Raw genomic sequence first — 45,516 nt, 5'->3', positions numbered from 1 at the left:
ACCCGCCTCTTTGCGTTTGGGCTTCGACCTCACGCCCCGACCATACCTCGCGCGCCAACCCCATGGCGCCGAAACGAAAAACGCCCTTGCCGGGGGAGGACCGGCAAGGGCGTCAGGGGTAAGCCGAAAGGTGGGAGGAACCGTTCGGCTTGAACGCCGGGGCCGGGGGAGGACCGGCCAGGGCGAAACTGAAAGTCTTAGCGGGCCGTCCGGCGCTTGCTCGACGGAAGGTCGGAGCGCGAAAGGCCGATCTCCGACAACTCGCGAGCGATGAAGCCGTTCCGTTCGCGAGCCGTAAGGCGGAACTGGGGGCGATCTTCGAAGAGGCGAGCGAGTGTCACGGTCTGGTCCTTGTCTGCCCGGCCTCGTCTGGTTGGCGGCCGGCTCGACGTTGTTGTCTGTTGATCCCTATGTAATCCAGCGAAGCGATGACGAGGAGCGCAAAGCTGGAAAAGGAGGGATGCGTTGGCGCGATAGCGAAGGCTCGCAGATCAGCCATGCCGGCAGCGCATGGCGGGAGGACGAAGCTCCTTATGTGAGCCAGGGCGGACCGAAGCCCGCCCCGACTGTCTCAGGCATAATATCCGAGCACGGATTTCGTCTCGAGATATTCTTCCATGCCCTCGCGCCCATACTCGCGGCCATTACCGGAGCGCTTATAGCCGCCGAAGGGCGCGTTCGGGTCCCAGGCCGGCGCGTTCAGATGCACCTGACCGGCGCGGATCTGCCCCGCCACATCGCGAACCTGATCCATATCGGCGCCATGCACATGCGCGCCGAGCCCGTAGATCGTGTCGTTGGCGATCTCGATCGCCTCCTCCACGCTGTCATAGGGCAGGATGGCGAGAACCGGCCCGAAGATTTCCTCGCGCGCGATGGCCATGTCGCTGCGAACCTCGGAGAAGATCGTCGGGCGCGCGAACAAGCCGGCATCGATCCCGTCGGGCCGTCCCGCCCCGCCCGTGACGAGCTTGGCGCCCTCCGCGACGCCGGTCTCGATCATGGTCTGGATGCGCTCGTACTGCGCGCGGTTGGCGATCGGACCATGGGTCGTCGCCTCGCCCAGGGGATCGCCCACCACAAATTCCGCCGCCGTCCTGGCCGCCAGCGCTTCCACCTCGGCCAACCGCGCGCGTGGCACGATCATGCGCGTCGGCGCGCTGCAGGATTGCCCGAGATTGCGCATGGCGGAGGCGACGCCCAGCGGAACGCAACGCTCCAGATCGGCGTCGGGCAGCACGATATTGGGCGACTTGCCGCCGAGTTCCTGCGCCACGCGCTTGACGGTGGGCGCGGCGGCCTGCGCCACCAGAACGCCGGCACGGGTCGAGCCGGTGATCGACACCATGTCGACCTCCGGGTGCGAGGCCATGGCTTCGCCCACGACAGGCCCGCTGCCGTTGACGAGGTTGAACACGCCCGCCGGGCAGCCGGCGTCGTGCATGATCTCGGCAAACAGAAGCGCGCTCAAGGGCGACAGCTCGCTCGGCTTCAACACGACCGTGCAGCCGGCGGCGAGCGCCGGACCGACCTTGGCCGTGATCTGGTAGAGCGGCCAGTTCCAGGGCGTGATCAGCGCGCAGACGCCGATCGCCTCCTTCAGGATCGCGGTCGTGCCGCGCGGCGCGACGAAGGGAAAAGTCGCCAGATTGTCCCTGGCCACCCGGAGATGCTCTGCGGCGAGCGGCACCTGCGCCGCGCGGGCATAGTTGATCGCCGCGCCCATTTCGGTGCGAAGCGCCTGCGCGATCAGTTCGGCCCGTTCCAGAACGAGCGCATGAACGCGCGAGAGAAGCGCGGCGCGCTCGGCCGGACCCGTGCGGGACCACGGGCGAAAGGCGCGGCGCGCGGCGAGGGTCGCGCGCTCGACATCCGCCTCGTTGCCCATCGCGATCTCGGCCACCACCGCTTCGCTCGCCGGGTTCACGACGGCGAAGCGCTCGCGCCCCTCCGGCTCGCGCCACGCGCCGTCGACATAGAAGCGAAGGAGATGACCGGCCTCGCTGAGATGGCGAACGGGGTCGATCATTGGAAGCGGTCCTTCATGCGATAATAAGCGCCGACGATCGGCAGGAACCAGGGCTTGCCGAAATGACCGGGAATGGCCGGCCAGTCGAAGTCCTTCCAGGGATTCAGATGAGCCTGCCCGTCCATGACATCGGCCATGATCGTGCCCATCAGCGTCGACATCTGCGTGCCGTGGCCGCTATAGCCCATGGAATAATAGATGCCGTCGCGCTCGCCCGCGCGGGGCAGCCGGTCGCGCGTCATGTCCACCATGCCGCCCCAGCAATAGTCGATGCGCGTGTTGCTGAGTTCGGGGAAGACGTCGTTCAGCGCCGCGCGCAGGATCGCGCCGCTCTTCTCGTCCGAGGCCGGATTCGACACGGCAAAGCGCGCGCGCCCGCCGAAGAGCAGCCGGTTGTCGGGGGTCGGGCGGAAATAGTTGACGAGGTTCTTGGTATCGACAGCATTGCGCCGACGCGGCGTCAGCTTGTGCAGGAGGTCCTGCGGCAGCGGCTCGGTCGCGATCAGGAACGCGCCCACCGGCACCACGCGCCGGCGCACCCAGCCGATGGGGCCAACCTGCGAGATGCCGCTGGCGAGGAGCACCTGTTTGGCCGTGAACTTTCCCTTGGGCGTTTCAACAGCGTGGCCGCCGCTCACGCGCTTCAGACCCATCATCGGCGTGCGCTCATAGATGGCGACGCCGCGCCGCGCGGCGGCTTCCGCCAGGCCCCTGATATAGCGGCCCATATGCATGGCCGCGCTCTTGCTGTAGACGAGGCCGCCGTAATAGCGCTCGGTTCCGACCTCGGAGGCGAGGTCGGCGGGGCTCACCATGTGGGTTTCGGGATCGACATGGGCGGCCAGCAGGGCCTGCGCGCGGGCCAGCTTGTCGTAATGCTCGGGCTTGGCGGCGAGCTTCAGCTTGCCGACGCGAGCGAACTGGCAGTCGATGCCCTCTTCGCTCACGAGGCGCTCGACCGTATCGACGCCCGCGTCGAAGGCCTTGTAGAGTTGATCGGCCTTTTCACGGCCGAGCTTCTCCGACATGGTGGCGTAGTCCTGCGCAAAGCCGTTGTTGCACATGCCGCCATTGCGACCCGACGCGCCATGGCCGATCGTCTCGGCTTCGAGCAGGATGACCCGCGCGCCCTTCTTGGCGAGCGTCAGCGCCGCCGTCAGGCCGGTGAAGCCGCCGCCGATCACGGCGACATCGTAGCTGCCCTCGATCGGACCCTGGGCGCCGCCGGTGAAGGGCGGGGCCGTGTCCAGCCAATAGGATGTGAGCTTCATCTCGGCTCCGTGTTCTCGCAAAAGCGCGGGGTTCGCGCAAAAAGGCAGGCGGCGAAGGCGCTCCGGCTCTCAGTTGATGGATTGGTTGGACAGGGCGAAAAGCCGCGCCGGACCGCTGGGCGAAAGCTCGCCGCGCACCATGACGAGCGCGTCGCTCACCTGCGGCAGGCCGATCTCGGCCAGCCACGGGGCCAAACCCGATTTCACCGACGTGTCCATGCGCACGAAGGCCCCTTCGAGGCGCGACAGGGCCGCCGTGGTCAGGAGGCGCGCGTCATCCACATCGGCGGCAATCACCGGGCCGATCACATGGCCGCGCCCGAACAGGCGCGAGACCGCGTATCCGGCGGGCTCTCCGCCGCGCAAGAGCACGAACACCTCGCCGACTTCGGCCAGCCGGCGCAGCAGCGGCCCGCGCTGGAAGCCTGTGGCCTCCTCGTCGAGCCGCACCAGCGCGTCCATATCCTCGGCCCGCATGGGCCGCACGAGGTCTTCGGACGGGGCGTCGTGGCGGCCGGGAAGCCGACCCTGATGCTGGCGGATCTCGTCCACCGGCACGAAGCCGCGGCGCTCGTAGAGCGCGCGCCCTTCGGGCGTGGCGTTGAGAAGAATGGTGCGCGAGCCCGCCGCTTCGAGAAGCGTGTTCATCAGGCGCGAACCGTAGCCCCGGCCCTGCGCGGCGTTGGAGACGATGATCATCCCGGCCGTCGCTCCGGTCTCGCCGAACGGAAACAGGATGGCGGTGCCGACGACCTCATCGCCCCGTTCCAGAACGAAGCCCTGGCCGACCGTCAGCGCAAAGGCCCAGTCCTCGTAGCGAAAGGGCCAGACCAGATCCTGCGACAGTTTCAGCGCGCCGGGCAGATGCGCTTCGGTGAACGGCACGAGCGCGACATCGTCCGGCTTGTCGCTGGCGGTCTGGTGAAGGGCATGGCTCATGATGGGATGGCTTCTCGATCGAAGGAAATCTTGGGGGCGCGGGCGTTGGGCAAGCCGCGCTCAGCTCAAGGCGTGGCCGGCGAGCCCGTAGGTGCCGGGCGAGCCTGATGTGACGGGCGGCAGCGCGCCGCCATGCGTCAGGGTTCGCACCGTATCGAACTGGACCAGGCCCGCCTTTGAGAGAAACTCCCGCAGCGGACCGGCTGGCTGGCGTGTGTCGAGCCGCACGAAGGCGCCGCCCATCCCTTTCAGGAGTTCGGCGACGAGGGCGCGCGCGTCTTCATCGCTCGTTGCCACCAGCGGGCCGATGACATGCCCGCGCCCGAAGGGTCGGCGCATGGCAAAGCCGACAAGTTGCCCGTCGCGGCGAATGCCGCAGGCCTCGGCGGTTTGCGCGAAGAGGGTCAGAAGCTCGGGGCGCGGCGCGCCAAAGGCGGCGGCGTCCAGCGCCGCGATCTCGTAGATGTCGCCGAGCGGCAGCGGCTCGACACCGCGCGTCAGAGACGGATCGACCTCGAAGCCCTCGGGTACGAAGCCCTGGCACTGGTAGACGGTGCCCTGCGGCTCGAAGCCGAGCGAAACATAAAGCGGATAGGCGGCGCGGGTGGAGTTGAGCAAGAGCCGGCGCGTGCCGCATTCGGCCAGAATGCGCTCCATGATCCAGCGCCCACCGCCATGCGTCTGAAGGCGCGGCGAGGTGATCACCATGCCGATGGTCGCGCAGCTTTCGCCATGGGGGAACCACATGGCCGAGCTGAACACGCGGCCGATCTCGTCCAGCGCCACGATGCCATGACCGAGCGCGCGCAGGACATCCCAGTCGGCCGGACGGTGCGGCCATCGCACGCCCACCGACAGCTCGTGCAGGCGCCCGACATCGACCGTGGCAATGTCCTGACCGGCCAGTTCGTAGGCGTCGAGCCGGATGGTCCGGGGCGTCGTCTGGGGCATCGTCACAGCTCTCGATCCTCCGATCGGACTTCGCTGGCGAAGACGGCAGCGCGCAGCGCCACGAGCGGGACGGCGGTCCCGTCCCTATAAGTCCAGCGTTCGATCCAAAGTGCTCCCGCCGGGACCGAAGTTTGCACTGCATCCCCGCGCCTTTTCAGAACTTTCGGCTGAACCTTCCCGATTTACGGCAGGAACGCCGGGTCGGTTTCTTTACCTTGAGCTGACATCCAGCGGAGACAGATCATGGTCGAGGACATTCTGGCGAAACTCGTCGCCTTCCCTTCCGTGGTCGGCACGCCCAACGCCCCGATCGTCGGCTGGATCGCCGATTATTGCCGCTCGCACGGGGCGCGGGTCGAGATCCTGCCCGGTCCCGAGGGCGACCGCGCCAATCTCTTCGCCACGATCGGCCCAAGCGATACCAGGGGCTACGTGCTTTCCGGTCACACGGACGTGGTGCCGGCGAGCGAAGCGGGCTGGAGCGCCGATCCGTTTACGTTGCGGCCCGAGGGCGAGCGTCTCTACGGGCGTGGCACGACGGATATGAAGGGCTATCTTGCCTGCGCCCTCGCCGCCCTCCCGGGCCTCGCCCGGCGCGATCTCAAGCATCCCGTGCATCTCGCCTTTTCCTATGACGAGGAAGCGGGTTGCCGCGGCGTGCCGCACATGATCGCGGAACTGCCCAAGCTCTGCGCGACGCCGCTCGGCGTGCTTGTGGGCGAGCCGAGCGGCCTTCAAGCGGTTCTGGCGCACAAGGGCAAGGCGGCGGCGCGCATGGATGTCTTCGGGCGCTCGGGCCATTCCTCCCGCCCCGATCAGGGCCGCAACGCCATCCACGCCATGGCGGAGGTTCTGTCCAGCGCCATCGCCCATGCGCGTGCTCTGGAAGCCGGCCCCTTTGACACGCGCTTCGAGCCCGCCTATTCCTCGCTGCAGATCGGCACGATCTCCGGCGGGCGCGCGCTCAACGTCATTCCCGATCATTGCGTGGCCGAAATCGAGCTGCGCGCCATCGCCGGCCAATCGCCTCGCGCGCTGCTGGAGCCGGTGCGCGCGGCGCTGGAGGCGCTAAAGACGCAAGGCTTCGAAACGCGCTGGGACGAGCTCTCGGCCTATCCCGCGCTGGCGCTTGAGCCCGAAAGCGACCTCGCCGCTCTGATGACGGAAATCACCAAGCTGACGCCGCAGCCCGCCGTCAGCTATGGCACGGAAGCCGGCCTGTTTCAGGATGCGGGGATGGACGCCATTATCTGCGGCCCCGGCGACATCGCCCGCGCCCATCGCCCGGACGAGTTCATCACACGCGGCGAATTAGCGGCCTGCCTGGCCATGATCGACGCGCTGGGCGACAGGCTGGCGGCATGAGCGCGCCCCCCGTGTTTCTGTGCAATTCCACGGCCGAGCGCGCCACGGTCTTTCGCGAGGCCTTCGCGCAGGCGCTGCCCGAGATCGGCTTCGAGCAGGACGCGGCCGCCGCCAGCGCCGACGACGTGCGCTATCTCCTGACCTGGACCATCCCGCAAGGGTTGGAGCGCTTTCACAACCTCGAAATCGTCTTCTCGGTCGGCGCGGGCGTGGACCAGTTCGATACGAGCCGACTGCCGGATCATGTGCAGGTCGTGCGCATGGTCGAGGACGGCATCATCCGCATGATGCAGGAATATGTGACGCTGGCCGTCCTGACCCTGCACCGCGACTGGCCGAGCTATCGCGCCCAGCAGGCGCGCTCGCTCTGGCGCGCCCTGCCGACCCGGCGGGCGGGCGAGCGGCGCATCGGCTTTCTCGGCCTTGGAATGCTCGCGCAGGCGGCGATGGAGCGCCTCCAGCCCTTCGGCTTTCGCCTCGCCGGCTGGAGCCGGTCGCCGCGCGCGATCGAGGGCGTGGAATGCTTCCATGGCGCGGATCAGTTGCCGGAGTTTCTGGCGCGCACGGACATTCTCGTCTGCCTTCTGCCGCTGACGGACGAGACGCGCGGCATCCTCGATGCCGCGCTGTTCGCGCAGCTTCCCGAAGGCGCGGCGCTGATCCATGTCGGGCGCGGGCCGCAGCTCGATGCCGACGCGCTTCTGGAGGCGCTCGACAGCGAGCATCTCTCGGCCGCCATTCTGGACGTGACAGAGCCCGAGCCGCTGCCGCCCAGCCATCCGCTCTGGCGCCATCCCAAAGTGATCCTCACGCCCCATGTCGCCAGCGTGACGCAGGCCGAAACGGCGGCAGAAGCCGTGATCGCCAATATTCGCCGCCACCGTGCGGGCGAGCCGATGGTCGGCCTCGTCGACCGCGCGCGCGGCTACTGAGCCCACCCTTTCCCATTTCGCACCTCAGGAGACCACCATGTCGCTTCTCGTCACGATCGATCCCAACCCGACCTTCACGCCCAAGCCCGCGCTGCCGCTACCCGAGCGCCTGATCTCCGGCGCGCCCGAGTTCAAGACCTGGGCGCAGGACGATTCCAACGGCGAGAAGGTGAAGACCGGCGTCTGGGAAGCCACCCCGGGCGAGACCCATTCGATCAAGGGCACGACCTTCGAGTTCTGCCACATCCTGTCCGGCCATGTGGAGATCGAGGAGACGGGCGGCGAGACCAAGACCTACAAGGCGGGCGACAGCTTCGTCATGAAGCCCGGCTTCGTCGGCGTCTGGCGCACGATCGAGACCGTGCGCAAGATCTACGTCTGCGTTTACGAGTAATTCGACCAGGGGCGAGGCTTCGACCCTCGCCCCGTCTCCCCTGCCGATCGCACTCCCCAGGACCCTCGCCATGAAGACTCATTCTATCGCGCTCGTTCCGGGCGACGGCATCGGCCCCGCCGTGATCGACGCGGCCTGGGCGGTGCTCGAACGCGCCGCTTCGAAGCATGGCTTCGCGCTGACCTCGACCCGTTTTCCCTGGTCCTGCGCCTTTTATCGCGAGACCGGCGCGATGATGCCCACTGATGGCATCGAGACGCTGCGCGGCTTCGACGCGGTGTTTCTGGGCGCGGTCGGCTGGCCGGCGGAGGTTCCCGATTCCGTGTCGTTGCACGGGCTGCTTCTGCCGATCCGCAAGGCCTTCACGCAATACGCCAATATCCGCCCGCATCGCCTTCTGCCGGGCGTCGAAGGCCCGCTGCGCGCGGAAGGCTTCGACATTCTCTGCATTCGCGAGAACACCGAAGGCGAATATTCGGGCGCGGGCGGGCGCGTCCATGTCGGCACGCCCGACGAGGTGGCGGTGGAGACGGCGGTCTTCACTCGGCGCGGCGTCGAGCGCATCCTGCGCTTCGGCTTCGAACAGGCGCGCCAACGTCGCGGCAAGCTCGCCTCCGTCACCAAGAGCAACGCTCAGAAGCACACGATGGTCTTCTGGGACGAGATGACCCAACTCATCGCGGCCGACTATCCCGATGTCGAGGTGACGCCCTATCATATCGACGCCATGGCGGCGCGCATGGTCATGGCCCCCGAAACGCTCGACGTTATCGTCGCCTCCAACCTCTTCGGCGACATCCTCACCGATCTGGGTGCGGCCATCCAGGGCGGCCTCGGATTCGCGGCCTCCGCCAATATCAACCCGGACCGCACCGCGCCCTCCATGTTCGAGCCCGTGCATGGCTCCGCGCCCGACATCGCCCACTTGAGTATTGCCAATCCGATCGCCACGATCTGGTCGGGGGCGATGATGCTGGAGCATCTGGGCGAGCAGGCCGCCGCCGCAGACGTGATGCGCGCCGTGGAAGCGGCCACCGCGCAAGGCGTCGGCACCCGCCCCGGCCGCGACCGGACGGAGACGATCACGCAGGCCGTTCTGGCGGCTCTCGCCGCGTAAGGAGACATGGACATGGCATTGAACGACACCACACTCTTGCGCTTCCAGGGCCTCATCGATGGGGCTTGGCAGGATGCGAGAAGCGGCGCGACGGTGGAGGTCATGGACCCCGCCAAGAACGAGGCCATCGGCACCGTGCCCGACATGGGCGAGGCCGAGACGCGCGCCGCCATCGAAGCCGCCGAGCGCGCCTTCGGCCCGTGGAAGCGCAAGCCCCATGCCGAGCGCGCCGCGCTTCTGGAAAAGTGGTTCGCGCTCATGGTCGAGCACGAAGAGGATCTGGCGCAGATCCTCACCATGGAGCAGGGCAAGCCGCTCGGCGAGGCGCGCGGCGAAATCCGCTATGGCGCGAGCTTCGTCAAATGGTTCGCCGAGGAAGCGCGCCGCATCGGCGGCGCGACGATCCCCTCGCCGACGCCCGATCGACGCATCCTCGTTCTCAAGGAAGCGGTCGGCGTCTGCGGCATCATCACGCCCTGGAACTTCCCGAACGCGATGATTACGCGCAAGGTCGCGCCCGCGCTCGCCGCCGGCTGCACCGTCGTGATCAAGCCCTCCGAGTTCACGCCCTATTCGGCGCTGGCGCTCGGCGTTCTGGCTGAGCGGGCCGGCATTCCGGCCGGCGTCGTCAATATCGTGACCGGAATGCCGACCGGCATCGGCGGCGAGCTTCTGGCCAACGAGACCGTGCGCAAGATTTCCTTCACGGGCTCGACCCGCGTCGGCGCGCACCTGATGCGCGGCGCGGCGGACTCGATCAAGCGCCTCAGCCTGGAGCTGGGCGGCAACGCGCCTTTCATCGTCTTCGACGACGCGGATCTGGATCTCGCCATCGAGGGCGTCCTGATCTCGAAATTCCGCAATGGCGGCCAGACCTGCGTCTGCGCCAACCGCATCCTCGTCCAATCCGGCGTCTACGACGCCTTTGCCGAAAAGCTCAGCGAACGTGTGCGCGCCATGAAGGTCGGGCCGGGCACCGAGGACGGCGTGACCATCGGCCCGATGATCAACGCGGCGGCCATCGAGAAGATCGAACGCCACGTGGCCGACGCCAAGGCCAAGGGCGGCAAGATCCTGGCCGAAAGCACCGACATCGCCGACGGCGCGCAATATGCTCGCCCCGTCCTGATCGGCGAGGCCAATACCGACATGCTGCTGGCGTCGGAAGAAACCTTCGGCCCGGTCGCCCCGCTCTTCCGCTTCGAGCGCGAGGAGGACGCCATCGCCATTGCCAACGGCACGCCCTTCGGCTTGGCGGCCTATTTCTACACCGAGAGCCTGTCGCGCGCATGGCGCGTCGGCGAGGCGCTGGAGTTCGGCATGGTCGGCCTCAACACCGGCCTGATCTCCACGGAAGTCGCTCCCTTCGGCGGCGTCAAGCAGTCTGGTCTCGGCCGCGAGGGCTCGCATCTCGGCATCGAGGAATATCTGGAGGTAAAGACCTTCCACATGGGCGGTCTCCGGTAGGCCTACCCGCGCAAGCATTGTCCGAACAACGGCCGCCCCGCAACAGCAGCGGGGCGGCCGTTTGCGTTTCAGGCGCCCGCAACCCTCAACGAAAAAAGGCGGCCCGAGAGCCGCCTGTCCTTGACCATTCCAAAGTTTGGCCGGAAGCGCCCGAAGGCGCCCCGATCAACCGTCGACCTTAAAGACCGACCACGCCCGCAAGGCCGGAAATGTCCTTGATCTCGGTATAACCATAATAGGGGTTCGCTGGCTCGTGGCCGCGATTGACCCAGACCTTGTTCTTGATGCCAAGATCGTGCGCGGTCATCAGGTCGTAGCGGAACGAGGACGAGACATGGAGAATGTCGTCCGGCGTCGCGTTCAGCTGGTCGAGCATGTATTCGAAGCCTTTCATGCGGGGCTTGTAGGACTGGGCCTGCTCCGCCGTGAAGACGGCGTGGAAGGGCGCGCCGAGCTTCTCGACATTGGACGGGATCTGCGCGTCCATGGCGTTCGACAGGATGACGAGCGGGATTTCCTTGGCGACCTTGGCGAGGCCCTCGGGCACGTCGGCATGGGGACCCCAGGTCGGCACGCGCTCGTAGATGTCGCGCGCGACCGCCGGGTCGAAGGCGATGCCGTTGCGCTTGCAGGTCCGCTCCACGGCGTTGTGCACCACTTCGGCATACGGCTTCCAGTCGCCCAGAACTTCGTCGAGGCGATAGGCCGAGAAGTTCGAGACGAACTGCGCCATCTGCGCTTCGCTGAGCTGCGCGCTGTAATGATCGCGCGCGGCATCGGCCATCTGGAAGTTGATGAGAGTGCCGTAGCAATCGAAGGTGATGAATTTCGGCCGGAACTGGCTCATGAGGGGCGATCCTTCTCAACCCGTGTCGACACGGCGTGCCGATCGAGCCCCATCATAGAAAGGCCGAATCCCGCTGACGGACCGCAATGGCCCCGGCGATAGCAGATTGTTGTGAAATGCAAGGCGCGCACGGCACGACTTGCTCGGCTCCCGCCCGCCTGGCTCGCGCCGGGGAGCATAAGATGCGGAACTCGGCCCATCAAAAGCGCAAATGATCGGTCAGGATAGCTGGACGATACGCCTTGCCGGTCGGCGGGCGCTATGCTGGCCTCCAGAGAGTGAGAGCGCGCCCCGTCCGGGATCGCCCCTTCGCCTTCGCATCCGCGCGCTTGGGTTTCGACCGGCGCGCCCTGTTGGAACTGGAGACCCCATGCTGAGCAATTCGCTGGTCGAACTGGACCGCGCCCATCTGGTGCACCCCGTCGCCTCCTATCGCGGCCATGAGAAGGCGGGCGTGCGCGTCCTGCGCTCGGGCCAGGGCGCGCGCGTTACCGACGCGAGCGGCCACGAGATGGTGGACGGCTTCGCCGGTCTCTGGTGCGTGAACGCAGGCTACGGGCAGAACAGCATCGTGGAGGCGGCCACGCGCCAGATGCAGGAACTGCCCTATGCCACCGGCTATTTCAGCCTGGGCTCCGAGCCCGCGATCCGGCTGGCGGCGGAACTGGCCGAGCGCGCGCCGGGCGATCTTAACCACGTCTATTTCACGCTGGGCGGCTCGGACGCGGTGGACAGCACGATCCGCTTCATCCGCTATTACTACCATTGCCTGGGCAAGCCGGAGAAGGACCAGTTCATCTCGGTCGCCAACGGCTATCACGGCTCCTCGACGGTCGGCGCGGGCCTGACCGCGCTGCCGCTCTTCCATGCCGGCTTCGGCCTGCCCTTCGACTGGCAGCACAAGATTCCCTCGCACTACAGCTACCGCAACCCGGTCGGCACCGATCCTCAGGCGATCATCGACGCCTCGGTCGGCGCGCTGCGCGCCAAGGTGGCGGAACTCGGCGCCGAGCGTGTCGCGGCCTTCTATGTCGAGCCGATCCAGGGCTCGGGCGGCGTGCTGGTTCCGCCCGACGGCTGGGTCAAGGCGATGCGCGAGACCTGCCGCGAACTCGACATTCTCTTCATCGCCGACGAGGTCATCACCGGCTTCGGGCGCACCGGGCCGCTCTTTGCCTGCACCACCGAGGACGTGGTGCCCGATCTCATGACCACGGCCAAGGGCCTGACCTCGGGCTATGTGCCGATGGGCGCGGTGTTCCTGTCGGACAAGGTCTACAACACGATTGCCGATGGCGCGGGCGCGGCGGCGATCGGCCATGGCTATACCTATTCGGCCCATCCCGTCAGCGCGGCGGTCGGCCTCGAATGCCTCCGCCTCTATGAGAACGGCCTTCTCGACAACGGCGCGCGCGCCGGCCAGCGCCTGATGGCGGGGCTCCATGCCCTGGCCGACCATCCGCTGGTGGGCGAGGTGCGCGGGCGCGGCATGTTGGCCGCGATCGAACTCGTCACCGACAAAGCGAACAAGACGCCGCTTCCCGCCAGCGCCGAGCCGGCACGCCGCATCTTCGACCGCGCCTGGGACAATGGCCTCGTGATCCGCGCCTTCGCCAACGGGATTCTCGGCTACGCCCCGCCGCTCTGCTGCACGGACGACGACATCGACCGCATCGTGGACTGCACCCGCACGACACTGGACCAGACGCTCGAAGACCCGGATGTGCGCGCGGCGATGAAGGGCTGATCAAGTCTTCGGCACGATGCGGCGCTGCACAAATTTTGTCAGAGCCGGCAATTCGCAATATTGTGCCGTCCGCTTCGCTGGATTCAGCGCAATCCACGATGCGGGCGGGGCAGACTGAAGGCAGAGGGAAACCTTAACCAGCGCCGCCCCTCGCGGGACACGGCGCTTCCGATCTCAAGCGGTCCGGTCGGACCACTCGCGATCGGATCTGGCGGAAGGGGCCAAACAGCTGCCGAAGCACGTCCCACCGGACGTCTCGGCACGAGGGCACCCGGCACCGCCGGTTTCGAACCCGAAGGATCAGGGCGAGTGGCCCGGTCCTTCGAACCCACCCGCCGACAGGGCGTCGTCAATTAAGGGGAATTGCAATGCGCGATAAGATGGCCAACTGGACGTCTCGTGACGACGCCATGGTGGAGGACGCCATTCGGCGGGGCGCCAATCGGCGCGAACTCCTCAAGATGATGCTGATGGGCGGCGTGGCGCTCACCGCCGGCACCGCGATCCTCGGCCGGGCCGGCGCGGCCTTCGCCGCGACACCCGTCAAGGGCGGCCATCTCAAGGTCGCCGGGTTCTCGGCCTCCACGGCCGATACGCTGGACCCCGCCAAGGCCTCCAACGCGACCGACTATTCGCGGATCTGCGCTCTCTACAATCGCCTGACCTTCATCGACGGCTCCGGCCAGACGGTGATGGAACTCGCCGACAGCATCGAAAGCACGGACGCCAAGGTCTGGACCGTCAAGCTGCGCAAGGGCGTGACCTTCCACGAAGGTCAGAGCCTGACCGCCAAGGACGTCGCCTACTCGCTGATGCGCCATCTCGACCCGGCGGTGGGCTCCAAGGTCAACGCCCTCGCCAAGCAGTTCGAAGGCGTCAAGGCGGTGGACGATCTGACCGCCGAGATCACGCTGGTGGCTCCCAACGCCGACCTGCCGACCATCCTGGCGCTGCATCACTTCATGATCGTGGCCGACGGCACGAGCGACTTCTCGAAGGGCAACGGCACCGGCCCGTTCCTTCTCAAGGAGTTCCAGCCGGGCGTGCGCTCCATCATGACGCGCAACGACAATTACTGGAAGGGCACCGGACCTTACGTCGATACGTTCGAGTTCTTCGCGATCTCGGACGAGTCGGCCCGTCTCAACGCGGTTCTGTCGGGCGACATCCATGTCGGCGCCAACCTGAACCCGCGCTCGATGCGCATCATCGAGGGCAATTCGGCGGTCGCCCCGTTCGTCAGCAAGCTCGGCACCTATACGAACCTGAACATCCGCCTCGACATGGCACCCGGCGACAAGGCGGGCGTGGTCGAAGGCTTCAAATATCTCGTCAACCGCGAGACCATCCAGAAGTCGGTCCTGCGCGGCCTCGCCGAGATCGCCAATGACCAGCCGGTCCCGTCGTGGAACCCCTATTTCAACGCCGAGCTGAAGCAGCGCGAGTTCGATCCCGAGCGCGCCAAGTCGCTCTTCCAGAAGGCCGGCGTTCTGGGTCAGGACATTCACATGGTGGCCTCGGAAGCGGCCAGCAGCTCGCTCGACTACGCAGCCGTCATCCAGCAGGCGGCCGGGAAGATCGGTCTCAACATCGTCATCGACCGCGTTCCCTCGGATGGTTTCTGGTCGAACAACTGGCTGAAGGATGCCGTCGGCTTCGGCAATATCAACGCCCGTCCGACGCCCGACATCATGTTCTCGCTCCTGTACCAGTCGGACGCCGCCTGGAACGAAAGCCGCTTCAAATCGCCCAAGTTCGACGCGATGCTGCTGGAAGCGCGCGGCATGCTGGACCAGGCCAAGCGCAAGGAAATCTACGGCCAGATGCAGGCCATGGTCTCCAACGAGGCCGGTACGGTGATCCCGGCCTTCCAGTCCAATCTCGACGGCGTTTCGCCCAAGCTGAAGGGCCTCGTGGCGAACCCGCTCGGCGGCATGATGGGCTACACCCTGGCCGAACACGTCTGGATCGAAGCCTGAGACTGATCTCTGCCCTCGGGAGCGGCGACGCTCCCGAGGGCCTTCCGTCGTTTCCGCCTCCGCGCATGGGCCGCTCATGAATTCTCTCATCCTCCGTATGATCGCGGGACGCGTGGTGGTCGCCCTGGTGACGCTGCTGATCGTCGCCGTCGTCATCTTCTTCGCGACCGCTCTTCTGCCGGGGGATGTGGCCCAGATTCTCTTGGGACAGGCGGCAACGCCCGAGGCCGTCGCGGGCCTGCGCACCGCCATGCATCTCGACCAGCCCGCCGCCGTGCGCTTTCTTCTATGGCTGCGCAATCTCGCGACCGGCGATCTCGGCACCTCCTATGTGAACAATCTGCCGGTATCGCAGCTGATCGGCGGACGTCTCGTCAATTCGCTGAAGCTCGCCGGCATCACGGCCGCCGTCTCGGTTCCGTTCGCTCTGATGATCGGGATCACGGCGGCGATCCTGCGCGGCACGATCGTCGACCGCATCATCTCCTTCTTCACCATCGCGGTGATCTCGGTGCCCGAATTCATGGTTGCGACGCTCGCGGTCATCATCTTCGCGGTCTATCTCGGCTGGCTGCCGGCGCTCTCCATGACCGGCGACATCACCACGATCTCAGGTCTTCTGAAGGCCTTCGCCATGCCCGTGATCACGCTGAGCTTCGTCATCTCGGCGCAAATGATCCGCATGACGCGCGCCGCCGTGATCGAGACCCTCAGCGCGCCCTATGTCGAGATGGCGCTCCTGAAGGGCGCATCGCCCAGCCGCATCGTCCTGCGCCACGCCCTGCCCAACGCGCTGGGCCCGATCGTCAATGCCGTCGCCCTGTCGCTGTCCTATCTGCTCGGCGGCGTCATCATCGTCGAGACGATCTTCAACTATCCCGGCATCGCCAAGCTGATGCTGGACGCCGTTTCGACACGCGACCTGCCGCTGATCCAGAGCTGTGCGATGATCTTCTGTCTCGCCTATCTGCTTCTGATCACCATCGCGGACCTCGTCGCCATCATCTCCAACCCGAGGCTGCGCAAAGCATGACGGCTCCCCTCTCCAGCCCGCAGACGGTGCGGCGCTCGCGCCTCGGCTACCGGATGAACCTCGTCGGCGTGATCTCCTTTCTGGTGATCCTCGCCTGGGCGCTGGTCGCGATCTTCGCGCCCCTTCTCGCGCCCCATCCCGTGGGCGAGATCGTGGATTTCGACTATTTCGGTCCGGTCTCCTCGCAATTCCCGCTCGGCACCGACTATCTCGGCCGCGACGTTCTTTCGCGCATCATCTTCGGCGCGCGCTATACGGTCGGCATTTCGCTGGCGGCCGTCTTCATCGCCTGCTTCTGCGGCATCACGCTCGGCATGACGGCGGCGGTGATCGGCGGGTTCTTCGACAGCGCGCTCAGCCGCCTTCTGGATGCGCTGACCTCGATCCCCAGCAAGATCCTGGCGCTGGTTCTGGTGGCCGCCGTCGGCTCCTCCATCCCGATCCTGATCCTGACGCTCGCCTTCATCTACATTCCCGGCTGCTATCGCTTCGCACGCGCGCTCGCCGTCAATGTCAACGCGATGGACTATGTGGTCGTGGCGCGGGCGCGCGGCGAGCGGCTCGGCTATCTCATCCGCGCCGAGATCCTGCCGGGCATCATCGGGCCGGTGCTCGCCGATTTCGGCCTGCGCTTCGTCTTCATCGTGCTGCTTCTCTCCAGCCTGTCCTTTCTCGGGCTCGGCGTGCAGCCGCCGGACGCCGACTGGGGCGCGCTGGTGAAGGAAAATATCGGTGGCCTGTCCTTCGCCGCGCCTGCCGTGCTCTTTCCTTCCATCGCGATCGCCAGCCTCACGATCAGCGTGAACCTCCTGATCGACAACCTGCCCCAGAAAATCCGCGACCGGAGCGAACAGGCATGAGCCGTCTTGTCGAAGTCCGCGACCTGAAGATCGAGGCACGCACCGATTCCGGGCGCCGGGTGGAGATCATCCGGGGTGTTTCCTTCGACATCGACGAGGGCGAGATCGTCGCGCTGATCGGCGAAAGCGGCTCGGGCAAGACAACGATCGCGCTCGACCTCATGGGCCATACCCGTCCCGGCTGCCGCGTCACCTCGGGAACGGTTCATCTGGACGGCGTGGAGATGGGCGCGCTCTCCGAGCGCCGGCGCGCCGAGATGCGCGGCTCGCTCGTCTCCTACGTGCCGCAGAGCGCGGCGGCCGCCTTCAACCCCTCGCACAAGATCATGGATCAGGTGGTCGAGGTCACGCGCATCCACGGCTCGATGCCCGAGGCCGAGGCGCGTCGCAAAGCGATCGATCTCTTCCGCGCGCTGGCCCTGCCAAACCCCGAGACGATCGGCGAGCGCTATCCGCATCAGGTCTCGGGCGGCCAGTTGCAGCGCCTCTCGGCGGCCATGGCCCTGATCGGCGACCCCAAGCTCGTGATCTTCGACGAGCCGACCACCGCGCTCGACGTGACGACGCAGGTCGAGGTTCTCCGAGCCTTCAAGTCGGTCATGCGCAAGGGCCGCATCGCGGGCGTCTATGTTTCGCATGATCTCGCCGTCGTCGCGCAGATCGCGGACCGCATCGTCGTGCTGCGCCATGGCGAGATTCAGGAGCAGGGCGAGACCTCGGATATTCTGGAGCGCCCGCAGCATCCCTACACGCAAGAACTTCTGGCGGCTTTCCGGCCGAGCGCCGCGCCGCGCCCGCCGGCCCCCGCAGAGACCGGCGACGCGCCGCTTCTGGTGGCCCGCAACATCACCGCCGGCTATGGCAAGCTCGACGCAAACGGCATTCCGTCCTTGCGGGTCTTGAGCGATGTCAGCATCGAGCTGAAGCGCGGGCGCAATCTCGGCATCGTCGGCGAATCCGGCTGCGGAAAATCGACGCTGGCTCGCGTCATCTCGGGCATTCTGCCGGCCGCCAAGGGCGAGGTGCTCTTCGAGGGCCGCCGTCTCGCGCCCGATCTGCGCCAGCGCACGCGCGAGGAGCTGCGCCAGCTCCAGATCGTGTTCCAGTTCGCCGACACCTCGCTCAACCCCGCCAAATCCATCGGCGAAATCCTGGCCCGTCCCCTGATCTTCTATCATGGGATGAACGGGCGGGCGCGCGAGGCGCGGATCGACCAGTTGCTGGATATGGTGCATCTGCCGCGCGCCCTGCGCCATCGCCGACCCGGCGAATTGTCGGGCGGCCAGAAGCAGCGCATCAATCTGGCCCGCGCGCTGGCGGCCGATGCCAAGGTCATCCTGTGCGACGAGATCACGTCGGCTCTCGACACGGTGGTCGCGGCCGCGATCATCGACCTTCTGAAGGAACTCCAGCGCGAGCTGTCGCTGTCCTATCTCTTCATCAGCCACGATCTGGAAACCGTTCGCGCGATCTGCGACGAGGTGGTGGTGATGTACAAGGGCGAGAATATCGAGCAGCTTCGCCCCGAGATCGACGGCGGCCACCCGACCCATCCCTACACCAAGCTCCTCTTCTCCTCCGTCCCGCAGTTGCGCACCGGCTGGCTGGACGGGCTGGCGCAGGACCCCGAGCTTCTGAAGAGCTTCGCGCAGAGATAAGGAGGATGGGGCGCGCCGCGCCCCGTCACACGCGGAACATCGAATCCAGCGGCAGGTAGGTGCGCACGATCGGCGACTTCAGCACCACGAAGCTGAAATATTTCTCGATGCCGATATCGAGGTCGAGCAGGCGCTCCATCGTGCTTTGATATTCGCCGATATCGGGCGTCACGAACTTGATCAGATAGTCGTAGCCGCCTGAAATCAGATGACATTCCATCACCGCCTCGACCTTCTCGATGGCGGCGAGGAAGCGGGCGAAGTCGATCTGCCGGTGGTTCTTGAGCGTGATCTCGGTGAAGACGGTCAGCGTCTGGCCCAGCTTCGACACGTCGATCTGCGCGGAATAATTGGTGATATAGCCTTCGCTCTGGAGCTTCTTGACCCGCATCAGGCAGGGGCTCGGCGAAAGATTCACGAGTTCGGCCAGTTCGACATTCGTGATGCGTCCGTTTTTCTGGAGCTCCGAAAGGATCTTCAGGTCGATACGGTCGAGCTTCATGGCGGCCTTGTCTGGTCTTTCGGTCTGGCGCGGACTATCGCCGCTTTCGCCCCCGCTCGCAATCGAATGCGCGCTCGGCCCCTCGGCACAATCGCCTCCCCCGCGCTCACCCAACGGCAGGAACTGCCGCAGGACCGGCGCCAAGCAGCGCCGCGGTCGACCCGGCCTTGGTTATGCTGCGGCGCGCGCCAAGGAGAAACCATGTCCCAACCCCTGTTGCGAATCGAGAGCAGTCCCGATCTTCCCGCCGAGGCCGATGTCGTGGTGATCGGCGGCGGCGTCGCCGGCGTGTTCTCGGCCTATTACCTCTCGCGGCGCGGCCTGAAGGTCGCGCTGGTCGAGAAGGGTCTGGTCGGCGCGGAACAGTCCAGCCGGAATTGGGGCTGGTGCCGCCAGCAAAACCGCGACGCGCGCGAGCTTCCGATCTCCACCAGGAGCCTCGACCTTTGGGACAAGCTGGCCGAGGAAACCGGCGAGGAAACCGGCTTTCGCCGCTGCGGCCTCTTCTATCTCTCGCAGAACGAGGCGGAACTGGCCGGCTGGGCCAAGTGGGGCGAGTTCGCCCGCACGGTCGGCGTCACCACCTATATGCTGAATGCCGCTCAGGCCGCCGAGCGCGGTCAGGCCACTGGGCGCGGCTGGAAAGGCGGCGTCTTCTCCCCCAGCGACGGCACGGCCGACCCCTCGTGCGCCGTGCCGGTGATCGCGCGCGCGATCATGCGAAACGGTGGCACGGTCCATCAGAATTGCGCGGCGCGTGGGCTGGAACTCTCGGGCGGGCGCGTCAGCGCGGTCGTCACGGAAAAAGGCACGATCCGCACCAAGGTCGCGGTGATGGCGGGCGGAGCCTGGGCTTCGTCCTTCTGCCGCCAGCTCGGCCTGCGCTTTCCGCAAGCGGCGGTGCGCTCGTCCATTCTGGCGGTGTCGCCCGGCGCCAACGACCTGCCCGACACGCTGCACACGGCGGGCGTTTCCGTCACCCGGCGCGGCAATGGCGGCTATACGCTGGCGATCAGCGGCCGCGCCCGCGTCGATCCGACGCCCCAGCAGTTCCGCTTCGCGCGCGAGTTCGTGCCCATGTTCGCGCGGCGCTGGCGCAGCCTCGCGCCCGGCGGGATGGAAGGCTGGCGCAGCGGCCACGAGACGCTGGCCCGCTGGAAGCTGGACGAGGTGACGCCGATGGAGCGCGTGCGCATTCTCGATCCCAAGCCGGATCGGGGCCAGATCAACGAGACCCACAAGCGCGCGCTGGAGCTTCTGCCGGGGCTGCGGCAGACGACGATCACCCATAGCTGGGCCGGCTATATCGATTCCACGCCGGACGGCGTGCCGGCGATCGGCGAGATCGAAGCCGTTCCGGGCTTCATCCTGGCGGCCGGTTTCAGCGGCCATGGCTTCGGCATCGGTCCCGGCGCGGGCCATCTCGTCGCCGATCTCATCACCGGGCAGACGCCCATCGTCGATCCGCGCCCTTACAACCCGAAGCGCCTCAACGACGCGGCCTGGGGCAAGGTCGCCGAGTTCTGACGGGACCTCGCGCCAGAGCTTTTAGCGCGGCCCCGGCTCTTGGCCTGCCGGGGCGATCCGTGGGAAGATCGGGGTTGAAACGAGCGCACCGCTTGAGGAAGCGCGCCGCTTGGGGAGACGCCTATGAACATCACGCGCAATGGTTCGACACCTTCGGGTCGCGGGCCGTCGGACTGGTTCACCGGGTCGGTGCGCGTCGATCCGCTCTTCTCGCCCAATGAGGCGAGGCGTGCCGCAGCGGCCAGCGTGACCTTCGAGCCCGGCGCGCGCACGGCCTGGCACACCCACCCGCTCGGCCAGACGCTGATCGTCACCGCCGGGCTCGGCCTTGCGCAGCGCGAGGGCGGCCCGGTGGAAGAAATCCGGCCGGGCGACGTGGTCTGGTTCGAGCCAGGCGAAAAGCACTGGCACGGCGCATCGCCCACCACGGGCATGACCCATATCGCCATTCAGGAGCAGAAGGACGGCAAGGTCGTGGACTGGCTGGAGCCGGTGTCCGACGCGGATTATGGAGGTTCGACGGCGGGCTGAGACAGCCGCCGGCTTCCTCGCTCGGAGCACAGTCGGTGAGTACGGGGCGGGCGACAGTCAGTCGCCCTCGACGCGGAAAATTCTTGCCCGCTCCAGAAGCAGCCGTCGCTTCGCCGCCCATGCGAAACCGACCGATAGCCTTGCTGCCGATACCGTCCGCTCGGCGTTCGCATGAGACCGGCGTGCCGGCCCTTCAACCCGGCTGGTGCTGGAGAATGTTCACCAAACGCGCGAAGGGGTCGCGTACGAAGAAGCGCCGGACGCCCCAGGGCTCCGTCGCGGGGCCGTATTCGATGGCGCTGCCCGCGTGCAGTAGTCGTTCGTAGACGGCATCGAGATCGTCCACCTCGATCGAGAGATCGGGGACTGGCGTGCCGGACCCGCCCTCGTGCGCGAAGCTGATCTGCGGCGCGGCGGCTCCCGCCCCGACGAAGGTCACGATCCAGCCGTGATCCATGCCGACCTCCAGCCCCAGAAGCTCGCCGTAGAAGCGTCGGGCCTCACCCAAGCGATCGGTCGCGATATTGGGGACGATGCGGAGCACAGCCATGGCTTCTTCCTCGATTATCCCCGCCCGATCAGACCAGCCCTTGTTTGCGGTAGCGGTGGATCGTGCTGCGGTGAAGGCCGAGCTGGCGGGCGGCCTTGCTGACATTGCCGCCATGGGCGGAGAGCGCTGCACGGATCGCCGCCACCTCGCGCTCCTCGCGCGTCATGGCCGGGCGCGGCTCCACCGGGCGCGCCACGAGGTCGAGATCGCTCCCACGCGCAGCGGCATGATCCGTATCCCACTGGCCGGCCGCATAGGCCCCGGAGGACAGGCGCAGGAGAAGTCCGTCTCGGCTGGGCTCCTCGACCGAGAGGATCGTCTCGAACGAGGCGTCGTCCAGCGCGTCCCACGAGAGGCCGGCGAGCGACAGGCCGCGCCGGTTGCCGGCCACGAGGCCTTCTTCGCGAAACACCAGGATGCCCTCCCGGCTGGTTCCGAGCATGGCCGGGTCGCTGTGGAAGCGTAAGAGTCGGCAGTCCTGAAAATGCCGGCGGAACAGGCGATGCTCGATCTGATCCACCGCCAACCGGATCAGGCCGAGCGCGTGGCCATGGCCGTGGGTGGAGGGGCCGGTGAGGTCGAGCGCGCCGATCAGCGCGCCACGCGGATCGATGATGGGTGTCGCCGCGCAGCTGAGAACGCGGTGATCGGGAAAGAAATGCTCCGAGCCGTTGACCGCGATGGCGCGTCGCTCGGCCAGCGCCGTGCCGATCGCGTTGGTGCCCGTGCTCGCTTCCTTCCAGGAGACGCCGGGGCGCAGCGCCACCTCGGCCGCGCGCGAGGCAAAACCCGCATCGCCGATCGCATCGAGGATCATGCCGTCGCCATCGGCCAGAACCACGACGCTCATCGTGTCGCGCGCCTCGCCCGCCAGCATTTCCAGCTCCGGGCGACACAAGCGGCGCAGCGCGTCGTGCCGCTGGTGCAGGAGGCGTAGCTCGCCGTCCGTCAGCGGCTGAAGCGCGGGCGGGCGCTGTTCGGCCAGCCCTAGGTCGCTGCATCGCAACCAAGATCGCAAGACGGGCTGTCGCACCGCAGCACTCGGCAACTGTCCTTCATGGAAGAACGCCTGTCGCGCCGAGATCATGTCATTGGTTTCCATGACGGTTCGACCTCCCCCAACTGTCGCAATCTGCGACACCGGCTTGTTCTACTGTCGCGCGCCGCATCGAATGCTACACGGACACATCAGAAAGTTCATCACATCCCGGCGCCCCGGTCCATCCACTACTTGCGACTCCCCGATGCGAGGAGGAACCTCGCCTGGCTCATCGCGAGGAATGAGGAGGTTCCATGACGATCCAGCTACCCATCACCACCCGCTCGGCTCCGTTCAAGAGCCGCTACGGCAACTTCATCGGCGGCCGTTTCGTGGACGCCGCCGATGGGCGCACCTTCGAGAACCGCTCGCCCGTCGACGGGCGTTTGCTCTGCGAAGTCGCGCGCAGCGGAGCGGAAGACATCGAGCGCGCGCTCGATGCCGCCCATGCCGCCGCGGACGCCTGGGGCCGCACCAGCCCGGCCGACCGCTCGCTGCTGCTTCTGCGGATCGCCGACCGGATGGAGGAGAATCTCGAGCTTCTGGCGACCGTCGAGACCTGGGACAATGGCAAGCCGATCCGCGAAACGCGCGCCGCCGACGTGCCGCTCGCGATCGACCATTTCCGCTATTTCGCCGGCTGCCTACGCTCGCAGGAAGGCGCGCTGTCGGAGATCGACAACGACACGGTCGCCTATCACTATCACGAGCCGCTCGGCGTCGTCGGCCAGATCATTCCGTGGAACTTCCCGCTCCTGATGGCCGTGTGGAAGCTCGCGCCCGCGCTTGCCGCCGGCAATTGCGTGGTGCTGAAACCCGCCGAGCAGACGCCGGCCTCGATCCTGGTGCTGATGGAGCTGATCGCCGATCTCCTGCCGGCGGGCGTCGTCAATGTGGTGAACGGCTATGGCCTGGAAGCAGGCAAGCCGCTGGCGCAGTCCAAGCGTATCGCCAAGATCGCCTTCACCGGCGAGACGTCCACCGGCCGTCTCATCATGCAATATGCCTCCGAGAACCTGATCCCGGTGACGCTGGAGCTGGGCGGCAAGAGCCCCAACATCTTCTTCGGGGATGTCGCGGCCGAGGATGACGACTATTTCGACAAGGCGCTGGAAGGCTTCGCCATGTTCGCGCTGAACCAAGGCGAGGTCTGCACCTGTCCGAGCCGCGCGCTGGTGCATGAATCCATCTACGATCGCTTCATGGAGCGCGCGGTGAAGCGCGTGGAATCCATGATCCAGGGCGATCCGCTGGACGGCGCGACGATGGTGGGCGCGCAGGCCTCCCAAGAGCAGATGGAGAAGATCCTCTCCTATTTCGACATCGGCCGCGAGGAAGGCGCCAAGGTGCTGACCGGCGGCGAGCGCGCCCGCCCGGATGGGCTCGACGGCTATTACGTGAAGCCGACTGTGCTTCAGGGCAACAACCGGATGCGCATCTTCCAGGAGGAAATCTTCGGGCCGGTGGTCTCCGTCACGACGTTCAAGGACGATGCCGAAGCGCTCGCCATCGCCAATGACACGCTCTATGGCCTGGGTGCCGGCGTCTGGACGCGGGACGGCACGCGGGCCTACCGCATGGGCCGCGCCATCAAGGCGGGCCGCGTCTGGACCAATTGCTACCACGCCTATCCCGCCCACGCGGCCTTCGGCGGCTACAAGCAATCCGGCATCGGGCGCGAGACCCACAAGATGATGCTCGACCACTATCAGCAGACCAAGAACATGCTGGTCAGCTATTCCCCCAAGAAGCTCGGCTTCTTCTGAATCCAGGCTCGAGCCGTCCGGGCCTACGCCCGGACGGCTCCGCCGGACCCGTCGTCGATTTTCCAAAAGACCACCATCGGGAGGACCTCACATGGCCAAGACCATGCGTGCGGCTGTTGTGCGCGAATTCGGCAAACCGCTTTCCATCGAGGAGGCCGCGATCCCGGAGCCCGGCCCAGGCTTCATCCAGGTCGCGATCCAGGCTTCGGGCGTATGCCACACCGACCTGCACGCCGCCGAGGGCGACTGGCCGGTCAAGCCCAACCCTCCCTTCGTGCCCGGCCACGAGGGCGTCGGCTATGTTTCGGCGGTGGGCGCGGGCGTGCGCAACGTCAAGGAAGGGGACCGGGTGGGCGTACCCTGGCTCTACTCGGCCTGCGGCTGTTGCCGGCACTGTCTGGGCGGCTGGGAAACCCTGTGCGAAAGCCAGCAGAACACCGGCTATTCCGTCAATGGCGGGTTTGCCGATTATGTGATCGCCAACCCGAACTATGTCGGCCATCTGCCCAAGGGCATCTCCTTCGTGGACATCGCGCCGGTGCTCTGCGCGGGCGTCACGGTCTATAAGGGCCTCAAGATGACCGACACCAAGCCGGGGGACTGGGTGGCGATCTCAGGCATTGGCGGCCTCGGCCACATGGCCGTGCAATATGCCAAGGCCATGGGCCTCAACGTGGCGGCGGTGGACGTGGACGACGCCAAGCTCGACCTTGCCCGCCGGCTCGGCGCGACGCTGACGGTGAATGCGCGCAACGAGGACCCCGCCACGGTCATCAAGCGGGAGACGGGCGGCGGCGTTCAGGGCGCGCTGGTGACGGCGGTCAGCGAGAAGGCGTTCGAGCAGGCGGTCGGCCTCATGGCGCGGGGCGGCACGCTGGCGCTGAACGGCCTGCCGCCGGGCGACTTCCCGCTCAATATTTTCGGTCTCGTCCTCAACGGCATCACCGTGCGCGGCTCGATCGTCGGCACGCGGCTCGACCTTCAGGAGTCGCTGGATTTCGCGGCCGAAGGCAAGGTCAAGGCGACCGTTTCCACCGCCGGCCTCGAACAGGTCAATGACGTGTTCGACCGGATGAAGAAGGGGCAGATCGAGGGCCGCATCGTCCTCGATCTCGCCGCCTGACATCGGGCGAGCCGGCCCGGCTTCAAGCCGGGATCAGGACACGTCCACCGGCTTCGAGCGCAGCCGGTTCGCCGTGGCAGGGTCGGCGCGCCGGCAGAGCTGCGGCGGCAGGCCGCGCATGATGAGTTCGGCGTCGGCCACGGCCATGGCGCCGATCTCGTAGAAGGCGTCCCGCGTGCCACCCGTGCGGTGAGCCGACAGGATGAGGCCGGGCAGTTGGCGCACCGGATCGTCCGCCGGCACGGGCTCCACCGGGAAGACATCGGTCGCGGCGCGAATATGCCCGGAGCGCACGGCGTCCAGCATGGCCGGAAAATCCACCACGGCGGCGCGGCTCATCAGAAGAAAGGCCGCGCCCTTCGGCATCCGCGCAAACTCGCGCGCGCCGATGAAGCCTTCGTTCTCTGCCGTCACGCTGGCGAAGACGAACACGACTTGCGAGGTTTCCAGCAATTCGTCCAGCCCGGCGGGGCGGCAGTCCAGCCGCTCGATCGCGGCCGATGGCAGCCAGGGGTCGAAGACGCGCACTTCGTTTTTGAAAGGGCGGATCAGCTCACGCAGCGAGCGGCCGAGATCGCCCAAGCCGATAATGCCGACCGGCGCGCCGGCGAAACGGAACGTCTCCTCGTTGCCGGCCAGCCCATAGGCTTCCTCGCCGGCGCGAAAGGCGCGGTCGGCCGCCGTGATGCCGCGCGCCAGATCCAGCGCCAGCCCGAGCGCGGCTTCCGCCACCGGCGCGGCGAAGGCGGAGGCCGGCGTCAGCACGGGAATGCCGCGCTCGTTGCAGGCCTGATAATCGATATTGGGCAGGAAGTTCGTCTCGACATTGACGATGGCGCGAAGGCGCGGCGCGCGGTCCAGCCGCTCGCGCGGCATGGCCGTCTGGCCGAAGATCAGAACCGTGTCGGGCAGAAGCGCATCGACCTCGGCGTCGGGCATCGGCCTGTCCTCCGACAGGACGACCTCGCCCAAAGCCTCCAGGCGGGCGCGCACGTCCGGCGTCATGATGAGGTCCAGCGTGCGCGGCAGCGGATCGACGAGAATGATGTTGCGGCTCAAAACGGCGGTCTCCCTGAGTGGCGCGCATCTTCGCCGCTTCGCTGCGCGATCTCTACGCTATGTCCGGCGTGATGCAGGCGAGGCGGAGCCTTGCACACAGGTTTCTGCGCGCCCGCCCGCCCCTACGCTATCCGCTGCACGAAATGCCCCGGCGCGACTTCGTCATAGATGCGCGGCGGCGCGACATAATCGAGCGGTCTGAGCGGGCTCTTCAGCTCCTCGGACAGTTTGGGCGGCAGCGAGCCGCGACGGGTCGGATCGGGCAGCGGCACCGCTTCGATCAGGCGTTTCGTATAGGGATGGCGTGGGGCGCCAAACACCGAAGCGCGCGGGCCGATCTCCACGATCTCGCCGAGATACATCACCGCGACGCGGTGGCTGATGCGCTCCACCACGGCCATGTCATGCGAGATGAAGAGATAGGCGAGGCCCATCGACTCCTGAAGATCCAGCATCAGATTGGCGACCTGCGCCTTCACCGACACGTCCAGCGCCGAGACCGCCTCGTCCGCGACGATGAGCTTGGGCGAGAGCGCCAGGGCGCGGGCGATCGAGATGCGCTGGCGCTGACCGCCGGAGAACTCGTGCGGATAGCGCGAGGCGACCGAGGGCGACAGGCCGACCTTGTCCAGCAACTCGGCCGCGCGCTCGCGCGCCGCCGCCCTGTTCATCAGCCCGTGCGAGAGAATGGGCTCGGCAATCGCCGCGCCGATCGTGATGCGCGGGTTGAGCGAGGCGAACGGGTCCTGAAAGATCATCTGCGCGGTGCGGCGCATCTGGCGCAGGCCCGCGCGCCCGGCCGAAAGAACGTCCTCGCCGTCGATGCGCACCGCGCCCTCGCTCGGCTTCACGAGCCCGAGAATGGTGCGCCCCGTGGTGGACTTGCCGCAGCCGGACTCGCCGACCAGCGCCAGCGTTTCGCCGGGCCGGATGGCGAAGGACACGTTCTCGACCGCATGGATGCGCCCGTTCGGCAGGTCGAAGCGGGTCGAGAGACCAGCGACATCCAGAACCGGAGCCTCTGAGCTATCGGGCACGCTCGCCGGCGCGCCATCGTCGGCAAGGCCGGTCGCGGCATCGACCCTCGGGAAACGCTTGGGCGCGGGCGAAGCGCCCATCGTGCCGAGACGCGGGATCGCGGCCAGAAGCGCCTTCGTATAGGGCTCGCGCGGGGCGGCGAAGATCGCCTCGGTGCGCCCGGTTTCCACCATGTCGCCGCGCAGCATCACGACGGTGCGGTCCGCGACCTCCGCCACCACGCCCATATCGTGCGTGATGAAGAGAACGGCCATGGTCTCCTCGCGCTGCAATTCGCGGATGATGTGCAGGATTTCGGCCTGGATGGTGACGTCGAGCGCGGTGGTCGGCTCGTCCGCGATCAGGAGCCTGGGCCGGCAGGCAAGGGCCATGGCGATCATCACGCGCTGGCGCATCCCGCCTGAGAAGCGATGCGGATATTCGTTGAGGCGCGAGCGCGCGGCGGGAATGCGCACGCGCTCCATCATGCGCAGGGCCTCGGCCTCGGCCTGCGCCCACGAAAGGTCGCGGTGCAGCACCAGCGCTTCGACCAGCTGATTGCCGACCGTGAAGACGGGGTTCAGCGAGGTCATCGGCTCCTGAAAGATCATGCCGATGCGCCCGCCGCGCACCGCGCGCATCTCCTTTTCGGACAGCGTCAGGAGATCGCGCCCTTCGAGGCGCACGTGGCCGCTCACCCGCGAGGTGGCGGGGGGCAGAAGGCGCATGGCCGAGAGCGCCGTCACGCTCTTGCCGGAACCAGACTCGCCGACGATGGCAACGGTTTCACCGGCATCGACGGCGAAGGAAATATCGCGGATCACCGCGCGCCATTCCCCTGCGGCACGAAAGGCGGTGGTCAGTTTTTCGACGGACAGGACGGGGCTTGCCTCGCTCATCGGATCAAGCCTCTTTGGCCAGGCGCGGATCGACGAGATCGCGCAACCCGTCCCCCACGAGTTGCAGCGACAGAACGGCGAAGACGATGGCAAGGCCCGGAAACAGCATGAGCCAGGGCGCCTTGTTCATGTATTCGCGGCCCGAGGCCAGCATGGTGCCCCAGGTCGGCATGTCGGAGGACGCGCCGACGCCGAGGAACGAGAGGCTGGCTTCCGCCAGCATGGCGGCGGCGAAGATGAAGGTCGCCTGCACCAGAATGGGCGAGGCGAGGTTCAGAAGGACATGCCGCAAGAGGATCTGCCAGGTCGGCAGGCCGAGCGCCACGGCGGCCTCGATATAGGGCAGCTCGCGCAGGACCAGCGTCGAGCCGCGCACGATGCGGGCCAGACGCGGCGCATAGGTGATCCCCAGCGCCAGCACGACATTGACCAGCGAAGGCCCGAGCGCGGCGACCAGCGCGATGGCGAGGAGAATGTCGGGAAAGGACATCATCGCGTCGAGAAGGCGCGAGATCGGCGCGTCGAGCGGGCGGAAATAACCCGCGATCAGGCCGAGAAAGACGCCGAGAACCGTGGCGATCGCCACGACCCCCAGCGACACGCCGAGCGAGACGCGACCGGCATAGATGGCGCGGGAGAAGATGTCGCGGCCGAACTCGTCCGTGCCGAAGAGATGCGCTCCCGACGGCGGTTGAAGCCGGCTGACGATGGAAAGCTTGTTGGGCGCATAGGGCGCGACGAGGGGCGCGAAGGCGGCGAGCACCACCACCAGCGTCAGGATCACGACGCCGATCAGGATGGCGCGGTTGCCCACGAAGCGGCGCAGGCCCTTGGCGAAGGGGGACGAGAAGGCGAGAAGCGTCACGTGCGCACCCTCGGATCGACCGCGAGATAGAGCATGTCCACCGCGAAATTGATGAGAACGTAGATCGCCGCGACGACGAGCAGCGCGCCCTGGATCACCGGATAGTCGCGCCGCAGCACCGCCTGCACCACGAGGTTGCCGACGCCCGGCAGGCCGAACACGGTTTCCGTCACCACCGCGCCGGCGACCAGCAGCGCGATCGACAGGCCGATCACGGTGATGATCGGGATCAGCGCGTTCTTCAGCGCGTGTTTGAGCACGACGCGCCCCGGCCCCGCCCCCTTGGCGCGCGCGGTGCGCACGTAATCTTCGCCGAGAACGTCGAGCATGGCGGCGCGGGTGAAGCGGGTGATCAGGGCGGAATTGACGACGCCGAGCGCCACCGCCGGCAGAACGAGATGGTGCAGGCGTTCCAGAAAGGGCGTGCCCGGCCCGCCATAGCCGGAGGCGGGAAACCAGCCGAGCGACACGGCGAAGGTCTGGATCAGGATCAGGCCGAGCCAGAAGCTCGGCACGCTCGCCGCGATCATCGTGACGCCGACGACGATCTGGTCGAAGGCCGTTCCGCGCTTGACCGCCGAGAGAATGCCGACCGGCAGAGCGATGGCGACCGCGATCAGGATCGAGAAGAGCGTGAGGAAGAAGGTCGGCTCGGCGCGCGCGGCGAGCGCCGTGGTGACGGGCTGGCCGAGAAAAATCGACTGGCCGAGATCGCCGCGCGCCACGTCGAAGACGAAACGTCCATATTGTTCGAGGAGGGGCGCGTTGAGCCCCAGCCTCTCGCGCAGGGCCGCGATGTCCTCGGGCGTCGCGTCCGAACCCAGCATCACGGCGGCGGGGTCGCCGGGCGTCACCCGGACGATCACGAAGACGACGGTGACGACCAGCGCCAGCACCACCACCATGCCGCCCGCCCGCTTCAGAAGGGCTGAGAGCACTCGGGACATCGCGTTTCTCCTATCCTCTGTGAAAGGTCAGCTCTTGGGCGTGACGTTCCAGAAGCGGGGCCAATAGGCCGCCTGATAGCCCGACACGCCGTTGGCCAAGCCGCCCAGCGCGTTGAAATTGCCGACCTTCACCAGCGGGGCGTCGTCGTAGATCGTGGTCTGGATCGTCTTCCAGGCGGCCAGCCGATCGTCGTTCGACACCGCGTTCAGGAAGGCGCCGACGGCTTTCGTCTTGGCGTCGGACGTGTACCAGCCGGGATAGGTGTCGGTGATCGTGTTCAGCGTGGTCGGATCGCCGGGGAAGTTGGAATGGGTGATGAAGATGTCCCACTGGCCCTTGTCGGCGCGCCGGGTCGTCAGCGTTGCCCAGTCCACGACCTGCAGATCGACCTTGAAGCCCGCCGCCTCCAGATAGGCTTTCGCGACTTCGCCGGTCTTGTAGTGGAACTCGTATTGGCGGCTGGTCAGGATGCGGATCGGCTTGCCGTCGTAGCCGGCCTCCTTCATCAGCTTGGCGGCCGCTTCCGGGTCGCCCTCGCCATAGCGCGTCACGCCGTCTTCCGTGTGCCAGAAGAAGCCCTCGGGATAGAACGCGCCGTCGACCGAGAAGAAGCGCTCGTCCGAGAAGGCGGCGAGCATCATGTCGCTCGGGTTCAGCGCGGTCTGCACGGCCTGGCGCAGCGGCTTGGAGGTGAGCGGCCCTTCCGCCATGTTCATGTTCAGCGAAGTCCAGCCGGCATTCTCGAAGATCACCGGCTTGACGTTGGACGCGCCCTCGACGCGCTCATAGGCGCTGACCGGCAGGGCGTCGGCATAATCGTACTGGCCCGACAGAAGCCCCTCGACGCGCGTATTGGCATCGGGTACCGGCACGAAGCGCACTTCGCCCGCGATGGCCTCGCGGCGGCCGGCATAGTTGGAGGGCTCGCCCTCGGGCGACTTGTAGCCGTCGAAGCGCACGAGCTGGGTGTACTGGTCGGGACGGCGCTCCTGCAGTTTGTAGGGGCCGGTGCCGATGAACTCCTTCAGCTCGCCGCCGAGCTTTTCGGAGGGGAAGATCGGCGCCCAGCCCTGGCTCAGCGTCGCCAGAAGCGGCGAATAGCGCGACTTCAGCTTGATCACCACGGTCTGATCGCCGTCGGCCGCGACGGATTCGATCACCTGCGCGACCTGCCGGCCCTTGGAGTTGATCTCCATCCAGCGTTTGAGCGAGGCGACTACATCGGCGGAATCGAAGGCCGATCCGTCATGGAAGGTCACACCCTGCCGCAGCGGGATGCGATAGGTCAGGCCGTCCTGCGAGATCTCCGGCATGGCGGCGGCCAGAAGCGGGCTTGGCTGCCACTTGTCGTCATAGGTATAGAGCGTCTCGAACATATGCTGGGTGATGGTCAGCACGATGTCGGTCGGCGTCTGCATGGCGTCGAGCGTCGGCGGCTCGCCGATAGTCGCGACGGTCAAGACGCCGTTGCCGGACTGCGCAAGGGCGACACCGCTCGTTCCCGCCATGAGGGCGGCGAGGCCGGCGGCAAGAAGCATTTTCGTCATGGCTTGGCTCCTGTCGTGCTGGGTTCGGGGGTCGTCGGGCGCGCTCAGGCGTCGAGGCCGAGCGGATCGGGCACGCGCGGCCAGAGGCCGTGGCTCGCCTTGCGATAGGGCGTGGTGGCGGGATCGGTCGGGTAGCTGGTCGGGGCCGCGACATAGAGGATCTCGGAGGCCACCGGCACGAAGCCCGCATGGAAATGGTTGGTGGACTTCACGAGAAGGATGTCCTTCCCCGCGAAATCGACGCCCATATTGGAGAAGATCGTCGGTTCGTAGGTCTGCGTCCGGCTGGTGATCAGCACGATGTCGATCTCGGTCCCCACGATCCGGATCACGGCCGCGCGGCCGAGCGTGACGCGGCTGTTGCGAAAGCTCTGCCAACCCGAGGTTTCGACGCGAAGGACGCGCACCCGCGCATCCAGCGGCTCGCCGCCATGGTGGGAGGACTTGCCGCCGAAGCGCAGCTCGATCTCGGCCCCCTCGCCCGCCGCATGGCAGAAGGACACGGCCACCGGGTCCCAGATCGTGGCGACGGCCACCCGGTCGATCCCGCGCTCCAGAATGCGGCGCAGGATGGAGGTGGAATCCCCCGCGACGCCCCCGCCCGGATTGTCCCAGACATCGGCGATGACGACGGGCTTGTCCGGGCGCTCGGCGCGGATGGCCAGCGCGCGGTCGAGGCCGGCTTCGGTGTCCAACATCGGCATCGCGGCATCACGGCGCAGCGCGTAGAGTTCGTGTCCGAGCTTTTCGGCCAGCCGGTCGCCCGCCTCGCGTCTGTCATCGGTCACCACCACGATGCGCGTGCCCATATCCGGCACATCGCCGGCCATGAAGCCGTGGATCACCGAGACGGACAGAACCCCGTCCACGCCTTCCAGCACCTTCAGCCGATCCACGAAGGAGCGCATCGGCTCGCGGCTCGTCGGATAGATCGTGATCATCCGGCAGTCGAAGGTCGAGATGACGGGCTTGATCTCGCCGCGGATCGTGCGCAGCGCGAGGTCCACGACATGCTCGCCGCGCTCCTCGAAATCCGTATGCGGAAATTCCAAGAAGGCCGCCATAAGGTCGAGTTGCGCAACCCGCAACGCGGTCAGATGCGAATGCGGGTCGAACTCGGCGGCGACCACCACATCCTCGCCGACGAGCGCGCGCACGCGGGACAGGAAATCGCCTTCGGGGTCGTCATAGCCCTGCGCCACCATCGCGCCGTGCAGGCCGAGCACCACGCCGTCCACCGGCAGCGCGGCTTGAAGCTCGGCGAGGATCGTATCGCGCAGCGTCTCGTAGGTCTGGCGCTGGATCAGGCCGGCGGGCTCGGCCCAGCAGGACGTGCCCTCGATCACGGTGAAGCCTTCCGCCCGGCCGCGCCGCCGAAGGATCGGCACCGGCGAGGAGCAGAGTGTCGGCGTGTCGGGATGCTCGCCCGGCCCCGCGTAGAAGGCGGCCTTGAAGGAATCCAGATCGGTCGGCACCGGCGAAAACGTGTTGGTTTCCGTGGCGAGCGAGGCGGTGAAGATGCGCATGATCTATCGACTCTCGGCGAAATGGGGGGCGAGCGCGCGGGCCGCGCCCTTGAGACTGTCCAGATAGGCGGCATGGTTGCGGCGCGCGTCCTCGCGCGGGGCGACGATGCAGAGCGTGGCTGTGGCCTTGCCGTCCGGCTGGCGAACCGGCACGGCGAAGCAATGGGTGTAGCTGTCGAGCGCGCTGTCGAAGGTGAAATGGCCTGCGGCGCGCGCCCCTTCGACCTCGGCCAGAAAGCGCTCCCGATCGATCGGGACGCCGTTCGGCAGGGCGAAATCGCCCTCGGCCAGAAAGGCCAGAATCTCGTCGCGCGAGAGATGATCCACCAGAAGGCGGCCCGAGGCGGTCCAGGTCAGCGGTACGCGCTCGCCGATATCAGTGGAGATGCGGAACGGGCGCGAGCCCTCGCGCTGCGCGCCGACATAATAGCGATTGCCATCCAGCCGGCAGAACTGCGCGGTTTCGCCCGTCTCGTCCACGATGCGCTTGAGCGCGCCAGCGACCGCGACCTGACGGCCGGACACGGCGGAATAGGCCGAGCCCAGAAGATAAAGCTTCTCGCCGAGGAAGAGCCGGCCATCCTCGGCGTTTTCGAGAAAGCCGCGCTTGAGAAGCAGCGCGGTCAGCTCGTAGACGGAGGAGCGTGGCGCGCCCAGAAGGGCCGCGATCTCACCCGCCCGCAGGGGCCGGCGGGCGCTAGCGAGCGCGTCGAGAATATCGAGCGCGCGATCCAGCCCGCGCGAGCGCGCTCCGGTCTTGGCTTCGTCCTCCGCGAGCTTGTCCACCGGCCTCTACTTCTTCTTGTAGGCGATGCAGTCGATCTCGACCTTGCAATCCACCATCATGGAGGACTGGACGCAGGCGCGGGCCGGCGGGTGGTCCTTGAAATACTGGGCGTAGACGCCGTTGAAGCTCCAGAAGTCGCGGGGATCGTCCAGCCAGACGCCGACACGCACGACATCCTCCAGCCCGTATCCGGCCTCGGTCAGGATGGCGATGACGTTCGCCATGGTCTTGTGCGTCTGCTCGACGATGCCGCCTGGCACGATCTCACCGTTCTCCATGGCGACCTGCCCCGAGACGTAAAGCCAGCCATCGGCTTCCACTGCCCGCGCGAAGGGCAGCGGCTGTCCGCCCGCGCCCTTGCCGCCGCCGCCATAGCGAGTGAGGCTCATCAGTTCTGTCCCCTTATTTGTCCGTTATATCGGACACTAGTCTGAAATTTCGGATTGACCCATAGGGTGACATGGGGCACGACTTGTCAATCGGCTTTCCCCGGGAGACTTTCACATGACCGTGTCGCCGCTCGACGCCCTCGAAACGCCTGCCGTCGTCGTGGATCTCGCGATTGCGCGGGCCAATGTCGCCCGCTTCCAGGCCCATGCCGATGCAGCCGGCCTCGCGGCGCGCCCGCACATCAAGACGCACAAGCTGCCGCAGCTCGCCCGCCTTCAGATCGAACAAGGCGCGGTCGGCATCACCTGCCAGAAGGTGAGCGAGGCGGAGGCCATGGTCGCGGGCGACCCGTCCATTCGCGATGTGCTGATCACCTACAACATCGTCGGCGCGGCCAAGGTCGCCCGCCTGCGCGCATTGGCCGGGCGCGTGCGCGTCGCCGTGGTGGCCGACAGCGAGTCGGTGGTGTCGGGTCTCTCGGCCGGCTTCGCGGATGCGGCCGAGCCGCTTGATGTGCTGGTGGAATGCGACACGGGCGGCCAGCGCTGCGGCGTCGCCTCGCCGGAAGCCGCGCGCGATCTGGCCCGGCGGATCGCCGCCGCGCCCGGCCTCGTTTTCGAGGGGCTGATGACCTATCCCGCCGCCGGCAAGGCGGGCGAAGCGGCCGAGTTCCTGCGTGCCGCCAAGGCGCTGATCGAGGCCGAAGGCATGACGGTGGCGCGCGTCACCTCCGGCGGCTCGCCCGACATCTGGCAGGCGCGCACCGATGGCGTTCTCACCGAGTACCGGCCGGGAACCTATGTCTACAACGACCGCTCGCTGGTGGCGCGCGGCGTCGCGACCCTGGACGATTGCGCGCTGACGGTGCTCGCGACCGTGGTGTCGGTGCCGACCCCCAACCGGGCGATCATCGATGCGGGCTCCAAGGTTCTGACATCCGATCTTCTCGGCCTGACCGGGCACGGCGCGGTGCTCGGCCGGCCCGATCTGGCGATCGACCAATTGTCGGAGGAGCATGGCCGCGTGGTCTCGGACGGGCCGATCGGGCTCGCGGTCGGCGATCGCCTGCGGATCGTCCCCAACCATGTCTGCGTCGTCACCAACATGGTGGATGCGGTTCATGTCAAACTGGAGGATGGCCGGATCGAAAGCTGGCCGGTCGCCGCACGCGGCAAGGTCGTCTGACGGGACAGGCGGCCAGCGCCCATTTGCCCGGCAGGCGGGATTTCGCTAGCGCTGCATCGACGGCGGCATCAGGCGGCCGGCGATGCGGAAAGGCAGACCCATGAGAACGATCCGGGCAAGGGTTCACGCTGCCGGGCTGGCTTTCGTGGCGCTCCTTTTCCTCGGCCATGCCGCGAGAGCCGAACCCTGCCAGCGTGATAGTTTCGAGGGGCGGGACGCCATCGTCTGCACCATCGATCCCGCGACATCAGACCTGCGCCTGTTCTGGCGGGACGCGTCGGGGGTGCCCTATGGTCGCTTCGACGCTTTGGCGCGCGCGCTGGACGCGAAGGGCCAAAAGCTCGCCTTCGCGATGAATGCCGGCATGTACGACACCGACTATGCGCCGGTCGGCCTCCATATCGAGGAGGGCGCGGAGCTGCATCCCGCCGATACGGTCACGATGGATCGCCCGCCGGGCGAAGTCCCGAATTTCTACAAGCAACCCAATGGCGTCTTTTATCTCGGCAAGGCCGGGGCGGGCATTCTGCCGACAGCGGAATTCCTGAAGACACGGCCGGAGGCGCGTTTCGCCACCCAGTCCGGTCCGATGCTGGTGATCGAGGGTCGGTTGCATCCGGCTTTCATCCCGAATTCCGACTCCCGCACCCGGCGCAGCGGGGTCGGCGTCTGCGAGAAGGGTGAGGTTCGCTTCGCGATCAGCGAGACCGACGTCAATTTCGACGAATTCGCGCGCCTGTTCCGCGACCACCTCGCCTGCCCCAACGCCTTGTTTCTCGACGGCGGTCGCGGCTCGGGTCTTTATGCGCCGGCCCTCGGGCGAAACGACGTTTCGGGGCATGGCGGATACGGCCCCATTCTCGGGCTGGTCGAGTAAGAGGGCTTTCCTCCCCCGAAGCCCGCCCCTTCCTATCCAAGATTTAATGCGCGGGCGCGGCTCCCACCGGATGTCCCGTCACCTTCCTCTGTTTAGGAGGAGGCATCGCGAGTCTGCGCGTGGGGTTGGGGCGGTGCGGCCATGGGCGCAGGCGGAAAGTTCGTTGTTGTCGCAGGTCTGATCGCGGCCGGCGCGGGGGCCTATGCCGAGCGCGCGCTCTGGCTGCCGCAGGCGCTGACGCTCCTGCCGGCGCAGTTCGGCGGCCATGGGCAAGGTCCGAACGCAGAGGTCTTGCGCGACCGCTCCGTGCCGGTGGTCGCTGCGCCCGTCACGCGGGCCGACGTGCCGGTCTATGTCACGGGCGTCGGAACGGCCAAGCCGCTGAACTCCGTGACCGTGCGCGCCCAGGTCTCCGGCAAACTCACCGAGATCGACTTCCGCGAGGGCCAGGACCTGAAGAAGGGCGACCCGATCGCCCGGTTGGACGACGCGCTCTACAAGGCCCAGCGCGATCAGGCGCTGGCCAAGAAGGCGCAGGATCAGGCGGTTCTGGTCAATGCCGAGCTGGAATTGCAGCGAGACGAACGGCTGGTGCGCTCGGGCGCGATGACCGAGCAGCTCCTGGGCAACCAGCGCGCGCTAGTGGAGCAGAACCGCGCGCAGGTCGCCGCCGACGCGGCGGCGGTCGAGGCGGCGGAGGCGCAGCTCTCCTACACCGTGATCACCGCGCCGATCAACGGGCGCACCGGGCTTCGCGGCGTCGATATCGGCAATCTCGTCTCCAGCGGCGATGCGAGCGGCATCGTCACGCTCTCGCAGATCCGGCCGATCGCCGTCGTCTTCTCCGTGCCGCAGCAAGACCTCGCCCGCGTCAACATCGCGCGCGCCGCCGCGCCGCTCGGCGTCGAGGCCCTGTCGGGCGAAGGCCAAGTGGTGGCCGAGGGCGAACTCACCGTGGTGGACAATCAGGTGGACCCGACGACCGGCACCGTGCGCCTCAAGGCCGAGTTTCCCAACGACACGCTGGCACTTTGGCCAGGAGCCTTCGTGGATACGAGGCTACTGGTGGAAACCCAGCGAAACGTTCTGACAGTGCCGAGCGCCGCCGTGCAGCACGGGCCGGCGGGTTCCTATGCCTATGTCGTGTCGGACGGCGCAAAGGTTCATCTGCGCCCCCTCACGATCGGGTTTCAGGACGACAAGCGCGCTGTCGTCACGGGGGGAGTGGAGGAGGGCGAAAGCGTCGTCACCTCGGGCTTCTCGCGCCTTCAGGATGGGGCGAGCGTGAAAGTGTCCTCGCCCGAAGAGGCCGACCCCGCCAAGCTCGCCGTGCCAATGACCGAGGGTGGCTCGAAGGGCGGCAAGCACCACAAGGGCAAGCATGGCGCGAAGCCGGCGGCTGCGCCGGCTCATCCCGGCGGAGCCGAACCTGCCGCCCCCCAGACCTCCGAGCGAAGCGCGCCGGCAACGGATGGCGGCGAGGAGGCAAAGCCGGCCGATACGACCCCCGCAGGCGGGGGGACGGTGGAGAACCAGCCCGCCGAAAACCGGCGCGCGGCCGCTGAGGGCCGGGAACAGACCACTTCGACCCAGAGCGATCCAAGCATTGTGTCTGCCGTCGAAGCGCCGGACGCAGACCCTGCATCGCAGGGACGAGCACCGGCCACGACGTCCGGCGCGAGCCCGACCCGCTCGGCCGACCTGAAGGAGTCCGCCCCCGGCTCCCAGGCCGCGCCCGCGCCATGAGCCTGTCCACGCCCTTCATCCAGCGGCCGATCGCCACGACGCTTCTGGCCATCGCCGTCCTGATCGCGGGCTGTCTCGGCTTCGCCTCGCTGCCCGTCGCGCCCCTGCCCCAAGTCGAGTTTCCGACGATCCGCGTGACGACGCAGCTGCCCGGCGCGGACCCCGATACGATGGCCGCGCTCGTCACAGCGCCGCTGGAGCGCCCGCTCGGGCAGATTCCGGCGCTCGCCGCCATGACCTCTTCCAGCGCCTTCGGCATCAGCCAGATCACGCTTCAGTTTCAGCTCGGCCGCGACATCGATGGCGCGGCGCAGGATGTGCAGGCCGCGATCAACACGGCGGCCGGCGGGTTGCCGCGCACGCTGCCCTACCCGCCGACCTATGCGAAGGTGAACCCGGCGGCGACGCCGATCATGACGCTGGCGCTCCATTCCGACACCTACCCCTTGCGCGATCTCAGCGACTTCGCCGACACGGTGATGGGCCAGCGCCTTGCCGAAGTGTCGGGTGTCGGCGACGTGCGGATTCAGGGCGGGGTGAAGCCGGCGATCCGGGTGCAGGCGGACCTTTCGCGCCTCGCTTCCTATGGGCTGGCGCTGGAAGACCTGCGCACCGCGATTTCCAACGCCAATGTCTCGGGCGCGAAGGGCGTGGTGGACGGGGCGAGCCAGTCCTTCTCGCTCGCGGCCAACGACCAGATTCACGATGCGGCGACCTATCGCGCCATCACGGTGGCGACACGCAACGGCGCGCCGGTGCATCTCAGCGATGTGGCCGACGTGGTAGAAGGGTTGGAGAACAGCCGCGTCGGGGCCTTCTACCAAGGCCGCCCGGCCGTGGTGGTGGACATCATGCGCCAGCCGGGCGCGAACGTCATCGAAACCGTCGCCGAGATCGAGCGCACGCTGCCGCGCCTTCGCGCCGCGCTCCCCGCCGGGGCCTCGCTGGATGTGGTGAGCGACCGCACGGATACGATCCGTGCCTCGATCCGGGATGTGCAATGGACGCTGGCGCTCAGCGTCGCGCTGGTCGTGCTCGTCGTGTTTCTGTTCCTGCGCACGGTCTCGGCCACGCTGATCGCGGGCGTCGCGCTGCCGCTGTCGCTGATCGCGAGCTTTGCCGTCATGTGGGCCTGCGGCTTCAGCCTCGACAATCTGTCGCTGATGGCGCTCACCATCGGCACGGGCTTCGTGGTGGACGACGCCATCGTCATGATCGAGAACATCGCCCGGCATATTGAAGAGGGCGAGAGGCCCATGGCGGCGGCGCTGAAGGGCGCGGGCGAGATCGGCTTCACCATCGTCTCGCTCACCGCCTCGCTGATCGCCGTGTTCATTCCGCTTCTCTTCATGAGCGGGTTGGTCGGGCGTATGTTCCGCGAATTCGCGCTGACGCTCACCATTGCCGTCGTGGTCTCGGCCCTCGTCTCGCTGACGCTGACGCCCATGATGTGCGCGCGCATCCTGCGGGCGCCCCAACACATGTCCGGTGGCCTCACCGGCCTGCTGGACCGCGCCCTCGACGGAATGAACGAAGCCTATCGTCGCTCGGTGACGATCGCTGTCCGCCATCCCGCCCTCATGCTCCTTCTGACCGGGGCGACGCTGGCGCTCACGGTCGCGCTTTACGTGACAATCCCCAAGGGCTTCCTGCCCGATCAGGACACCGGCCTCGTCAGCGCCGTGGTGGAGGCCGAGCCCACCACGTCCTTCGAGGCCATGCGGGGGATCGAGGCCGATGTCGGCGCGCGGCTGTGGGCCGATCCGGCGGTGGCGAGCGTCACCGCCTCGATCGGCACCAGCGCGGCCAATCTCACGATGAACCGGGCCGTTTATTCCCTCGTGCTCAAGCCCCGCGACGAGCGGAGCGACGGCGCAGAGGCCGTGATCGCGCGCCTGCGCCAGAGCCTGTCCGACCTGCCCGGAATCCGCGCCACGTTCCAGAGCCAGCGCGACATCGCGATTTCGACGCGCGCCAGCCGAGGCGCGTATCAATATACGCTGACGGGCGCGGATGCCGGCGAGGTGGCGGGCTGGGCCGAAAAGCTCTCGCGACGCCTCGCCGACGACCCGGCGCTGATCGATGTCGCCTCCGACACGGAGCTGGGCGGCGGGCGGCTTGCCATCGACGTGGACCGCGAGGCCGCCGCGCGGCTCGGCGTCACCATGCAGGAAATCAGCGACACGCTCTACGACGCCTTCGGCCAACGCCAGATCAGCACGATCTACGGGCAGGCCAACCAGTACCGCGTCATCCTGGAAGCCGCGCCCCGCTATCAGAGCGACCCCGCCGCACTGGCACAGGTCTATCTGCCGGGCACGGGCGGGGCCATGGTGCCGCTGGGAGCCATCGCCCATGTCGCCTTCGCCGCCGGCCCGCTGGTTGTCAGCCGGGACGAGCAGTTCCCTTCCGCCACGATCAGCTTCGACCTCGCCCCCGGCGCATCGCTCGGCACGGCGCTGGAGGCGGTAGTGAAGGCGGGGCGCGCCATCGGCCTGCCGGACACGATCGGCCGGCGCACCAGCGGCGACACGGAGGAGTTCGCGCGATCCGCCGCCAACGAGCCCTGGTTGATCCTCGCCGCCATCGTCACGATCTATATCGTGCTCGGGCTTCTCTACGAGAGCGCCGTGCATCCGATCACGATCCTTTCCACCCTGCCCTCGGCGGGCGTCGGCGCGCTTCTGGCGCTGATGCTGACGGGGCAGGACCTCTCCCTGATCGCCCTCATCGGCATCGTGCTGCTCATGGGCATCGTAAAGAAGAACGCGATCATGATGATCGACTTCGCGCTGGAGGCCGAACGCGGCGAAGGGCTCACGCCCCGCGAGGCGATCCTGAAGGCCGCCACCTTGCGCTTCCGTCCGATCATGATGACGACGCTGGCCGCCCTTTTCGGCGCGGTGCCGCTGGCTTTGGCGCAAGGCGCGGGCTCGGAGCTGCGCGTGCCGCTGGGCATTTCCATCATCGGCGGCCTCGTCCTCAGCCAGCTTCTGACGCTCTACACGACCCCGGTCATCTATCTCGCGCTGGACGGGCTGAAGCGCCGCTTCGCCCCGCGCGGCGCGGCGGTCGAGGGCACAGCGGCGTGAGACTGTCCGACCCGTTCATCGACCGGCCGATCGGCACGACGCTTCTGGCGCTCGGCCTGATCCTGGTCGGGCTCGTCGCCTACCACGTCCTGCCCGTGGCGAGCCTGCCGGCGGTGGACCTGCCGACCATCCGCGTCAGCGCCAGCAGGCCCGGGGCGGACCCCGAAAGCATGGCGGAAAGCGTCGCGGCCCCGCTGGAACGCCATCTCGGCGCGATCGCGGGCGTCACGGAGATGACCTCCACCAGCGCGCTCGGAGCCACCGGCATCACGCTTCAGTTCGATCTGTCGCGCAGCGTCGACGGCGCGGCGCGGGACGTGCAGGCCGCGATCAACGCCGCCATCGCGGACCTGCCGAGCGACATGCCGGGCCTGCCCTCGATCCGCAAGGCCAACCCGGCCGCCGCGCCGATCCTGACGCTCGCGCTCACCTCCGACACGATGAAGGCGAGCGATGTGTTCGATGTCGCCGACAGCATTCTCGTGCAGCGCATCGCGCAGGTGGACGGTGTCGGCGATGTCTCGGTCAGCGGCGCGGACCAGCCGGCGGTGCGCGTGCGCGTCGATCCCCAGCGCCTCGCAGCTCTGGGCCTGTCGGCCAACGATGTGCGCAACGCCATCGTCAACGCCAACACGCTGGGGCCGATCGGCTCCATCGACGGACCGGGCTCGGGCTATGCTCTGACCATCAACGCGCAGCTGACGACGCCCGAGGATTATGGCGCGATCCTCTTGCGCGCCGCCGACGGCACCGCCCTGCGCCTGTTGGACATTGCCACGGTCGAGCCGGGCGTGCGCAATCGCCGCTCGGAGGCTTGGTTCAACGGCAAGCCCGCCGTGATCCTCAATCTCACCAAGGCGGCGGACGCCAATGTGGTGCAGACGGTGGACGCGGTGAAGGCGCTGATCCCCGAGCTGCACGATCTCCTGCCCGCCGGCATCGACATCGCCGTCCTGCACGACCGCACGCTCACCATCCATGCCAGCGTCGAGGATATGGAGCGCACGCTGCTCATGACGGTGGCGCTGGTCATGCTCGTGGTCTTCGCCTTTCTGCGCGCGCTCGTGCCGACGCTGGCGGCGGGCGTCACCGTGCCGCTCGCCTTTGCCGGTGCCTTCGCGGCCATGTTCCTGTCGGGTCTGGCGCTCGACAATCTCTCGCTGATGGCGCTGGCGGTGGCGAGCGGCTTCGTGGTGGACGATGCCATCGTCATGATCGAGAACATCCATGCCCGGCTGGAACAAGGGCTCTCACCCATGCAGGCGGCGCGCGAGGGCGCGCGGCAGATCGGCTTCACCGTCATCGCGATCAGCGTCTCGCTCATGGCGGCCTTCATCCCGCTCTTCTTCATGGGCGGCGTCACCGGGCGCTTTCTCGTCACCTTCTCGCTGACGCTCGCCTTCACCATCGCCGTCTCCACGCTCGTCTCCTTGACGCTGACGCCGATGATCTGCGCTCATCACATGCGCCGCGCGCCCGAGGGCCATCGGCCGGGACCTCTGTCGCGTCTGGTGGAACGGGGGCTGGAGCGCATGGCGGGCTTCTATGCGCGCACGCTCAAAAGCGTTCTGCATCACCGCTTTCTGGCGGTCGTCAGCACGCTCGGTTGCATCGGGCTCACGGTGCTCCTGTATGCCCAGGTTCCCAAGGGTTTCGTGCCGCGCGAGGACACGGGCTTTCTGGTCGCCAGCACGCAAGGGGCGAGCGACATCTCCTTTCCCGCCATGGCGGCGCTGGAGCGCCGGGCCGTCGCCGTAGTGGATGCCGACCCGGCTGTGGAGAATGTCGGGGCCTCGGTCGGCGGCGGCACGTTCGGCACGGCCAATCGCGGCTCCATGCAGATTTCGTTGAAGCCCGCCGCGGAGCGCGACCCGACGGAGATCGTCGTCAACCGGCTGCGTCAGGCGCTGGGGGCCATTCCGGGGCTGGAAAGCTCGGTCTATGCGCCGAGCGATATCAGGATCGGCGCGCGCAGTTCGGACTCGGAATATCAGTTCACGCTGTTCGACGCCGATTTTGCCGAGCTGACCGCCTGGGCGCCGCGCATTCAAGAGCGCCTGCGCGCCGAGCCTCTTCTCGCCGATGTCAGCAGCGACCGCCAGCCGAACGGCTTGCAGGCGAGCGTCGAGGTGGACCGGGCGCAAGCGGCCAATCTCGGCGTCGCCATGACGGCCGTGGACTCGGCGCTCAACAACGCCTTCGCGCAGCGTCAGATCACCACGATCTATGGCGACCGGAACCAGTATCGCGTCATTCTGGAAGCCGGTGCGGACTTCGCGACCGACCCGGAGGATGTCCTGAAGATCCAGGTGCCGGGCCTTCACGGCGTGCCCGTGCCGCTCTCGGCCTTCGCCCATATCAAGCGCGAGGAAGCGCCGATGGGGGTGAACCATCAGGGACAGTTTCCCGCCGTCACGATCGCCTTCGATCTGGCGGACGGCGCGACGCTGGAGGCCGCCAACGCGGCGGTGCGCGCCGCCGTCGCCGGCATGAACCTGCCCGACACGCTCCATGCCGAATTTGCGGGCGATGCGGCCGTCTCGAACGCCGGCGCGAGCCAGCCGCTCCTGATCCTGGTAGCGCTTCTTTCGGTCTATGTCGTGCTCGGCATCCTCTACGAGAGCCTCGTCCATCCGCTGACGATCCTCTCCACCCTGCCCTCGGCCGGGCTCGGCGCGCTTCTGGCGCTTTGGATCACCGGCACTGAACTCACCCTCATCGCCTTTATCGGCATCATCCTCCTGATCGGCATCGTGAAGAAGAACGGCATCATGCTCGTGGATTTCGCGCTGGAGGCCGAGCGCCTGCGGGGCCTGTCGGCGCAGGAGGCGATTTTCGAAGCGTGCCTCCAGCGCTTTCGCCCGATCACCATGACGACGCTTGCCGCCTTCGCGGGCGCTGTTCCGCTGATCGTCGCCAGCGGCCCCGGCGCGGACCTGCACCGCCCGCTCGGCATCGCCATCGCGGGTGGGCTTCTCGTCAGCCAAGCGCTGACGCTCTATACGACGCCGATCATCTATCTTCTGTTTGCCGGCTGGGCGGAGCGCTGGAAGCGGCCCGCGCCTCAGACGGCCCGTTCCTGAGAGAAGCGCTCAGCGCCCCCGGCAGTTCGGCTCCAGCATGAACTCGACCGGAAAGAACGTGTCCGTTCGCCGGCCGACCGGATTGGTCAGGAGCACGAAGGTCCGCCGTCCGTCCGCCAGGCGCTCGGGCACCACGAACAGAAGATGCTCTCCCATCGCGGTGCGCGCGCCGGGCATCTTCGCCGCCAGGATCGCGAACGGGTTGAAATCCGCGATCGCGCCGGCATCCACCCGCATGGCCCAGAGCTTGCGGCCGTGAATGGTGAAGCCGAGCGGCTTGAACCCGCCCGTGCCGAGCCGCCCGGCCGCCTCGGCCAGAGCTTTCGCCGCCTTGGGCACGAGGCAGCCCATATGGATGTGAAGCCGGTCCTGCGAGCGGGATCGATGGGAGTTGATTCCGAGCGCGAAGCCGGAGGGCGTCGGCTCGGCTTGAGCGGGATCCAGCAGCCAGTGCCGCTGCGCCCAAGCCGCTTCGAAGAAGTTCGGCGCGTCGCGGCCGAGAAGGCGCGGGTCTTCGATGCCTCTGATGGCGCTGAGCGCGACGAGGATCGTGCGCCGCCGGTCGATCGGCTCGCGCAGGATGGCGTAGCCTCCGAGATCGCCGGGCAGATGGCCGACATGGAGGCACGGAAAGGGCAGGCTCGTGAGGGCCGCATTCACGGCGCAGGCATCGGCCACCCAGCCGAGCGTCGAGCGCTGATAAGCATGGGCGAGCTTCACGCCGCCATAGAAGGCGGCGAGAGCCAGAACGAGCGCTATGGCGCGCTTGCGCATGAAGACGATCCGAGAAGCACGGGGCCGATCGGCATGGAACGGCGCGGGGGACAGGAAGCGGCTTGGCGGGGGGCCGCCACGCCCGAGCGATAGG

General features: G+C 67.3%; 36 protein-coding genes. 19 read left to right on the top strand and 17 right to left on the bottom strand.

Annotated elements, in window-relative coordinates; translation table 11 throughout:
• Nucleotides 1-571 precede the first annotated feature (571 nt).
• From AUL28_RS11335 to AUL28_RS11320, 4 genes are all read right to left on the bottom strand, one after another.
• Nucleotides 572-2,029: an aldehyde dehydrogenase family protein gene (locus AUL28_RS11335; RefSeq protein ID WP_062232515.1), complete on the bottom strand. Its 1,458-nt coding sequence runs from the start codon at nt 2,027-2,029 to the stop codon at nt 572-574.
• Nucleotides 2,026-3,300, bottom strand: coding sequence for an NAD(P)/FAD-dependent oxidoreductase (locus AUL28_RS11330; RefSeq protein ID WP_062232513.1), 1,275 nt, complete (start codon nt 3,298-3,300; stop codon nt 2,026-2,028). Before AUL28_RS11330 ends, AUL28_RS11335 begins: the two co-directional genes overlap by 4 nt.
• Nucleotides 3,301-3,369: 69 nt before the next feature.
• Nucleotides 3,370-4,239 carry a GNAT family N-acetyltransferase gene (locus tag AUL28_RS11325; protein ID WP_058598738.1) on the bottom strand — a complete coding sequence of 290 codons (870 nt, stop codon included), beginning with the start codon at nt 4,237-4,239 and terminating at the stop codon, nt 3,370-3,372.
• A gap of 60 nt (nt 4,240-4,299) precedes the next feature.
• The gene (locus AUL28_RS11320) at nt 4,300-5,190 is read right to left on the bottom strand and encodes a GNAT family N-acetyltransferase (RefSeq protein ID WP_062232511.1); all 891 of its coding nucleotides are present in this window, start codon (nt 5,188-5,190) and stop codon (nt 4,300-4,302) included.
• A gap of 240 nt (nt 5,191-5,430) precedes the next feature.
• Between AUL28_RS11320 and argE the strand changes: the two genes are divergently transcribed.
• From argE to AUL28_RS11295, 5 genes are all read left to right on the top strand, one after another.
• Nucleotides 5,431-6,555, top strand: coding sequence for an acetylornithine deacetylase (argE, locus tag AUL28_RS11315; RefSeq protein ID WP_156419970.1), 1,125 nt, complete (start codon nt 5,431-5,433; stop codon nt 6,553-6,555).
• Nucleotides 6,552-7,487 (top strand): 2-hydroxyacid dehydrogenase, encoded by a 936-nt coding sequence (locus AUL28_RS11310; RefSeq protein WP_062232508.1) that lies wholly within the window; start codon nt 6,552-6,554, stop codon nt 7,485-7,487. Before argE ends, AUL28_RS11310 begins: the two co-directional genes overlap by 4 nt.
• Nucleotides 7,488-7,524: 37 nt before the next feature.
• A complete protein-coding gene (locus AUL28_RS11305; protein ID WP_058598734.1) occupies nt 7,525-7,881 on the top strand; it encodes a cupin domain-containing protein in 357 nt (118 codons plus the stop codon).
• A gap of 70 nt (nt 7,882-7,951) precedes the next feature.
• Nucleotides 7,952-8,998 carry a tartrate dehydrogenase gene (locus AUL28_RS11300; protein WP_062219071.1) on the top strand — a complete coding sequence of 349 codons (1,047 nt, stop codon included), beginning with the start codon at nt 7,952-7,954 and terminating at the stop codon, nt 8,996-8,998.
• A 12-nt stretch (nt 8,999-9,010) separates the two neighbouring features.
• Entirely contained in the window at nt 9,011-10,465 is a 1,455-nt protein-coding gene (locus AUL28_RS11295; RefSeq protein ID WP_062232518.1) for an NAD-dependent succinate-semialdehyde dehydrogenase, read from the top strand.
• 178 nt (nt 10,466-10,643) lie between these two features.
• Here AUL28_RS11295 and AUL28_RS11290 read toward each other — a convergent pair whose 3' ends face one another.
• Nucleotides 10,644-11,312: a haloacid dehalogenase type II gene (locus AUL28_RS11290; RefSeq protein ID WP_062219081.1), complete on the bottom strand. Its 669-nt coding sequence runs from the start codon at nt 11,310-11,312 to the stop codon at nt 10,644-10,646.
• Between the two features lie 370 nt (nt 11,313-11,682).
• Between AUL28_RS11290 and AUL28_RS11285 the strand changes: the two genes are divergently transcribed.
• The 5 genes from AUL28_RS11285 to AUL28_RS11265 all read left to right on the top strand — a co-directional run bounded on the left by AUL28_RS11285 (nt 11,683) and on the right by AUL28_RS11265 (nt 18,589).
• Complete coding sequence (locus AUL28_RS11285) at nt 11,683-13,059, top strand: aspartate aminotransferase family protein (protein WP_062232506.1); 1,377 nt, start codon at nt 11,683-11,685, stop codon at nt 13,057-13,059.
• 368 nt (nt 13,060-13,427) lie between these two features.
• Nucleotides 13,428-15,038 (top strand): ABC transporter substrate-binding protein, encoded by a 1,611-nt coding sequence (locus AUL28_RS11280; RefSeq protein ID WP_058635781.1) that lies wholly within the window; start codon nt 13,428-13,430, stop codon nt 15,036-15,038.
• A 76-nt stretch (nt 15,039-15,114) separates the two neighbouring features.
• Entirely contained in the window at nt 15,115-16,071 is a 957-nt protein-coding gene (locus AUL28_RS11275; protein ID WP_062232504.1) for an ABC transporter permease, read from the top strand.
• The gene (locus tag AUL28_RS11270) at nt 16,068-16,931 is read left to right on the top strand and encodes an ABC transporter permease (RefSeq protein WP_058598728.1); all 864 of its coding nucleotides are present in this window, start codon (nt 16,068-16,070) and stop codon (nt 16,929-16,931) included. The genes AUL28_RS11275 and AUL28_RS11270 overlap by 4 nt, the downstream gene beginning before the upstream one ends.
• A complete protein-coding gene (locus AUL28_RS11265) occupies nt 16,928-18,589 on the top strand; it encodes an ABC transporter ATP-binding protein (protein WP_062232502.1) in 1,662 nt (553 codons plus the stop codon). The genes AUL28_RS11270 and AUL28_RS11265 overlap by 4 nt, the downstream gene beginning before the upstream one ends.
• A 25-nt stretch (nt 18,590-18,614) precedes the next feature.
• Here the strand turns inward: AUL28_RS11265 and AUL28_RS11260 are convergent, their stop codons facing one another.
• The gene (locus AUL28_RS11260) at nt 18,615-19,091 is read right to left on the bottom strand and encodes an Lrp/AsnC family transcriptional regulator (protein WP_058598726.1); all 477 of its coding nucleotides are present in this window, start codon (nt 19,089-19,091) and stop codon (nt 18,615-18,617) included.
• Nucleotides 19,092-19,292: 201 nt separating this feature from the next.
• Here AUL28_RS11260 and AUL28_RS11255 point away from each other — a divergent pair, with 201 nt between their 5' ends.
• Together AUL28_RS11255 and AUL28_RS11250 are read left to right on the top strand one after the other, a co-directional pair.
• Nucleotides 19,293-20,618 carry an NAD(P)/FAD-dependent oxidoreductase gene (locus tag AUL28_RS11255; protein ID WP_062232500.1) on the top strand — a complete coding sequence of 442 codons (1,326 nt, stop codon included), beginning with the start codon at nt 19,293-19,295 and terminating at the stop codon, nt 20,616-20,618.
• A gap of 123 nt (nt 20,619-20,741) precedes the next feature.
• Nucleotides 20,742-21,149 (top strand): (R)-mandelonitrile lyase, encoded by a 408-nt coding sequence (locus AUL28_RS11250; protein WP_062232498.1) that lies wholly within the window; start codon nt 20,742-20,744, stop codon nt 21,147-21,149.
• A gap of 193 nt (nt 21,150-21,342) precedes the next feature.
• Here the strand turns inward: AUL28_RS11250 and AUL28_RS11245 are convergent, their stop codons facing one another.
• Both AUL28_RS11245 and AUL28_RS11240 read right to left on the bottom strand, forming a co-directional pair.
• On the bottom strand, nt 21,343-21,699 hold the full coding sequence (locus tag AUL28_RS11245; RefSeq protein ID WP_062232496.1) for a VOC family protein: 357 nt from the start codon (nt 21,697-21,699) through the stop codon (nt 21,343-21,345).
• A 28-nt stretch (nt 21,700-21,727) separates the two neighbouring features.
• Nucleotides 21,728-22,705, bottom strand: a complete 978-nt coding sequence (locus AUL28_RS11240; RefSeq protein WP_244493495.1) for a GAF domain-containing protein — start codon at nt 22,703-22,705, stop codon at nt 21,728-21,730.
• A gap of 287 nt (nt 22,706-22,992) precedes the next feature.
• Between AUL28_RS11240 and adh the strand changes: the two genes are divergently transcribed.
• Both adh and adhP read left to right on the top strand, forming a co-directional pair.
• Nucleotides 22,993-24,504, top strand: a complete 1,512-nt coding sequence (gene adh / locus AUL28_RS11235) for an aldehyde dehydrogenase (protein ID WP_062232492.1) — start codon at nt 22,993-22,995, stop codon at nt 24,502-24,504.
• Between the two features lie 91 nt (nt 24,505-24,595).
• The gene (adhP, locus tag AUL28_RS11230) at nt 24,596-25,627 is read left to right on the top strand and encodes an alcohol dehydrogenase AdhP (protein ID WP_062232490.1); all 1,032 of its coding nucleotides are present in this window, start codon (nt 24,596-24,598) and stop codon (nt 25,625-25,627) included.
• 33 nt (nt 25,628-25,660) lie between these two features.
• On the opposite strand, the gene AUL28_RS11225 is transcribed toward adhP, so the two are convergent.
• From AUL28_RS11225 to AUL28_RS11190, 8 genes are all read right to left on the bottom strand, one after another.
• Nucleotides 25,661-26,686, bottom strand: a complete 1,026-nt coding sequence (locus AUL28_RS11225) for a hydroxyacid dehydrogenase (protein WP_062232488.1) — start codon at nt 26,684-26,686, stop codon at nt 25,661-25,663.
• Nucleotides 26,687-26,808: 122 nt separating this feature from the next.
• Nucleotides 26,809-28,602, bottom strand: a complete 1,794-nt coding sequence (locus AUL28_RS11220) for an ABC transporter ATP-binding protein (protein ID WP_062232486.1) — start codon at nt 28,600-28,602, stop codon at nt 26,809-26,811.
• 4 nt (nt 28,603-28,606) lie between these two features.
• Nucleotides 28,607-29,467 (bottom strand): ABC transporter permease, encoded by an 861-nt coding sequence (locus tag AUL28_RS11215; RefSeq protein ID WP_058598717.1) that lies wholly within the window; start codon nt 29,465-29,467, stop codon nt 28,607-28,609.
• Nucleotides 29,464-30,405, bottom strand: a complete 942-nt coding sequence (locus AUL28_RS11210) for an ABC transporter permease (protein WP_058598809.1) — start codon at nt 30,403-30,405, stop codon at nt 29,464-29,466. The genes AUL28_RS11215 and AUL28_RS11210 overlap by 4 nt, the downstream gene beginning before the upstream one ends.
• Nucleotides 30,406-30,441: 36 nt before the next feature.
• On the bottom strand, nt 30,442-31,962 hold the full coding sequence (locus AUL28_RS11205) for an ABC transporter substrate-binding protein (RefSeq protein WP_058598716.1): 1,521 nt from the start codon (nt 31,960-31,962) through the stop codon (nt 30,442-30,444).
• Nucleotides 31,963-32,006: 44 nt separating this feature from the next.
• Nucleotides 32,007-33,488, bottom strand: coding sequence for a M81 family metallopeptidase (locus AUL28_RS11200; RefSeq protein WP_062232484.1), 1,482 nt, complete (start codon nt 33,486-33,488; stop codon nt 32,007-32,009).
• Nucleotides 33,489-33,491: 3 nt separating this feature from the next.
• Nucleotides 33,492-34,274, bottom strand: a complete 783-nt coding sequence (locus AUL28_RS11195; RefSeq protein ID WP_062232483.1) for an IclR family transcriptional regulator — start codon at nt 34,272-34,274, stop codon at nt 33,492-33,494.
• A gap of 6 nt (nt 34,275-34,280) precedes the next feature.
• The gene (locus tag AUL28_RS11190) at nt 34,281-34,664 is read right to left on the bottom strand and encodes a RidA family protein (RefSeq protein WP_058636186.1); all 384 of its coding nucleotides are present in this window, start codon (nt 34,662-34,664) and stop codon (nt 34,281-34,283) included.
• Nucleotides 34,665-34,779: 115 nt separating this feature from the next.
• Between AUL28_RS11190 and AUL28_RS11185 the strand changes: the two genes are divergently transcribed.
• The 5 genes from AUL28_RS11185 to AUL28_RS11165 all read left to right on the top strand — a co-directional run bounded on the left by AUL28_RS11185 (nt 34,780) and on the right by AUL28_RS11165 (nt 44,648).
• Nucleotides 34,780-35,850, top strand: coding sequence for an alanine racemase (locus AUL28_RS11185; protein WP_062232481.1), 1,071 nt, complete (start codon nt 34,780-34,782; stop codon nt 35,848-35,850).
• 100 nt (nt 35,851-35,950) lie between these two features.
• Nucleotides 35,951-36,727 (top strand): phosphodiester glycosidase family protein, encoded by a 777-nt coding sequence (locus AUL28_RS11180; protein WP_062232479.1) that lies wholly within the window; start codon nt 35,951-35,953, stop codon nt 36,725-36,727.
• Nucleotides 36,728-36,868: 141 nt separating this feature from the next.
• A complete protein-coding gene (locus AUL28_RS11175) occupies nt 36,869-38,473 on the top strand; it encodes an efflux RND transporter periplasmic adaptor subunit (RefSeq protein WP_082640405.1) in 1,605 nt (534 codons plus the stop codon).
• Nucleotides 38,470-41,565: an efflux RND transporter permease subunit gene (locus tag AUL28_RS11170; RefSeq protein WP_062232478.1), complete on the top strand. Its 3,096-nt coding sequence runs from the start codon at nt 38,470-38,472 to the stop codon at nt 41,563-41,565. Before AUL28_RS11175 ends, AUL28_RS11170 begins: the two co-directional genes overlap by 4 nt.
• Entirely contained in the window at nt 41,562-44,648 is a 3,087-nt protein-coding gene (locus tag AUL28_RS11165; RefSeq protein ID WP_062232469.1) for an efflux RND transporter permease subunit, read from the top strand. Before AUL28_RS11170 ends, AUL28_RS11165 begins: the two co-directional genes overlap by 4 nt.
• Nucleotides 44,649-44,657: 9 nt before the next feature.
• Here the strand turns inward: AUL28_RS11165 and AUL28_RS11160 are convergent.
• Nucleotides 44,658-45,516: CDP-diacylglycerol diphosphatase (locus AUL28_RS11160; RefSeq protein WP_210168748.1), on the bottom strand; the 859-nt coding region annotated here is incomplete at its 5' end.

It is taken from the genome of Aureimonas sp. N4 (genome assembly GCF_001463925.1).
Lineage (GTDB): Bacteria > Pseudomonadota > Alphaproteobacteria > Rhizobiales > Rhizobiaceae > Aureimonas > Aureimonas ureilytica_A.
Note: the sequence above shows the minus strand (reverse complement) of the source record. Positions and strands in the feature narration are given on the sequence as shown.

Bases quoted from the DNA above. Each gene is read 5' to 3' on its own strand.
- AUL28_RS11335 (WP_062232515.1), bottom strand. From the start codon at position 2,029: ATGATCGACCCCGTTCGCCATCTCAGCGAGGCCGGTCATCTCCTTCGC.
- AUL28_RS11330 (WP_062232513.1), bottom strand. From the start codon at position 3,300: ATGAAGCTCACATCCTATTGGCTGGACACGGCCCCGCCCTTCACCGGC.
- AUL28_RS11325 (WP_058598738.1), bottom strand. From the start codon at position 4,239: ATGAGCCATGCCCTTCACCAGACCGCCAGCGACAAGCCGGACGATGTC.
- AUL28_RS11320 (WP_062232511.1), bottom strand. From the start codon at position 5,190: ATGCCCCAGACGACGCCCCGGACCATCCGGCTCGACGCCTACGAACTG.
- AUL28_RS11310 (WP_062232508.1), top strand. From the start codon at position 6,552: ATGAGCGCGCCCCCCGTGTTTCTGTGCAATTCCACGGCCGAGCGCGCC.
- AUL28_RS11305 (WP_058598734.1), top strand. From the start codon at position 7,525: ATGTCGCTTCTCGTCACGATCGATCCCAACCCGACCTTCACGCCCAAG.
- AUL28_RS11300 (WP_062219071.1), top strand. From the start codon at position 7,952: ATGAAGACTCATTCTATCGCGCTCGTTCCGGGCGACGGCATCGGCCCC.
- AUL28_RS11295 (WP_062232518.1), top strand. From the start codon at position 9,011: ATGGCATTGAACGACACCACACTCTTGCGCTTCCAGGGCCTCATCGAT.
- AUL28_RS11290 (WP_062219081.1), bottom strand. From the start codon at position 11,312: ATGAGCCAGTTCCGGCCGAAATTCATCACCTTCGATTGCTACGGCACT.
- AUL28_RS11285 (WP_062232506.1), top strand. From the start codon at position 11,683: ATGCTGAGCAATTCGCTGGTCGAACTGGACCGCGCCCATCTGGTGCAC.
- AUL28_RS11280 (WP_058635781.1), top strand. From the start codon at position 13,428: ATGCGCGATAAGATGGCCAACTGGACGTCTCGTGACGACGCCATGGTG.
- AUL28_RS11275 (WP_062232504.1), top strand. From the start codon at position 15,115: ATGAATTCTCTCATCCTCCGTATGATCGCGGGACGCGTGGTGGTCGCC.
- AUL28_RS11270 (WP_058598728.1), top strand. From the start codon at position 16,068: ATGACGGCTCCCCTCTCCAGCCCGCAGACGGTGCGGCGCTCGCGCCTC.
- AUL28_RS11265 (WP_062232502.1), top strand. From the start codon at position 16,928: ATGAGCCGTCTTGTCGAAGTCCGCGACCTGAAGATCGAGGCACGCACC.
- AUL28_RS11260 (WP_058598726.1), bottom strand. From the start codon at position 19,091: ATGAAGCTCGACCGTATCGACCTGAAGATCCTTTCGGAGCTCCAGAAA.
- AUL28_RS11255 (WP_062232500.1), top strand. From the start codon at position 19,293: ATGTCCCAACCCCTGTTGCGAATCGAGAGCAGTCCCGATCTTCCCGCC.
- AUL28_RS11250 (WP_062232498.1), top strand. From the start codon at position 20,742: ATGAACATCACGCGCAATGGTTCGACACCTTCGGGTCGCGGGCCGTCG.
- AUL28_RS11245 (WP_062232496.1), bottom strand. From the start codon at position 21,699: ATGGCTGTGCTCCGCATCGTCCCCAATATCGCGACCGATCGCTTGGGT.
- adh (WP_062232492.1), top strand. From the start codon at position 22,993: ATGACGATCCAGCTACCCATCACCACCCGCTCGGCTCCGTTCAAGAGC.
- adhP (WP_062232490.1), top strand. From the start codon at position 24,596: ATGGCCAAGACCATGCGTGCGGCTGTTGTGCGCGAATTCGGCAAACCG.
- AUL28_RS11220 (WP_062232486.1), bottom strand. From the start codon at position 28,602: ATGAGCGAGGCAAGCCCCGTCCTGTCCGTCGAAAAACTGACCACCGCC.
- AUL28_RS11205 (WP_058598716.1), bottom strand. From the start codon at position 31,962: ATGACGAAAATGCTTCTTGCCGCCGGCCTCGCCGCCCTCATGGCGGGA.
- AUL28_RS11200 (WP_062232484.1), bottom strand. From the start codon at position 33,488: ATGCGCATCTTCACCGCCTCGCTCGCCACGGAAACCAACACGTTTTCG.
- AUL28_RS11190 (WP_058636186.1), bottom strand. From the start codon at position 34,664: ATGAGCCTCACTCGCTATGGCGGCGGCGGCAAGGGCGCGGGCGGACAG.
- AUL28_RS11185 (WP_062232481.1), top strand. From the start codon at position 34,780: ATGACCGTGTCGCCGCTCGACGCCCTCGAAACGCCTGCCGTCGTCGTG.
- AUL28_RS11180 (WP_062232479.1), top strand. From the start codon at position 35,951: ATGAGAACGATCCGGGCAAGGGTTCACGCTGCCGGGCTGGCTTTCGTG.
- AUL28_RS11175 (WP_082640405.1), top strand. From the start codon at position 36,869: ATGGGCGCAGGCGGAAAGTTCGTTGTTGTCGCAGGTCTGATCGCGGCC.
- AUL28_RS11170 (WP_062232478.1), top strand. From the start codon at position 38,470: ATGAGCCTGTCCACGCCCTTCATCCAGCGGCCGATCGCCACGACGCTT.